The organism is Bacillus sp. N5-665 (assembly GCF_022637375.2).
In the GTDB taxonomy this organism is placed as follows: domain Bacteria; phylum Bacillota; class Bacilli; order Bacillales; family Bacillaceae_G; genus Bacillus_A; species Bacillus_A wiedmannii.
The window spans coordinates 288,357-346,027 of sequence record NZ_CP093325.1; the positions used below are offsets into that span (position 1 = coordinate 288,357).

The window sequence follows — 57,671 nt, forward strand, 5'->3', positions numbered from 1 at the left end:
CTTGCTTAATAAGGTCGCTAATCACGGTTGGTTCATCTACTTCAAAAGCGATATGTGGAGTGAAGCCAGCTTCTTTACAAAATTCATCCGTTAAGTGCCGAAATCCGTAACCAGTATTCATACTAATAAACGGTTCGTCTTTTACTTCATGCAGATAGATACTTTCACGTCCTGATAAACGATGACCTGAAGGGACGACTAAGAAAATTTCTTCTGTAATAAGTGGTTCCCACATAATTTCCTCGCCTTCAATTGGCACAGAAGAAATGCAAAAGTCGATTTCTATATTATCTAGTTGTCGTTTCATAGAAGGAGTAGATGCGAGAAACTGTTGGAATCGAACGTTAGGATGTTCTAGTAAAAAAGAACCGAGTAGTTCTGGTAATATTCTCGGGATAGAAACTGCCAGTGTAATAGAGCGTTGTTGTAATTCAGCTAAGTCTTTAATTTCTCGTTCGCCTTCACTTAATTCATGAAAAATACGCTCTACTCGTTTTAAAAATACTTTCCCAAAAGAGTTTAATGTGATCTGTCGACCTTGGCGATCAAATAAAGGGACGCCTAAGTCCTTTTCTAATCTAGCGATTGTTTTGCTGAGCGAAGGTTGCGCGATATGCAATTCTTCAGCAGCTTTTGTCATATGCTCTAATCGTGCAACTGTCTGAAAGTATTTTAATTGAAGAAGTTCCATTTTGAATCTCCTTTCTATAGACCAGAAGGAATGAATTGATAATTAAAGATGTATTATACAGTATGAAAAGTGACGTGTATAGTAAATCTGTTAAACCATTCTAATGGTGTTAAATTAGGAGAAGGAGTATGTTTCATGAAGGGAATTCAACTTATATTTAAAGATTGGAAAGCGATGTGGCACCATAAACATGGACGTATCGCTTTAATTTTTTTGTTAATCGTTCCTTTAATTTATTCAGGGTTCTTTTTAGCGGGATATTGGGATCCATACGGACGATTAGATAAATTACCGGTTGCGGTTGTGAATTTAGATAAGGGCGCTGCGATGGATGAAAAAACAATTCATGCAGGAGACGATTTTGTTAAAAATTTAAAAGAGAACAAGGAACTAGCTTTTCATTTCGTATCAGAAAAAAATGCTGATGAAGGGTTAAAAGAAGATAAGTATTATATGGTTGTTACGATTCCAGAGGATTTCTCTAAAAAGGTAAGTACGCTTATGGATGAGAAACCAGAGCCGGCCCAATTGCAGTACAAAGTAAATCCAGGTAAAAACTTTGTAGCAGCCCAAATTGGAACGACAGCTGTGGAAAATATGAAAACAAAAATCTCAAATAGTATTACGAAATCTTATACAGAAGGTGTCTTTTCAAAGTTTCAAGACTTAGCACAAGGATTGAGTGATGCAAGTAATGGTGCTGAGAAGCTGCATGAAGGAACGACAGATGCGAAAAGTGGGGCGAATCAGCTTGCAGATGGTATTCATCGTTTAAGTGACGGGGCATCAAAAGTGAAAGAGGGAAGTGAAAAACTTGCTTCTAGCCAATCTGCCTTAAGTGGCGGCGCAAATGAGCTGAGTGAAGGGGCAACCTCACTTCATAGTGGTATGGCGTTATTAGCTCAAGGTGAAAAAACTTTACAATCAGGGGTTAGTGAATTAAGTGCTGGTACAAATGAATGGGTGAACGGAAGTGAGAAACTTGCTGAAGGGCAAGTGAAAGCGGACAATGCAGCAAATAGTGTAAAACAACAATTAGAAGAGTACGTGAAAAGTCATCCGGAAGTGCAGCAAGATCCTGCTTTTCAAAAAATCATTGCTACTTCTAACGGATTAGCTAAGGCAGCAAACACTTTAAATAATAGCCAACAACAATTGACACAAGGTGCGAAGAAGCTTGCTGACGGTCAGAATAAGATTGAAGAAGGTATGAATACATTCGGAGTTAAGTTAAGCGAAGCTACTGCTGGAACGAAAAAGATAGCAGATGGTGCAGCAAATGTAGCAGATGGATTTACGAAGTGGGGAAATGGATTTACATCCCTGCAAGAAGGTGTAAATCATCTTGCAAGTGGCGGAACAGAGCTGAATCACGGGGCTGATCAGTTAACGAACGGACTTGTTAAACTTGACGATGGTGCGAAAGAACTTTCTACGGAATTAGGAGAGGGCGTAGAGAAGATAGCGGATGTTCGCAATGATGATGCACGCAATACGATGTTCTCAGAACCGGTTCAATTAGTGAAGTCGACAGTTTCTGACGTGCCTAACTACGGTTCAGGCATTGCACCATACTTTTTATCACTGGCATTTTATGTTGGCGGAATTATGGCATCGAATATTTTACCTCTTGGCCGTAGACAGAATATGAAGGTAAGCGGAACAGTACATTTTATTAATAAACTAGGATTAGTATATTTAATTGGACTTATTCAAGCATTACTTGTGGATGTGGCTGTGCTAGGAGTTATGAAATTAGAAGTTGCAAGTGTGCCACTCTTTGTTTTATCAAGTATCGTTATTTCCTTTACGTTCATGACATTTATTCTTATGCTAGTAACGGTATTTGGTCTTGTTGGAAAGTTCTTAGCAGTAACGCTTCTCGTCCTGCAATTAGCGACGAGCGGGGGGACTTTCCCAGGAGAATTAAATATAGCTGTTCTTAGCAAAATTGGACAGTTTCTCCCAATGTCCCATTCTCTTAGAGGATTACAAGATGTTATCTCTTTAGGAGATTGGTCACAATTACAAATGCAAATTTTAATATTGTTATGCTATCTCGTTGTTGCCGGCGGAATTGCTTGGATCACGAGTCACATACAACATAGGGAAGCGAATGCGGAACAAGTTTCTTAAAATGAAAAAAGCTATCCGATTTTTCCGGATAGCTTTTTCTTATTTCTTTTCCATTACCGCAAAGTAATTGTTTTCATTATCAGCAAAGTTGAATGCTCTACCTGTAGGTAAATCTACAACCTGTCCAACGGTAACATTTTTCTCAGAAAGATCTTTATACAATTGATCTAAGTTATTAGAGAAGAACATAAGTGAAGGTGTATTTAAATTTAATTCAGGTTGCATCTTCGCAATTAACGCTTTATCGTGAAGGACGATGCTTGTGCCTGCTTCTTTCGTTGGTGCAATTTCAATCCAGCGAAATCCTTGTCCGTTATTTTCTTCCGCAATAATTTGGAATCCTACTGTCTCAGTCCAAAATTGTACTGCTTCATCTTGATTATTTACATATAACATAATTTGTCCAATTTGATTAATCATAGGTGTGTCCTACTTTCTTTTCTTGTATGGAATTCTATTATATCAAAGATATGGTTTGAATACCTTTTCGTGATTTTTCCGAAGTACAACCTTCGCCCATTTTACATTTGTTGTAGGGGAAGGTCCTGTAATCCACGTATGAAGTGGTAGTGTACTGCAAATGACCATTGCTGAAATCGAGATTGTGGCCGTTATTGTAAATAATAATAGGCTATATAATATTGTGTTTTCTTGCAGTGTAAATACAGAAAGAAATTTTGTACATAGTTGTAAGAAGAAAAAGTGAGCTAAATAAGCACCATATGTGTAATTCCCGATAAATCGTAAAGCTTTATACAAGAAACCGCGTCGCTGTACGATTGTAATAGACAGAACGTAAAGTATGATAATTTCGCATACAATATATAAAAACATAGACGGTTTTAAATAAGTCGAAACGGTTAAATGAATAGAGTTTGCTCCGTAAAAACTAAATAACTCATAATTGATGAATAGAAATAAGACGAAAAATAACATTGTTATAAGCGGGATATGTTTCATGACAAATAAACGCCAAGTTTTTAGTGCGACAGCTGCGATTCCTCCCATGACGAAATAGAATGAGTAGAAGAAGAAGGAACGATCTGTATAATGTAAAATGGTTGAGCTAGTCAATTTCTCTCCATTAAAAATGTAGTGAGAAGAATACCACATTAAGAGGAAATATAGAGAAGCAAAGATGGTCATATATTTATATATGTCTTTTTTATTTTTTGTTCGTTTTTGAAACCAATAAAATAGTGTGCACAGCAAAGGGAACAATAAATGAATTTGGAACATCATAATCACGTACCAAAGATGGGGCGCGGCTGTTCCGAGTAATAAACTTTTTATTCCGCTTTGTAGTGTAATCATATCGTTTGTTGTTAATAAGTAAAGAATAGACCAGAAGAAATAAGGAATGAGTAAATGTGCGGCTTTTTCATAAATATATTCTGTGTAGGCTAGTTGCTTTGTATATTGCCGAATTAAGTGAAAGCCAACGATAAATATGAATGCAGGTGCTGAAAATTTTGCAAGGTTGAATAGCATGCCCATAATGAGGGATTGCTCAAGTAAGACATTTCCTTGATTCATTGTATATAATAAGGAACTTTGCAAAACAACAGCAAGGAATGCAATGCTTTGCAAAATTTTAAATTCTGGTGCGCTTTGAGTCATTATGTCCATCTCCTTTTCCATACATGATTATAGTACGGAGAATGGATAATAGGTGTGGAATATTTGTGAAGATTATAACAAATTTGTGGCGGAATGGATTATTTCGATATATTTATCACAACAAAAAAGAGGATGCTCGTTTGGAGCATCCTCTTTCCATTTTATTAAGCAAATTTATTTTTGATCCAGTTTTTACCTTCTACAAGGCGAGCTGTCATTACGGCACAAGCGTTATCTGCTGTTACGTTTAACATCGTTGCAGGAGGATCAATGATTGTACTAATTGCTGCGATAATTGGCAATGCTTCTGGCGGGAAGCCGTATAGAGAAACGATTAACATTTCACCAATCATACCACCACCTGGAATGGCGCCCATTACTGTTCCTACTAATAGAGAAACAACAAGTGCAATTGCTAATGTTTTCGGTCCTTCGAATTCCATGTTGAAAATACCGAATAAGAAAGCAATTTTTAATACGCCACCTAAAACAGATCCGTCTTTATGAAGTGTAGATCCAAGAAGGACAACTGTTTCACGAACGTCAGAAGAGATACCCATTTTCTTCGTTGCTTCTAAGTTCGCTGGAATACTTGCGGCACTACTACAAGTTGCAAGAGATGTAACTGTAGGAGAGACCATGTTCTTCCAAAATAATTGTACACCTTGCTTGCGACCCGCAAGGTATGCATAGAACGTGAAGAATACAAAGAAGTAAATTAGAGACGCTGGATAGTATACCATTGCTGCTCGGAAATAAGTTCCAAGAAGTTGTGGTCCGAATTCACCAACTAATGCCGCGAAGTAAGCAGCAAGTCCGATTGGAGCGTAGTACATAATGAAAGATACAACTTTCATTGAAATTTCTGCACCAGCTTGTAAGAATGTAGCGAATGGTTTTCCTTTTTCACCAACTGCTGAAGTTGCAACCCCCATTAAAATAGAGAAGAAAATAAGAGCTAACATATTTTCACGAGATAGTAACTTCGAGAAATCAGATACTGTTATAATACCAACAATTTGATCCGCAACACTAACAGCTTTTTCAGCTTTATCGGGCTGCGTTAGTTCTAATACAACACCTTGTGCTGGCGGGAATACTTTCACGACAATAATCATAAAAATAGCAGCTAAAATACTTGTAAATAAGAAAGTTCCAGCCATACTAGACATAATTTTACCGAAACGTTTTAATCCATCCATATTAGCAATAGATGACGCGATGCTAAAGAACACTAAAGGTACAACAATCGTAAACATTAAGTTTAAGAAAATGTCACCAAGCGGCTTTAAAGCAACGGCATCGGCACCCATGAAATAACCAATGAAACCACCAATTAGGATAGAAGATAATAAAATAAGCGGAAAGCGATATGCCTTCATAAATATATCCTCCTATCAATTAAAAAAATCATACTGAATTATTATAGCGAGTTAGAGTCCTCTTTACTAGGAGAATAATGATAGATGGAATAGCGTGAAAACCGAGAAATTTTTGTTTTTAAGCTCGGCATACAGCAGGAAATCTAGACATATATATTTGTAACCTAGTGGTGGCAAAGGATGCGCCGTAACTTAGGTTTGCAAAAAGGGGGAGGGGAAAAGGGATGAATATTTTACTTTGCTGTGCAGCGGGAATGTCTTCCAGTTTGATTGTTACAAAAATGGAGAAAGCAGCAGAGGCAAGAGGGATAGAGGTAAAGATTTGGGCAGTATCAGGTTCTGAAGTAAATAGTCACATAGATGAAGCTGATGTACTTTTACTTGGACCACAAGTACGTTATTTATTACCGAAAATGAAAGAGTTATGTAAGGAGAAGGGAGTACCTGTTGATGTCATTCAATCTGTCCATTACGGGCTTTGTAATGGAGAAGCTATCTTACAAGCAGCTTTGTCAATGAAACCATGAGGAGAGTGGGATAGATGATACGGTTTTTAGAGAAATATGTAATGCCAGTAGCGGGAAAGGTTGCAGAACAGAGGCATTTGCTAGCAATTCGTGATGGACTTGTATTGACGATGCCTTTCTTAATTATAGGATCATTTTTCCTCATCATTAGCGCTTTACCAATACCAGGTTATAATGATTTTATGGCAGGTTTGTTTGGGGAGAATTGGCAGAGGGCTTTGGGGTATCCAGTTAGTGCAACTTTTAATATAATGGCTTTAATAGCTGTTTTTGGAATCGCTTACAGACTTGGAGAATATTATAAAGTGGACGCTTTAGCATCCGGGGCATTGTCGCTTGTGACGTTTTTACTTGCGACGCCATTTCAAGTTGCATATATTATACCAAGTACAAAAGAGAGTGTACTTGTAGAAGGTGCTATCCCAGCTGCATTAATGGGAAGCCAAGGGTTATTTGTAGCAATGATTATTGCACTTATATCTACTGAACTTTATCGGTTTATTGTACAAAAAAAGATAATTATAAAGATGCCAGAGACAGTTCCGCCAGCTGTGACACGTTCATTTGCCGCGCTTGTTCCAGGATTTATTGTTGTAACGGTTATTTGGATTTTACGCTTAATTATAGAAAATACTTCTTTTGGCAGTATCCATAATATTGTGGGGCAAATTTTACAGGAACCACTTAGTGTACTTGGTGCTAGTCTTTGGGGCGCAATAATAGCTGTTATTCTCGTTCATGTTCTTTGGTCATGTGGAATTCATGGAGCTACTATTGTTGGTGGTGTAATGAGTCCGGTTTGGTTGTCGTTAATGGATCAAAACCGAGTTGCTTACCAAGCAGGGCAAGATATACCAAATACGATTACTGCACAGTTTTTTGATTTATGGATTTATATGGGCGGATCTGGTGCGACACTTGCTTTAGTTATTGGAATGTTATTGTTTGCACGAAGTCAGCAATTAAAAAGTTTAGGTAGATTGTCAATTGCACCTGGTATATTTAATATTAATGAGATGGTAACTTTTGGTATGCCGATTGTCATGAACCCAATTTTACTAATTCCATTTATATTGGTTCCGGTTGTGTTAACGATAGTTTCTTACTTTGCGATGGAATGGGGGTTAGTTGCCCGTCCGAGCGGAGCTGCTGTACCTTGGACGACACCGATTCTTTTTAGTGGATATTTAGGATCGGGCGGGAAAATTTCAGGTGTTGTGTTACAACTTGTTAATTTTGCGCTGGCATTCTTCATTTATTTACCGTTCTTAAAAATATGGGATAAACAAAAGTTGGCGGAAGAAAAGGGGGAGTAAAGAACTAAAATGGATACGATAGAAACGAAGGCTTTTCATTTAATTTTGCATGGGGGAAATGCACGAAGTTGTTCAATGGAAGCAATTGATTGTGCAAAGCGTGGAGAATTTACAGAAGCAGAAGCGAAATTACAAGAAGCGTTAGAGGAATTAAAAGAGGCGCACCGTGTACAAACGGAGCTCATACAGAAAGAAGCTGGTGGTGAAAAGACCGAAGTTACCCTTCTGATGGTGCACGCGCAAGATCATTTAATGAATGCAATTACGGTGAAGGAATTAGCGAGTGAATTTGTAGAACTATATAGGAAGATGTCAGCGGATGAATGAACCTTGCGTATGCAAGGTTTTTTTATGTTGTATTAAGAGACAGTTATGACGAAACAAAAACCACTTACGCAGGATTATATTTATTATTTCCAGGTTTATGTAAAAATGAAATTGTAAAGGGGGTGGGAAATAGATGAAAGTTCGCATCGAATTGGACCCATCACAAAAAGAAGTAGAAATTATTATAAATACAGGTGAAGTAACAGATGAAATTCAGCAGCTTTTAAAAATAATAGAAGGAGGAACTGTGAATCAAATTGTCGGTGTGTTAGATCATCAGTATTATTTATTGAATTTATATGATATTTATTGGTTTTATACAGAAGGAAGAAAAGTTATGGCACAAACAAAGAAAGGGAGTCTTGAAGTGAAGGCTCGTTTGTATGAATTAGAGGAACAGTTAGCTGGAAAGCGGTTTGCTAGATTTTCTAAGTCAATACTTGCAAATTTAGGGCATGTTAAAAGCTTTGAAATGTCTTTTAGCGGCAGTATGTGTGCCCATTTTTCTAATGGAATGAAAGAATATATTTCGAGAAAATATGTACCGCTTATTAAAGAATCTTTACATATAGGAGGAGGTTAAAAGATGTTTGCTAGAATTTTTAATAAAATAGCCTTTGGACTTGGGATGGCGATGTTATATAGTTTGTTGTTTTTATGGATTGGTTATGTAAAAGGAATGGAAACAGTAGAAACAAAAACATTAATTACGTATTTAGTTACGGCAAATATAATAGGGCTTATCCTTTCTTTCGCTTCATTTATTTTTGAAAAAGAAGAATGGAGCATATTAAAACAGACGATGACTCACTTTATTGTTTTAATAGGAACATTTTTGCCCACAGCCATTTGGATTGGATGGGTTCCAAATCGTTTCGGTCCGATTCTTGTTTGTATAGGAAGTTTTATTGTTATTTACTTCATTATATGGTTTATGATGATGTTATACTGGAAGCGAAAAATCGAGAGATTAAACCATCAATTAAGGTGAAAAAATATGTATGTTTCTGTACCATCAGTGGAATGGTCGTTCCACTGATGGTATTTACAATCCTCCTTTTTCACAAATGAGTAAGAGTGATAATTAATCGGTTGTAACAATCTCTCCTATACCACGAATTAGTTTTTTTATATTCATCTCATTTGGTTTTAATATACTTACGATATAATCAATCGCTATTTGCGGTTCAACGGTCGTACCACACGTATAACAGTCAATGGCTGCAAAGTTTTTTTCTGGATAAGTGTGAATAGAAAGGTGGCTTTCTGATAGTAAAACTAAGACAGTAACACCGTGCGGTTCGAATTCTTTTGCACTTACGTTTAAAACATGGGCACCTGAGTGATCAGCAGCGGTAACTAAATGATATTCTAAAAAGTGAACATCATCTAATAGGGAAAAATCCACTCCCCATAAATCTACTATTATATGCTTACCGAAAGTAGAGTATTCCATAAGATAGCACTCCTCACTATAATATCGTTAAAACTCCATTTCTTTTTTATAACACTGATGTAGGATAAGGTTTGATTCTGAATTTAAAAGGGCAAGGTTACGCTGTTCGAGATGTTCTTCTTTAAATTGAAATAAGGGAGAAAGAAGAGAAGGTAATGTTTGAGGAGTTGGTACAACATATAATTGCTCAATTTGATCGAGTACATAGTCAGAATTAGCCGCAATATGAAATCCCCAGTCAGTTCCGAAAGAAGGAACGATTGTATGATAACTTTTCACAGTTAATCCAGCATGTTCAATTGTGTTACCGATACTCCAATATACAAGGGGTGCATCAGCAGGTGAATTAGATTGACAGACGAACGCGCCATCTTCTGTTAAAAACGTAGCGATACGAGCAAAAAGTTCACTTGTATATAAAGTACTTAACAACTCTGTCGCTGGGTCTGGAAAATCAATAATGATTACATCGTATAAAGAGGAAGGAGAATTCAGAAATTCCTTTGCATCGCATACGTGTGCATTCACACGATTATCAAAAAATGCGCTTTTGTTCAAAGAAACTAATTCAGGAACATTACGAGCCATATCAATCATCGATCCATCTAAGTCAACAAGGTCTACATGTAGCACAGTTTCATATTTTAAAACTTCTCGTAAGGCAAGGCCATCGCCACCACCTAATATGAGAACACGTTTTGGATCAATTACTTTTGACATAATCGGATGCACAAGGGCTTCATGATAAATTTGTTCGTCAACGGAACTGAATTGTAGTTGTTTGTCTAAATATAAACGGACATCGCTTACTTGTAACAAAGTAATATTTTGATAATTACTTTGTTCTGCAAATAAACTCGTATGCTCGCCATTTTGTATCTGTTGTAGAGAAATTGCATCCCATACATCTAAGTTGTGTGAACTTATTTCTATTATAGGTTCCAATTGTTCTTGTTTGTCCTGTTTATTTTGCTTATCTTGTTTATTTTGCTTGTCCTGCTTGTCTTGCTTGTCTTGTTTATTTTGTTTATTTTGTTTATTTTGTTTATTTTGTTTGTCCTGTTTGTCCTGTTTATCTTGTTTATTTTGCTTGTCCTGTTTGTCTTGTTTATTTTGCTTGTCTTGTTTGTCTTGTTTGTCTTGTTTGTCTTGTTTGTCTTGTTTGTCTTGTTTGTTTTGTTTGTCTTGTTTGTCTTGTTTGTCTTGTTTGTTTTGTTTATCCTGCTTATTTTCTATTTCCTGTTGTTCTAGTTCAAATTTGTCAGAGTCTAATTCAGAACGCTTGTCTTTTTTATAGCTTGTTATTCTATAAATCTTTATTTTGTTCTGTTTTCTATGTTTTGGCATAGGAATCCCCTTTCGAATTTTGTTATTTTATTCTATTCTATGTAATTTAGTAGAGGTGGCTTGGACAATAGATAGAAGAATGTGTTTAAGAGAGGTTTATTTTTTCACTAGATTTTCACGCTAAAAAAATTTAGTGTTTTTTTGTTTTGAATACAACTAGACAACTAAACACTAATCTATTTTCATACAGTTATGTGTTAAAAGCGTGTTGTTTTATAACACACTGTGTGTTTTTTGGGTGACACACTAATTGAAAGCGTTAACACACAAAGAAAACAGTCGAAAAAGTGCTGATTTTAGTGGTTTTAAAAAGTTGGCACGCTAATTGCATTAATAAATAGCGTAAAGAAAAATAAATAAACATAAATTTTTTATACTACACAAGGGGGATTTTCAAATGAATATTTTATTATGTTGCTCAGCAGGGATGTCTACAAGTTTACTAGTTACAAAAATGGAAGCGGCTGCAAAAGCTCGCGGTCTAGAAGGAAAGATTTGGGCTGTATCTGGGGATGCAGTAAAAACAAATATCGATCAAGCAGATGTATTATTACTAGGACCACAAGTTCGTTACATGCTTTCTTCAATGAAAACGCTTGCTGATGAGAGAAACGTTGGAATCGACGTTATCAATCCAATGCACTACGGCATGATGAATGGAGAAGCAGTTTTAGATCACGCGTTAACACTTAAAAAATAATTAGGGGGGAAGCGAAATGCAAAAGTTTATTGCATTTATGGAGAAGTATATTGTTCCTGTCGCTGGTAAAATCGGATCGCAACGTCACTTAGCTGCGATCCGTGATGGATTTATTGCAGTTATGCCACTTATTTTAGTTGGTGCACTGGCATCACTAATTAATGGTTTTCCGTCTGAAGCTTTCCAAGAGTTCATGAAAGGTTTGTTTGGTGAAACGTGGAAACAAGTTGGCGGTGGAATGTGGACTGGTTCTTTCGCAATTCTAGCACTAATCATAGCATTTACAACAAGTTATAACTTAGCAAAATCTTACGGCGTTGATGGTTTGTCAGCAGGTATTATTTCATTTGGTGCGTTAATTATTCTTACGCCAACAACACCGAAAGAAGGCGGATTGAACTTAGCTTGGACAGGGGCACAAGGGCTATTCGTAGCGATTATCGTGGCACTCCTTGTTACTGAGGTATTCCGTTTCTTTGTACAAAGAAACATTACTTTTAAAATGCCTGATGGAGTACCGCCAGCAGTTTTAAGATCTTTCGCAGCTATAGTTCCAGCATTTGTTATCTTAACAGTAGTTGCAGGTATTCAATTAGCAGTGAAATTAGCTGGTACAAGTGTTCATGAATTTATCTTTAATACGATTCAATCACCACTGCAAAGTTTAGCAGGGACATTACCAAGTGCAATTGTCATTGTACTCCTTGTTCATCTTCTTTGGTTCTTCGGTTTACATGGGCCAAATATCGTTGGTGGTATTATTGAGCCATTATACTTACCGGCATTAGAGAAAAATATGAAGTTATTCCAAGGTGGTACATCTGCATTTGATGTTCCAAACATTATTACAAAACCATTCTTTGATACTTTCGTATATCTTGGTGGTTCTGGTGCAACATTAGCGTTCTTAGTGGTCGTATTACTTGTAGCAAAAAGTGCACAATTACGCGGTGTATCTCGCTTATCAATTGGACCAGGTGCATTCAATATTAACGAACCAGTAATCTTTGGTACACCAATTATTTTAAATCCAATTTTATTCTTACCGTTTATCCTAACACCAATTGTATTAGTAATTACTTCTTATACAGCTATATCTATTGGGTGGGTACCAAAAACAGTTGTGATGATTCCATGGGCAACACCACCAATTATTAGTGGTTATCTTGTAACAGGTGGACATCTTTCAGGTGCAATTCTACAGTTATTCAACTTTGTAATTGCGATGGTAATCTACTATCCATTCGTTGTATTATCTGACCGTTCTGTTGTTCGTACTGAAAAAGCAGCAGCACAAGGAAATAACAACTCTGTACCTATGTAACATAGTAATTGTTCTCACAGATAACATTATCTGTGAGAACAATCACCTTTATATCATGTTCAGAAAGATGAGACCCATCTACAAGAACACCAAACTATCATTAATAAAATAATAATTTAATAGAAATGTTCAAACTGAAGGGGTATTTAAATCGGTTGAACCATAATAGAGAGGGCGGTAATTATGATGACTACAGCAGAACAAATTCCATTCCAATTAATTTTAAATAGTGGTAATGCACGAAGCTTTGCGATGGAGGCACTTCAATTTGCCAAACAGGGGAAAATGGCAGAGGCTGATGAAGCGATGGTAAAGGCGAAAGAAGCGATTAATGAAGCGCATCATTTCCAAACAGAGCTCATACAATCAGAAGCAAGAGGAGAAAAAACAGAGATTAGTGTTCTTTTAATTCATGCACAGGATCATTTAATGAATGCGATTACAGTAAAAGAATTAGCAGCTGAATTTATTGACCTTTATAAAAAGTTAGAAGCGAAAGGGGAATAAAGCATGACTGGAATTAAAATTGCTACAATCGGCGGTGGATCTAGTTATACACCAGAGTTAATTGAAGGATTTATTAAGCGTTATGATGAGCTTCCTGTTCGTGAAATTTGGTTAGTAGATATTGAGGCAGGAAAAGAAAAGTTAGAAATCGTTGGTAACTTAGCGAAACGTATGGTGAAAAAATCTGGTTTACCAATCGAGGTACATTTAACACTTGATCGCCGTGAAGCATTAAAAGATGCTGACTTCGTAACAACGCAGCTTCGCGTAGGTTTATTAGAAGCTCGTGCAAAAGATGAAGCAATCCCATTAAAATATGATGTAATCGGTCAGGAAACGAATGGTCCTGGTGGTTTATTCAAAGCACTGAGAACGATTCCTGTTATTTTAGATATTTGTAAGGATATGGAGGAGCTTTGTCCGAATGCATGGTTAATTAACTTCGCGAACCCAGCTGGTATGGTAACGGAAGCTGTGCTTCGTTATACAAATATTCAAAGAGTAGTTGGTCTATGTAACGTTCCAATCGGAATCCGTATGGGTCTTGCAAGATTACTTGAAGTAGATGCAAGTCGTGTCCACGTTGATTTCGCAGGTTTAAATCATATGGTATACGGACTAGATGTATATTTAGATGGCGTAAGTGTAATGGATCGTGTGTTAGAGCTTGTAACAGATCCAGAAAAGCAAATTACGATGGAAAATATTGCAGCGCTTAACTGGGAGCCAGACTTTATTCGCGGCCTTCGTGCAATTCCATGTCCATACCATCGCTATTACTACAAAACACGTGAAATGTTAGAAGAAGAGAAAGAAGCTTCGATTGAAAAAGGTACACGTGCAGAGGTAGTGAAACAGTTAGAAGATGATTTATTCGAGCTATATAAAGACCCGAACTTAGATATTAAACCACCACAATTAGAAAAACGTGGCGGCGCTTATTATAGTGACGCAGCATGTAGCTTAATTACGTCTATTTACAATAATAAAGGTGATATCCAGCCTGTTAATACACGAAACAACGGAACAATTGCAAGCTTGCCACATGACTCTGCTGTTGAAGTGAACTGTATTATTACGAAAGAAGGTCCAAAACCAATTGCAGTTGGAGATCTTCCCGTACCAGTTCGTGGTTTAGTACAGCAAATTAAATCATTTGAGCGCACAACAATTGAAGCTGCTGTTACAGGGGATTATCATAAAGCGCTGCTTGCTATGACAATTAATCCACTTGTACCATCAGATAAAGTTGCAAAACAAATTTTAGATGAAATGTTGGAAGCACATAAAGAATATCTTCCACAGTTCTTCAAAAAGGTAGAGAAATAAAGCGGCGCTATTTAGCCCGCTTTTTTTATTCTATTAGGAGGTATTACGATGATTAAGTTAATTGTAAATGCAGATGATTTCGGTCTTACAGAAGGTACAAATTACGGCATTATTGATGGACATATAAATGGACTTGTAAATTCAACGACAATGATGATGAATATGCCAGGAACAGAGCATGCGGTACGCTTAGCAAAAGAGTATAACCTACTCGGAGTAGGCGTACATCTCGTATTAACAGCAGGGAAACCACTTCTTAGAGACGTACCATCACTTGTAAGTAGTGATGGATTGTTTCATAAACAAAGCGTCGTATGGAAAGGGAATGTAAATCCAGAAGAAGTAGAGAGAGAGTGGACTGCTCAAATTGAGAAATTCCTATCTTACGGATTAACGCCAACTCATTTAGATAGTCATCATCACGTGCATGGATTACCAATCTTGCACGATGTTCTTGAGAGGTTAGCGGCTACATATAATGTTCCAATTCGTCGTTGTGAGGAAGAGCGAGCAGTACGCCCGTTTTCTGACGTGTTTTACAGTGATTTTTACGCGGATGGTGTGACGGAAGATTACTTTGTGAAGTTAAAAGAAAGAGTACAAGGTGAACAAACGGTAGAAATTATGGTTCATCCAGCTTATATTGATCCAGAGCTTGTGAAGCGTTCTTCTTACGTAATGGATCGTGTGAAAGAATTGCGTATTTTAACAGAGAGCGAGTTGCCTGAAGGAATAGAACTTGTGAAGTTTTAATAGAGAAACGACGGCTATATAATGCCGTCGTTTTTTGCTTACAAGATGGATAGAACATACCTGCCAAAGGCTCCGAGTATAACGATAACCCAAGGTGGTGTTTTCCAAAAAGCGAGCAAGCAAAATAGAAGAGACGCAAAAACAAAATCTACAGCGTTTATAATTGTGCTCGTCCAAATAGGATCATAAAAAGCTGCTAATAAAATACCGACAACGGCTGCATTGACTCCAAGTAGTGCACCTTGTATGTAAGAGATTTTTCTCACACTGTCCCAAAATGGTAAAACACCAATAACGAGCAAGAAAGCAGGAAGAAAGATCGCAATTGTTGCGAGTATGGCTCCAAGCGTCCCGTTTAAAACTGCTCCTATATAAGAGGCGAATGTAAATAGTGGACCTGGTACCGCTTGTGTTAATCCGTATCCAGCTAGGAACTGTTCTTTCGTCATCATTCCGTTTTGTACGAACTCACCTTCAAGAAGGGGTAGAACGACGTGTCCGCCTCCAAATACAAGTGCACCAGAGCGATAGAAACTATCAAATAAAGCGATGTAATAAGAGAACGGTCTTACTATTGGTAGCAGTATTAATAGTCCGAAGAATAAGATGAGACAAGAAACTGCTATCTTTTTTGAAATAGGTACTTTTATATTTTGAGATTGGCTAATTGGTTGGTTGCGATATAAAAACCAGCCTATAAAGCCAGATACTATAATGAGAATGACTTGTGTCCAGCTACTTGGCCATAATAAGGCGATTGCAGCAGTTACAATAGCAATCGTCGCACGATTTCGGTCTGGCGTTAATTTTTGCGCCATTCCCCATATGGCATGAGCAACAATGGCGACTGCTACAAGTTTTAGTCCATGAATCCAGCCAGCACTTCCAAGGTCGAACTGATTAAGGAACGAGGCGAAGAAAACTAAAACAAGCACAGAAGGTAGAGTGAATCCAATCCATGAAATAATAGCTCCTAATAATCCACCTCTTAATAATCCAACTCCCATACCGACTTGACTGCTAGCAGGACCAGGAAGGAATTGGCATAGTGCTACTAAATCTCCATAGCTTCGTTCATCCATCCATTTTCTTTTTTGTATGTATTCGTGGTGGAAATAGCCAAGATGGGCGACAGGACCACCAAATGAAGTAAGTCCTAATTTAAATGAGACGAGAAAAATCTCTAATAATGTATGAAAAGTATATTTGTTATTTTTCAAAACGACCTCCTAGAATGCTTTTCTACGTGCATTATACAAGAGATAGTAAAGAAAAAGGAACGATTCTAATGTAAAGATTGTGTGAATCTTTTCTTCGTAATTAAAACTTGAAAAAGTCATAAATGATTATGTATAAACCATAAAGTAGTAGAAGTAGTGCTGGGAAATTTATATAAGGAGAATGCCTGTATGACAACACATTTCTTTGCGAGGTTAACAGGGAAGAGGGAAATACCTCCTGTAAATACAGAAGCTTATGGTGTAACAGAGTTTATATTTAGTGATGATTTAAAGAAATTACAATATCGGATCATATTGAAAAACATCGAAAAAGTTACATCATGCCAAATTCATTTAGGAAAAGCGGATCAAATAGGTCCAGTGGTTTTAAATTTGTTTGGTCCAATAAAGCAAGGTATTAGTGTAAATGAAGGAGTCGTGACCGGTGTAGTCAATGTGGAGGATTTTGAAGGGCCTTTACAGGGGAGAGCGTTTGATAGCTTACTTCAAGAAATCATTCAGGCGAATGTATATGTAAATGTTTATACAAAGTCTAATAAGAAGGGCGAAATCAGGGGGAGAATCAGAAAAGTAAAGAAGTAGAAAAAAGGCTGTCCATATTTTGGAACAGCCTTTTTTTCTATAAGGTACAAATTTTAGTGGTTATTGTCGGTAAATCGATATATTTAAAAAACTGCTTCGATTAAATTTTTACAGGCTGATTTTTAATGAAGAAGTCCATGATATAAAACACTTCATCATCAGGTATTTGTATTTCAAATGTATTTTCAATTGGTTGTAATGCTTTTTTCACTTTCATATACATCCAGTACTCATCTTGTCTTCGTTTCTCTTTATCTGGATGAGGGAGGAGGCTTTCTCCTTTTTGAAGACGGTCAACCATACAGCTCATATGCAGAATCACACCCATTAAGCTGTCAGGAGTTAGCTGTAAGGAAATTAATTCTTGAATTGTATTTAATGCGTAACGAATTGTTTTAATAAGTAATGCTCCGTCGTTCCGCTGCATTTGTTGTTCCAGAATATCAGCCATTTTTGCATATGTTTCTTCATACGTAATTAATTCTTGAATTGGGTGAATCGCTGTGTAGTTTACAATGTCTTGGAAATGGTATGTTAAGCATGGCACCTGCACATCGAAATTTGTGACGATACAAATGATATTTCGCTCTATTTTTATGTTCTCAATCATTTTCGTTAAATCTTTTTCATGGACGATACTAATCGGAATAATTTCAATTAAGTCTTTGTCAAATCGCAAATAGTTCTCTAACATTTTTTGAATAGCTAAAGCACTGCCTTCCCCAGTTAAACAAGCTGTTAAAATAACAGACTTCATTGGTGATAGTGGCTTTTTCTTTTCTTCTTGTACGTTTAAGTAAAACGGTGTTAAGTTCTTCACTGTTTCATATAATGCATCTAACGAGTAGCCAAGTTGAGCTTTTCGAGCTGCTTCTAGTGCATGTGGAGTGCTTGTCATGGAAAGAACACGTACCGGGATTTTGAACTCAGTTTCTAATATATCACCAATATAAGCGAGCGAGCCCATATCGACGAGTAAGAGAAGTCCATTTACATTTTGGAGTGTTTTCATATACACTTTCACACGCTCTAAGAAATCTTTCGGCGATTCATGTAACGGCATATCGATGCCGGTTACTTCCTCAATGCCGAGCAGTTCGTTTGCGACGTTTGCCATTTCTGTTGCGATGCCGTTGCCGTGCGCTAATATTAATACTTTTACTTCTGTTTGCGAGGCAGGAATTGGATCAACAACGAAGAACATTGTTAAAAAGCCTGCTTCATCAATAGGCATTGTTATTTGTAATTCGTCCTCCAGTAGTTGAATGCATTGCATAGCTACGGAAAAAGCGTCTTTATATTTCGTACGAATTTGATTTAATTGTGGGTGATGAATTTGTTTCCCAGCTTGCAAACGTTGTAGAGTTGTCTGTACATGTAAGCTTAAAGCGAGAAATACTTTTTCATCAAACGTCTTAGATAAATGCTTTTCAGCAAGTTCCGCAATTCTTTCACATACGGAAACGATATTACGATCCACAATTTTAAAAACATTTTCATGACTTGTTTTTTTAGATATTTGGTTAAAATATTGTACGAAAAAGCTTTGAATATCATTTTCTATTAGTAATTCTAATTCGTCCTCTTCAATACCGCGAGCTTGAAGTTCTTCGTATTTATAGTCAATATAATCGTAAATAGAAGACCGTTTTTCATTCTCTATTTTATGATTACTCCAACCTTCATCACCTGTAAATATAAATGTTTCATTTGGTATTTGGTATAGATGACGGCTCTTTCTTTCAATGAATAGCCCTTCTTTCATATACCAAGGTAAATCTGTACTTGAAACATAGACAGAATCACGTTTCTTTGTCACAAAGTCAGAATAGGCTTTCGCACAGGCAATTTGTACATCCGTTTTTAATTGCCCGATGTTATTGGGACAATTGTAAAAGACGAAAGCGCGCATTGCATTCGGACTAACGTGAATTTCTTTTCGCAGACGGATTGCTTCATTTGTGAAAAATAGTTGCAGTAAAGCAAATCGTTCTTTATGTGTACGCTCACGAAGTGGTGGCAGCGTAACAGTCATTGGTATACGTCTTGTAAATGTTTTTAATAAAAATGAATTTGGTTCTTCTGTTGTTGCAGTAATGATTAATACTTGTGCTTTACGCTCGTTTTCTGTTTCTCCAAGGCGGCGGTATACCCCGCGGTCAATAAAGGTGAAAAGCATTTCTTGTCCCTCTGGAGGAAGGCGATGTACTTCATCTAAGAAAAGGATCCCCTCATGTGCTTTTTCAATTAACCCTTTTTGATCACTTGCCCCTGTATAAGCTCCTTTTTTAATCCCAAATAACTGCCCCAGTAGTAGCTGTGGATTATTTGCGTAATCGGCACAGTTAAAGACGATAAATGGTGCATTTTTAGGAAGCTGTTCAACTTCAATTGCATATTCGTGCATTAAAGAAGCAAACATAGATTTTCCGACTCCTGTTTCTCCTAGCAGTAAAGTATGCATACCGTTTGGAGGATAGAGAATAGAAGCTTTTGCTTTTTCGATTGCGATTTTAAGGCTTGTATTTTCAATTGCAAATGTATCTAATGAAGTCATTTCCTTTGAATGCGTTTCCAACGAAGCGTTCGTTTCTATATAAAAACGAACAGGACGCGTATTTGTTTTTAATAAACGTTTATCTTTTACAAGTTTGTTTAAGTCGCTACTTACATTGGCACGATCTAGTTGCAACAGGGTAGCGAGTTCTGATGCGGTTACACCTTCTATATAATTCCCTTCTTGTATTGCGTTAAAAATGAGATCTATTCGTTTCATTTCTATTCACCTCGAAACTTCATCACTATTTAAAATTTTACACAAAAATGGGAAGGGTGGGAAGAGAAAAATAAAACAGCTTTAGCAAATAGGCACTAAAGCTGTTACAATCTTGTGTCTTTCCAAAAGTTCACTTCGAGGTGAGAAGATGGATTATAGGGAAGAAGTTTGTATCCTTGTGACTGTAAGTAATCAATTACTTTAGGCAGTATTTGTACGGTTACACTCGAATCATGCATTAAAATCACTTCGACTTGTTCATCGCTCTGATTACGTACTCTTTCTAGTATGGCAGAAGGATTGTCATAGCTTTTCCAGTCATATGTATCGATTGTCCAATCCCACATTTTATACTGGGCGGATACAAGTGCATCACGGTAATTCTTTTTTAAGTAAGGCATGCTACCATACGGGACACGAACGAGATGTGTATTTAATTTTGTAACTTGCTGAACAATATTTTGTGTTTGTTCCATTTCTGTAATTAAAGCGGATGGATCACCAGTGTAAAGGCGTTTTACATCGTGTGACATACTGTGAAGTCCGATATAATGTCCCTCTTTAATTAATCGTTGCATTGTTTTTTTATAATGTGGCACTTTTCCACCAATAACAAAGAAAGTTGCTTTTCCGTTCTTTTCCTTTAAGATGTTTAAAATTTGCGTAGTATATTTGTTTGGTCCGTCATCAAATGTTAAGTACGCGATTTTTTGGATAGGAGAGGTAGTTTCAGTATTTGGATGATGTTCAGCAGGGGTCATTGTAGTTGCTCCTGCATGAGATGACGCGTACATAGTAATCGTTAAAAATAAAATAATGTATTGAAATACTCGCTTGATCATAACATTCACCCTCAGTTTGACAATCAAGATGTAAAAAAGAAAATATAATCCTTTTCTTATTATGTATATCTTTCTCCAATAGTGGGACTCTCAAACAAACTATATTTTGGAAATATGAAATGGGGAATAAAAAATAAAAAATAGCATCCTCTTATAAGAAAGAGGATGCTATTTGAATATTTCATAATTGTAAAGGCTATACTACAATTAGTCTTCGCGTTTTTTCACTTTTTTATAAAAGGAAATAAGTGGTTTGTAACGTTCATGTACAAGCCCAATTACTTCAGCAATGATTTCTGTAAAGAAGATTAAAACGAAAAGAAGAATAATGGATAACCATAATGTCGCACTAGAGAAAATGATTGCATTTACACTAAAGAAAATACCGAATGCGTATATAATTAGTACCGTTTTACGATGAGAGAAGCCCATTGCAAGTAAACGGTGATGTAAATGCGATTTATCTGGTGCTGAAATAGGTTTTTTATTTACGACACGACGGATAATTGCAAATGTCGTATCAAATACAGGTACGCCTAAAATGATAACTGGAACGATAAAGCTGAATAACGTTACACTTTTGTATAATCCAAGTAACGATATAACAGAAATACAGTATCCTAAAAATAGTGCGCCTGTATCTCCCATGAAAATTTTTGCTGGATGGAAGTTGTAGAATAAAAATCCAATTGTACTTGCTAATGTAATTAATGCTAGTGGTAAGATAATAGCGGCTCCAGTGCCCCATGGGCTAGTGAAGGCCATATATGCTAGCGTAGCAAGTACGATAGATGAAATACCAGCAGATAACCCATCTAAGCCATCAATTAAATTGATTGCATTTGTAATACCTACAATCCAAAATACTGTAATTGGATAAGCAAGCCATCCAAGTTCAGTATCCCCGAGGATTGGAATATATAATACTTGCACTAATAATCCACTTTTTACAATCATCATGGCAACTAATAGTTGTCCACCGAATTTTACCTTCGCAGATAACTCGTACATATCATCTAAAATACCGATGATTACAATGATAATCGCACCTAGCGTTATCGATAACATTCTTTGTTCATATAAGCCGCCGACAACAAATCCTACAGCTACACCAATAAATATCGCTAATCCGCCAAGACGAGGCATAATCTTTTGATGTACTTTACGAGCGTTTGGCTTATCTGTTGCTCCTATTTTAAAAGCTAACTTAATAACTAAAGGAGTAACGACGAGTACAGTGATGAAAGATGCCAAAATGGCATAAATCACTTGTGAGTCCATTAATACCCCACCCTTTTATAGTCTAACGTAATTTTTTTTTAATATATTTATCTGAAAATTATGATGTTTATTTACAGGCTCATAACATATGGTATCACAAAAAGATTAGAATTCAATCTTTTTTTCTTTGTACGGCAAATGGAAGCAGATAGAATATATGACAATTGTATACAGAATGTTGAATCGTTTGAGAAGGTTAATTGTATTGGACTTTAGAATATGACATTTTCTCTTTTTTCGATAATGAATATTTTTATTTCAGTATTATAAGTGTTACACCTAGAAATGAGTAAGTTCCGTGTTAAAATGTGGGAATTTATCCGCATGAACGGGCAGTAAGGCTTCCGCCTCAAAATTTAGTTGAGGCAAAGAATTTAGGTGGGAACCTTAATTCCTGTAAAATCTCGATTGGTTTAACTAATAATTAGCCGGGGATGGATGCCCCTCACTGAATAAAGTTTCATTTTATATTCTTGCATGTAATTTTACAAAAACTTAAAAAAGAATGGAAAAAGTAATTCATATAATAAAGAAGTAAAAGAGTTTTCTCATTTTTAATGTGAGAGGGGGAAGCACAGGGAGCATTCTATGTATTCGTATATTTTCTATTGTATATTCCTGTGCGAAAAGGAAATGAAAATTACGATAATAGGTACCGGATACGTTGGATTAATTACAGGAGTAGGGTTGGCAATGTTGGGCCATTCAGTCACATGTTTTGATATAAATGATGAGAAAATTGAACGGATAAAGCAAGGAAATCTGCCTATTTATGAAGCGGGTTTATATGAATTAATAAATGATGCATGTGAGAATGATTGTTTAACTTTTACAACAAGTAGAGCGAAAGCATTTTATGATGCAGAATTTATATTTATTGCAGTTGGAACGCCATCTTTATTAGATGGGACAGCGGATTTAACATATATTCGAAGTGCTTGTGACGATATCGGAACATATGCGACGAACGACATTATTGTCGTTACGAAAAGTACGGTTCCTGTAGGTACAAATGATGTTATGAGGGGATGGATTGAGGAGAAATTACAAAATAGATATGAATTACATATCGTATCGAATCCGGAATTTTTACGGGAAGGTTCAGGGATTTACGATTTTTTTCAGGGAGATCGTATTGTAATTGGAGCAGATAATGAGGAAGCGGCACGAAAAGTGGAGAATTTGTATAGTGAATTACGCTTAAAAACGTATGTTACAGATATAAAAAGTGCAGAGATGATTAAATATGCATCGAATGCTTTTTTAGCGACAAAAATTAGTTTTATCAATGAAATTTCAAATATATGTGAGAAGGTAGGAGCCAATGTATTAGACGTTGCACAAGGGATGGGAATGGATAAGAGAATTGGGACGTCTTTTTTAAATGCGGGCATTGGTTATGGGGGATCTTGTTTTCCGAAAGATACGAAAGCCCTTGTGCAAATTGCAGGGAATGTGGCGCATGATTTTCGCTTGTTAAAAGCAGTCATTGAAGTGAATAATAAACAACAGTTGTTATTGATTGAGAAAGCGAAGAAAGTATTAAATATGAACAAGAAGCGGATTGCGGTGCTGGGAGCGGCATTTAAACCGAATACTGATGATATAAGAGACGCACCGTCCCTTATTATGATACAAGAATTAATTCATATAGGTGCGGATGTAGTTCTATATGACCCAAAAGCGATTCCAAATATGAAAAATCTCTTTGGAGAGACTATACAATATAGCGAATGTATAGATGAATCGATTAGAGGAGCGAGTGCGGCTTTTATCATGACAGAATGGGAGGCTATCCGAGCTTATCCGTTAGAAAAGTACGCACAACTTATGAGAGAGCCTATTTTATTAGATGGAAGAAATTGTTATACTATTGAGGATGTCAAGAAGCAAGAGATAGATTATTATTCGGTTGGAAGAGAAAGTATTTGTAAGAGGGACTTTTCCGTTATTCGTTAAAAAGGCATGTATTCATGTATATTCTTATATGTCATAATAGAATTTGTAACTAGTGAAAGAAAAGAGGCAATGAAATGACTGAACGTTTAAAAGTAATGACAATTTTCGGGACACGTCCAGAAGCAATTAAAATGGCACCTCTTGTGTTAGAGTTGCAAAAGCATCCAGACAAAATTGAATCGATTGTGACTGTAACAGCACAACATCGTCAAATGTTAGACCAAGTATTAAGTATCTTTGGAATTACGCCAGATTTCGATTTGAATATTATGAAAGACCGCCAAACTTTAATTGATATTACAACGCGTGGTTTAGAAGGTTTGGATAAAGTAATGAAAGAAGCAAAGCCGGATATTGTACTTGTACATGGTGATACAACGACAACATTTATTGCAAGTTTAGCTGCTTTCTACAATCAAATTCCAGTAGGGCATGTTGAAGCAGGACTTCGTACATGGGATAAATATTCTCCATACCCAGAAGAGATGAATCGCCAATTAACAGGCGTTATGGCAGATCTTCATTTCTCACCTACAACAAAATCAGCAACGAACTTACAGAAAGAAAATAAAGATGAGTCACGCATTTTCATAACAGGAAATACAGCAATTGACGCACTAAAAACGACTGTAAAAGAAACATATAGTCATCCTGTACTAGAGAAACTTGGAAACGATCGTCTTGTACTTATGACAGCTCACCGTCGTGAAAACTTAGGAGAGCCAATGCGTAACATGTTCCGTGCAATTAAACGTCTTGTTGATAAGCATGAAGACGTACAAGTTGTGTATCCTGTTCATATGAACCCTGTTGTTCGTGAAACAGCGAATGATATTTTAGGCGATCACAGCCGCATTCATTTAATTGAGCCGCTAGATGTAATTGATTTCCACAATGTTGCAGCTCGTTCATACTTAATGTTAACTGATTCTGGTGGTGTACAAGAGGAAGCGCCGTCACTTGGTGTACCAGTTCTTGTTCTTCGTGATACAACAGAGCGCCCAGAAGGTATTGAAGCAGGTACGTTGAAATTAGCAGGAACAGACGAAGAGACAATCTTTGGTCTTGCTGATGAGTTGTTATCAGATAAAGAAGCTCATGATAAGATGTCAAAAGCATCTAATCCTTACGGTGATGGCCGTGCATCAGAGCGCATTGTAGAAGCAATTTTGCAACACTTTAATAAGTAAATAAAAAAGAGCCAAATCATGTGCGATTTGGCTCTTTTTGTTATTGCTGATTTCTCATAATCCACTCTGCATGAGCATTCGTAGAAGGAGGTGGTTCAGTTGGTGTTTTGTTCTGATTCTGATTCGTTTCTTTCTTTGCTTTTTCGTCAGAGTTAGAATTTGAAGAAGGATTTGATTCGGTTTTTGTAGTTGGATTTTCTTGAGTGTTTGCTGTTTCTCCTAATTCTTTTTTAATTTCGTTACGTACTGTCTCTACACCGATTGGATCTGGAAGGAAGTAATAAATACCACCTATTTTTTTGTCTTCTCCTTCGAGTTTGAACGTTTGTATTGTAGAAGGATCAAACCCAGATAGTTTATTGTAAAGTGCAAGTCCGTCAGAAATAGGAATGTCAGTTTTTATATATTTTCCAACGACTGCTGTTAAATCTTTAATTTTAAATACGGTAGAGGCTGAATTTAGTTTTTGAGCAACAGCGGCTAGTAATTGTCTTTGTCTAGCGGCCCGACCGTAATCGCCGTTTGGATCCTGCTTTCGCATACGTACGTATGCGAGTGCTTCTTCCCCATTTAAGTCTTGTTGTCCTTGCTTAAATTCGATTTTTTTGTAGTAATCCACGTCCGAACGCTCCCAAAAATCGAATGGGACATCAACAGTAACACCGCCAACAGCATCAACAATACCTTTAAAGCCTTGGAAATCAATTTTAATATAATGGTCTACAGGAACTTTTAGAAAACCTTCGACCGTTTTGATTGCCATTTCTTCTCCGCCGTAAGCGTGCGCAGCGTTAATTTTGTCTTCTTTGTTCTTTCCAGCAATTGGAATGCGACTATCACGAGGGATACTCATAAGCGAAATCTTTTTAGTTTTCGGATTGACTGTCGCAAACATTAATGAATCTGTACGACCGTTTTGACCGTCCGTTGCATAATCTTCTATACCCATAATAAGGAGTGTAAAAGGCTCCTTTGTAATTTCTACATCTTCGGTTCTCAAGTCCGATTTTTGACGAGTAAAACCACTATACATCCCCATGAGAGAAGAGTAGGAATTTAATATATAAAGTCCTACACCACCAAATAAAAATACGAAAATAAGGAAGTAGAAAAACTTTCTTCTTCGTTTCTTTTTTATTCTGCTATTTTGGAGATGATAATAACGTTCTTCCATATATAATCTCCTTAGTTCATTTGTAGGGAAGGAATTCACTACATTAATCTTTAAAGATGAGGGTGTAGTTATTCTTAGATAACATCTTGTTCTAAGTACAACATATCTCCTTCTTTAATTGTACATTTCCCATTTGTTAATTCAATCATCCAATCTGTGAATGCTTGTTTTCCGTCTTCTTCTACATACGTATCAAATGTGACATTTTCTAGATAATGTATATCTTTAATGGCATATTTTGAATTACGTAATTCATTTTCAATTTTGCCAAGTAATGTGTAATCAATTTCGGTCTGCATAACACGCATTAGTTTTCGCTCGACAACACCGACATGATTAATGCCTTCGCTTGTACATTTTCCATATGCGCGAATTAATCCGCCTGCGCCAAGTTTGATGCCACCAAAATAGCGTGTAACGACAACGACGGTATCCTTTAAACCGCGTTTTTTTAGTACCTCTAACATAGGTACGCCAGCTGTACCGCTAGGTTCTCCATCATCATTTGCTTTTTGAATTTGATCTTGTTCGCCAATCAAATAAGCAGAACAATTATGTGTGGCATTCCAATTTTGTTTTTTTATTTTTTGTATAAATTCTTGAGCTTCTTCTTCGGTTGTAGCTCGGCTAATATAACAGATAAATCTCGATTTTTGAATGACAATTTCGTGCTCACCGTATTCTTTGATTGTTAAATATTGTAATAACACTCGTATACGCCCCTATCTGCCAAAATGACTAGTACTTTACATTTTAAAAGCGAGCGTTTTTATATTCAAACATTTTTTATAAATAAGTTGAAATTTTTGGTGAGTATTTCACCTTTTTGTTGTAATTTGTCGAGATGGTGAGTATAATTTCAAATCGGCATTTTCATGTATGGATGCACCATTTTTAGTTTTCGTGTAAACTTAGGGAATAAAAACTTTTTTATAAGGCAGGTACGCAAATGAAAACAGCTATTGTTACTGATAGTACAGCATATATACCGAAGCATATTCGTGATGAACTCAATATATATATGATTCCATTAAACGTTGTGTTTGGAACGGAATCTTATCAAGAAGAGGCTGAAATTTCAGCAGATGATTTTTATGTAAAAGTACGTGAGCAAGAAGAACTTCCGAAAACTTCTCAGCCAGCAATTGGAAAGTTTGTTGAGCTATATGAAGAATTATCTAAGGATTATGATGCAGTTATTAGTATTCATCTTTCAAGTGGAATTAGTGGTACATATCAAACAGCAACGGCAGCTGGACAGATGGTAGAGGGTATTGATGTATATACGTACGACTCTGAAATTAGTTGTGAAGTACAAGGATTCTATGTGCGTGAAGGGGCAAAATTAGCAAGCGAAGGAAAGGATCCGAAAGAGATCGTTGCCCGTTTTGATGAAATGAAGAAAACGATGGACGCTTATTTTGTAGTGGATGATTTACATCATTTACAACGTGGAGGACGATTAAATAGTGCGCAAGCCTTCATTGGTAGTTTGTTACAAGTGAAGCCCGTTTTATATTTTAGAGATAAAATCATTATTCCATTTGAAAAGATTCGTACACGTAAAAAAGCGTTAAAACGAATTGTTGAAATTTTTGATGAGCAAGCAAGTCAAGGTGTACCTATGGAAGCAGTTATCATTCATGCACAACGTGAAGAGGAAGCGAATGAATGGAAGGCAGAATTAGAAGCAAAATATCCTCATGTTACAATCCGCACAGGTTATTTCGGTGCTGTAATTGGTACGCATTTAGGTGAAGGTGCACTAGGTCTTGGATGGTATACGAAGTAATAAGATATAAAAAGCTCTCTTTTTGAAGAGGGTTTTTTTACGGATATTTTACGTGTAGTTGACAAGTTAATATTTGGAAATGGTAAAATGTACGTAAAATAAAATAATGAGGAAAGTTTTATAACTTACTTTTTACAAGAAACTATATTATAATGGAAGAGAGGTGAAACATATGGAGCATAATTCTTGTTTATGTCCAAAGTTTGAGTCAGCTTTTACTTTGCTTAGTAAAAAATGGACTGGCTTAATTATTAAATCTTTGCTTGAAGAGTCAAAACGTTTTAGAGAAATCGCAGATATTATACCGAATATGAGCGATCGTATGTTATCAGAGCGTTTAAAGGAATTGGAAAGCGAAGGCATTGTAGTTCGTAATGTTTATCCAGAAGTACCAGTTCGAATCGAGTACGGCTTAACTGAAAAAGGGAAAGCATTAGAAAGTGTTATGGATGAAGTCCAAAATTGGGCTGAGAAATGGATGAAATAACGTTTTGATTTCATTCGTATTAGTGTATTTAACAAAACGTAAGGGAAACCTTGCGTTTTTTCTTTGCTTATAAAAAGCTTTTAAAATTCTACACATATATACAAAAATATGCATATTTTGCGATAGAGTTACATATAATATTACATTTGTTTTACAATAGCGTAACATTAGCAAAAAAAATCCCGAATTATGGTATAAATTTTATAGGTTATATACGGAAAAAAGACAAAAGAAAGCGGTGTAAAAAATAAAATGAAAAAGCTAAAAATGGCATCTTGCGCATTAGTTGCAGGGTTAATGTTTTCAGGACTAACACCAAATGTATTTGCAGAAGATAAAATTTCTGACGTGAAATCACAAATTAATACACAAAATGACACTTTACATAAACAACAACAAGAACGTGATGTATTACAAAAGCAAATGAATGACTTAAACAAAACAATTCAAGGTTTGGATAAATCTGTTCAAGAGAATGCTTCAAAACTTGATGAAACAACGAAAAAAGTTGCGGATACTGAGCGATTAATCGAAAATAAAAATAAAGATATTGCAGAACTACAAACGAAAATTGCAAAACGTGAAGAGTTATTAAGAAAACGTTTAGTTGCACTTCAAGAACAACCAAACACAAATGTTGTAACAGAAGTTCTTGTAAACTCTAAAAATGTTGCAGATCTAGTTGATCGCTTAAATTCTGTTTCTAAAATTCTTGCGTCTGATGAAGATATCATGAAAACACAACAAGAAGATCAAGCGAACGTGAAAAAAGATGTTGAAACGGTAAAAACAAAGCAAAAAGAATTAAAAGAAGCACAAGCTCAAATTGAAACTGCTAAGAAAGAACTTGACGCTGAAAAAGCGAAAAAATCAACAGCAGTAAATGATTTAAGCGGTAAAATGGATACAGTTGTAACTTCAATGACAAGTACGGAAAGTCAATTGAAAGATCTTGAAAAACAAGCACTGCAATTACAACGTATTGCTGAACAAGAAGCACAAGAAAAGGCTGCACAAGAAGCTGCTGCTCAAAAACAAGCAGAACAAGCTGCTAAAGATGCGCAAGCGCCTACAGCACAAGCACCTGCAGCACAAACTGCACCAGCAAACAATGGTGGACAAGCTCAAAAAGAGGAACCTAAAAAAGAAGAGCCTAAAAAAGAAGCACCTAAGCAAGAAAAGAAACAAGCAGAGCCAGCACCAGCTTCAAATGCGGGTGGCGTAATTGGTAAAGCACAAGGTTACTTAGGCTTACCATATGTTTGGGGAAGTGCATCTCCATCAAACGGTGGTTTTGACTGTAGTGGATTCATTTCTTACATCTTCGGCGTAGGTCGTCAAGACGTTGCAGGTTACTGGAACTCAGTTTCTAAAGTAAGTAGCCCACAACCTGGAGATTTAGTATTCTTCCAAGGTACTTATAAACCAGGTCCATCTCACATCGGTATTTACGTTGGTAATGGCCAAATGATTCATGCTGGTGATAAAGGGATTGCTTATGCTAGCTTAAGCAGTAGCTACAACCAAAAACATTTCTTAGGATACGGTAGATTCTAGGATTTATAAACGAATAAAACATGTGTATAAAGTCGATAGCTTACTATTTTATAAGTAGGTTATCGGCTTTTTTGAGTTTTTACGAGATTATGAGAAAGGTTTATAGTAGTGCTGGAGGTGGTTGCTGATGTTAGCAGGGAAACAGTTACTATTAGAGGAACTCTCTTCAGATTTACGGGATACATTACATGATTTGAAAAAGAAGAGGAAGGTCGTATATGTACAAGGCGTAATAAAGAAGGCTTCTAAATATATATGTCAGCGCTGCGGAAATATAGAGCAGCGGCTATTTGCGTCATTTTCATGTAAAAGGTGCAGTAAAGTATGTACGTATTGCCGAAAGTGTATAACGATGGGGAGAGTTAGTGAATGTGCTGTACTTGTTCGTGGGATCGCTGAAAGAAAAGGAGAAAAAGGTTTAAATTCTTTACAGTGGAACGGGACTTTGTCTACCGGTCAGGAGTTGGCGGCGCAAGGTGTTATAGAAGCTATTAAGCAGAAAGAATCGTTTTTTATTTGGGCTGTGTGCGGGGCTGGAAAAACTGAAATGCTGTTTTACGGTATTGCAGAGGCACTTCAAAAAGGAGAAAGAATTTGTATCGCAACGCCAAGAACAGACGTTGTACTAGAATTAGCGCCGAGATTACAAAAAGTGTTTCCAAATGTAAATGTAGCGTCCTTATACGGAGGAAGTGAAGATAGGGACAAAGATGCAGCGTTAGTCGTTGCAACGACTCATCAACTGTTACGTTACTATAGAGCGTTTCATGTCATGGTTGTAGATGAGATAGATGCCTTCCCGTATTATGCGGATCAAATGTTACAGTATGCAGTGCAACAAGCGATGAAAGAGAAAGCGGCGCGTATTTATTTAACGGCAACTCCCGATGAAAAGTGGAAACATAATTTCAGAAGTGGTAAACAAAAAGGTATCATTGTCCCTGGACGATACCATCGTCATCCGTTACCAGTTCCTCTATTTTGCTGGTGCGGAAATTGGAAGAAAAGCCTCCATCATAAAAGAATTCCTCGAGTGTTACTACAATGGTTAGAAATGTACGTAAACAAAAAACATCCTATTTTTTTATTTGTTCCTCATGTGCGATATATAGAAGAATTGAGCCTGATATTGAAAACGTTGGATCCTAGAATCGATGGTGTACATGCAGAAGATCCGATGAGAAAAGAAAAAGTAGCAGCTTTCAGAAAGGGAGAAATTCCTTTATTAGTTACAACGACAATTTTAGAGAGAGGAGTAACTGTGAAGAATTTACAAGTTGCGGTGTTAGGGGCGGAAGAAGAAATCTTTTCAGAAAGTGCGCTCGTACAAATTGCAGGCCGAGCAGGTCGTAGTTTTGAAGAACCTTATGGTGAGGTCGTTTATTTTCATTGCGGTAAGACAGAGGCGATGGTACGCGCGAAAAGGCATATTCAAAGTATGAACAAAAAGGCGAAAGAACAAGGGTTAATCGATTAATGCATTGTCTACTTTGCGATGAGTATATGTTGGAAACAGTTAGTTGGTACACCTTCTTTGTAAAGTCTCACACAAAATATATATGTGACAGGTGTGAGCGGAAACTTTCCTATATTATAGGAGAGATTTGCATGGAGTGTGGGCGACCTTTAGAGGACTTGCCTTCCGAATATAAAGAAAATGATATTTGTATGGATTGCGTAAGGTGGATAAATGAGGAGAATTATCGTCCTTTTAAAAATCGTTCTTTGCACGTGTACGATGATGAGATGAAAGAAATATTAGCACAGTTTAAGTTTCGGGGGGATGCGGAGTTAGTTCATATTTTTTATCGATCCTTTCGGGAGCTGTTTCAAAAGCATTTTACGAGCATTTCAAGTGTTATTGCTGTTCCACTTAGTAGGGAACGGGAATATGAACGTGGTTTTAATCAGGCAGAGTTATTAGCAGCATGCTTACCTGTCAAAATTTCTTATCCCTCATTAAGAAGAAGGGAAACAGAAAAGCAAAGTAAGAAGACACGTAACGAAAGGCTTTCGGGAAGTAATCCTTTTTATTTTCAGGGAGAAGATATGTTTCATGATCAACATATCTTACTCGTTGATGATGTATATACGACAGGAATTACAGTTAGACAAATTGGAAGTCTTTTATACAATAGAGGAGCAAGGGAAGTTTCTAGTTTGACGCTCTGTAGAAGTTGATCTGTAACTGTCGAAAGGGATAATAAAAAGACGATAAGTCTTCTTTGACTTCGTAAGTTGTCATTCGTTATAGTCAAAGTATGGGGTGAATGCCCTGATTTTTAGAGCGAAGGGAATGGAATGAACATGCAAGGAAGAGTGAAATGGTTCAATGCAGAAAAGGGATTTGGGTTTATTGAGCGTGAAGATGGTGATGATGTGTTTGTTCATTTTTCTGCTATTCAACAAGATGGATATAAGTCATTAGAAGAAGGGCAACAAGTTGAGTTTGACATTGTAGATGGAGCACGTGGACCACAAGCAGCTAATGTTGTAAAACTGTAGGAATATTGTTTTTGGGAAGAGAAAGCTGCGTTTGTGGCAACGTTATATATATGGTAGAACCTCTTGTTTTTTGCAAGGGGTTTTTGTTATGAATCAAGTTGTCAAAAAGTTGTTTCTTTTCTGTAACGAATTGTCCACAGTTATATTCGTTATTCACGATGTTAATAGGATAAAATAAAGATAGAAACGATGCATCTTTTCATTTCAACAAAAAACGATAAAAAAATCGCAATTCCACTAATTTTTTTAAAAAAGTTAGAAGGAGTTTTTAAGCCAGTGTCGAAATTATAGTACATAGGCTTGAAAGGAGGAATTCATCTATGAAATTCAACATTCGTGGTGAAAATATTGAAGTAACTCCAGCATTAAAGGAATATGTAGAGAAAAAACTAAGTAAGTTAGAGCGTTATTTTGATACATTCCCAGAGATTAAAGTTAATTTAAAAGTATACTCTGACAAGCAACGTGTCGAGGTAACAATTCCATTTACTGATTTATTACTTCGTGCAGAAGAAACTAATAGCGATATGTACGCTGCTATCGATTTAGTAGTTGATAAACTTGAGCGACAAATTCGTAAACATAAAACAAAGGTAAATCGTAAGTTACGTGAGAAAGGTTCTGTGAAAACGAACTTTATCCTTCCAGAAGCAGTAGCTGTTCTGGATGCGGTAGAAGAGGATGAATTAGAACTTGTACGTACAAAACGATTTGATTTAAAACCGATGGACGTTGAAGAAGCGATCCTACAAATGGATATGCTAGGACATAATTTCTTCGTCTTCACAAACGCTGATACAAATGAAACTAATGTTGTATACGGCCGTAAAGATGGGAAATATGGTTTAATCGAAACTAAATAATAATTCAAAAGCGCAGCCGAAATGGCTGCGCTTTTTTTATGTTTTAGCTTTTTCTTTTCGAGAGGTGAAAAAATTTATAAGTAGCCAATTTCATTAAGAATTGATTTTTGGACAGTGTTTCGTCAAAACAGTACGGGGAAATTAAAAACTTGGAAAGGTGAGTTACTCTTTATTATTTGGAACAGGCGTAGGTAAGCAGTTAACTTTACAAGTGATTCTTTGCTAGGGATATATTATTGTTTTTTAAAATTTAACGAAATGTTCGTAAGTGTAAAAATAATATTAAATATTCTAAAATCCATTGAAGGTATATCAAGTTGTTGTTACTATAATATTGCATTATATAGATTTAGTTTATTCCTTCAGTGAAAAAATAAAATCAATATAATGCTATAAATTATCGGAGGTGTTTTTATTGAGTATAAAGAAAAAAAGTCGTTTTATGTTTGGGGCTATTTTATCTTTAGGTATTTTAGCTAGTACTTTTGCTTTAACCGAACCTGCTAAGGCTGATACAAGAGATGATCATGTAGAATTTACCTTTAGACTTTGGAGTGCATATGATTTTACTAATGCACGTCCTAAAGGGACACCTACTTCTATGTATATGCGTGTGAAGAGTAGTGAGAAGGGCGGTGGTTCTTTTAACGTTTGGACAGAAGCAGATAAAAATAAAAATAAAGGTGATAGAGATTGGGTAAATGTTTCAGGTGAGTCAGGTAAGCATGAAGGAACGGTGCAACCAGGTAAAACGTATCTTTTCCAAAATTACGCATATGAAAGATATGGAAAAAATGTACCTGTGAGATTTGGTGGTTATTCTAGAGAAAATAATGCTTATCCTACTGCTTGGAGTCCTGATAGTGTAAGACCTGGTGGACCTTACACTGAATATTGATTTAGAAATTATAAATTGAAATTATTTATTTTGTAGTGCTAGAAAAAGTCGTATAGTTCCGAATCTGGATTATACGACTTTTTCTGCTATGTAATTTTAAAAATAGGAGGAGCTGTAATGAAGGTTATTTCCAAGTATGTTTTAGTTTTTTTTTTATTGAGTATTTGTTTCTTAGCTTCTTGTCAAAAGGAAATGGATGAACCTATTGTAAATATTGAAGATACTTTAACGGAAAAAGATAATTTAAAAAGTATTCAGTTACAAGAAATTAAGAAAAATACTATTTTTGAACAAGTATTTTTTGAGAATGAAAATGGTGAGGATTTCTTTCAAGGTCAAACAGATAGAAATGATATTGGAATAGAAGATAAGCTTTTAGATGAAAATTTAAAGTTGGGAGTTATACCGGAAAATTATTATGTTTTTTTAACGGGTGTGACGAATAAGAAAAAACCAACGTATCTTTTGGGGCGGATTGAACAAACTGATGGAAAAGTAATTCAGTGGAAACAAGAAGTTAAGAGTGTAAAAAGAAAAGGTACAGATAATGTTTATCAGTATGAAGTTGAATTTCCTAAGTTTGAGGGGGAGAAAGCACATGTTTCTTTTCGTTACATTTGGATAAATAAAGAAAATAAATGTTATGGTGTTGCAGATCAATTCTTCATATTAAAAAAGATTTAAATTTCAATAATGGTTTATGGAGGAGTTGTAGATGAGTTACTTTTTAGGACGGATTTTAAAAGGTAGGATATTTTGGGTATCTTTATTTATTATGTTAGTAATTGTCATTGCTCAATATATTGCTATGTTTGTAACAACGAAAGGATTTAACGATGCTGGGATTATAAAGGTATCTCCATATTTATCTAACATTTTACATTTTAATAGATTACCATTTTATAGTGAATTTTATCTATTAATATTTCCTATGATTTCTGCAATGGCTGTAGCAGGAATTTATAGAATTGATAAAAATTATGGGTTTATTTATCCTGTTATTTCTAAGATGGGAACATGTCATTATTTTAGGTTACTTTATTTTATTAATTTTATTGTATCTTTTTTTATTATAAGTGTCCCTTTACTATTTCATTTTTATTTATATGCGATGACTTATCCAACAGTTGCTCCGCATCCGATATTAAATTATATGGCTGCTACTGTTTCACCAACAGCTCAATTTAATACGGTTTATTATGAGTATCCTACTTTATATTTTCTTATGTATGTATTTTTAAATGGTTTATACGGTGCGGTTTTTTCAAGTTTGGCTTTATCAGTTTCGTTTTTTATAAGACGAGTTTATTTTATTTATTTAGTTCCATTTATTTTACATATTTTTTGGCTTGGTATTGGAAAGGGGATTCTCAATCCTAAAGATTATTTAATTAAAGACTCCGGTTTTTTTGAATTACAAATTTTTCTTAGTGTGTTGTTATGTATTTGGTTTTGTTCTGTAGTTCTTTATTTACGGGGGAGTAGGAAGCATGTTCTTTTATAATGTAATGAAAGAAACTATAGGGATGAAATATGTTTGGTTAAGTGTTCTCTTCTTACTTAACGTCAGTATCATTGGTTGTTTGTTCAATTATTTTGAACATGGAATTGTAAAAGAGAAAATGAACGAATTGGAAGCTTTGTATAAGGTTATGTCGTTTTATAATTTATCGACTATATTTATTCCTTTAACTATCGTTTTTTCTGTATATTCTATGTCGAATTTTTTTAGTATTTATGTAGTTTACCGAGTGAATAATGCATTGAAATTAGTTTCTATATATTATTTGAAACTATTCGTTTTTGTTTGCTTTTTTGCTGGGAGTATGATTTTACAGTTATTTTTGATGGCAAATATGATGGTTGTAAATAGTATTTATGTGAATTATGCATTGTTATTTTGCATTCAATTATTTGCGACTATTTTTATATGTATGATAAGTGCTTTATTGCAATTATTTTTACCTAGTTTACTTATAATAATATGTATGATCACTGCAGTTTTACTAGATAGATTTATATTACATGGATTTTTATTTACAAATGTTTTTTATATAAATGTGTTTGAAGATGCCACTGGTTTACTTATACGCTTATTTGGATGTTTTTTTATCTTTTTTATAAGTGTATGGATTTTAGCTAAAAAAAGTTATATTTCTATGAATGATGAGACAGAGGTGATCTAGTTTACATTATGATTTTATATTATTTGTTAAAAAGAGATTTACATGTAAGGTTTAGAGATTCCATCAAGATAATGGTTTTTTTATTCTTAATTTACGCTATGATTGTAGTTACTTTTTTATACAATCAGCCTCTTAGTAATGGTAAAGAACCCTCATTGTTAGATGTTACCTTTTATCGATTTTTTCATGGAGTAGACTTTGTAGATTTATCTTATTTTTATAAGGAGGGGCGATTTTCTATCCCTTTTTATTGGATATTCTTTCAAATTGTTCCTTTGTTGCTAGTAGGGAAGTTTGCTTTTTCAGATATTCAACAGAATGGTGTTTATTTGTTTCCTCGTGTTAAGAAGAAGCATTTTCTTTGGTTAACGAAAATACTATCTTTGTTTTTTTACATAATTACTATTTGGATTGTTATGTATTTGATTTGGTTTACTGTTTATTATTTGCTTACTTTTGGCGAGCATTATTTTTCAAATGTATATAGTCAATTTTCTTATAAGATAGTAGGTACTATGCTAATTCAAATAATTCTAAGCTTTTTATTAGCTTTAATTTTTGAGTTTTTAACGCTTTATATACCAATAACTATTGTTTTTATACTGATGTTGATGTACCTATTTTTTTCTATTTTCTTTCATAGTATTTATTTTTTAGGTTCTTTTGTTATGCCAAATCGTTGGTATTTTGTTGATCACAGTTCAATTCAATTGACTTTAGGTAATAATCAATCTATTCAATGGAATGATTTACTTTTAATAGGAGTAGTAATTGTTGTTGTAATGATTTTATTAGGTAGTTTTTGTTTTAAAAAACTAGATGTGATAGGTGAATAATTTATGGAAAATTATATTAAATGTGAATGTATGACGAAAAGATTAAAAGGAAATATTGTGTTAGATAATATTAGTTTGTCAGTAAAAAAAGGCGAATTTTTAGTTTTGAAGGGGCATAATGGCTCTGGTAAAACGATGATTTTACGCGCTATATCAGGGTTAATGCGTTTGAATTCTGGAGTTGTTTATGTAGATAATGAAATGATTGGAAAACAAAAGCAATTTCCTGATTCTATGGGAATATTGATTGAATATCCAAGTTTTATTACAGGGTATACTGGTTTTCAGAACTTGAAATTTTTATCATCGATTAACAATAAAATTTCTGATGAGGAAATTTATAATATTATTCAAAGGGTTGGACTTGATAAAACAGATAAGAGAAAGTATAAAAGATACTCTTTAGGTATGAAACAACGTTTAGGGATAGCGCAAGCTTTAATGGAACAACCAAAATTATTGCTATTAGACGAGCCAACTAATGCTTTAGATATTGATGGGATAAAAGATGTTTTAGATATTTTGAAAGTAGAAAAATCTAAGGGAACGACTATTATAGTAGCTAGTCATGATGTGCATGTTCTAGATAATGAAATAGTAGATCGTATTGTACATGTTAATAATGGAAAGTTGGTAGATTAAGAGTGACAAAAAAACATATCTTAATAATTATTGGGTTGTGTGTGTTGCTATGTATATTTGCTAGTTTATTTAGATTTAAAACATTAAATCTAAATAATGAATCTTATAAAGTGGTAAAAGATGAATTTTTACCTAATAGAACTTTTGAAGATAGACAAGGAGTTACGTTTCATGCACTTGATCCTCTTGATCCTACAAAAGTTTATGATCCTTATGAAGACCGTGAAGTAATGACGTATGTGTTACCTTTAGATATTACAAATACAACGAATCGGGATATTAATTTGCTTAGTAATAAGTCTATTTCCAGTACAATGTTTTATTCTAAAATAGGCGAGTTTTATAATTTGATTCCTTATTCAATGGAATTACCTGAAAAATATCAGTTTGAACCTGTAATACCTGCTGGTAAAACAGTAAGAGGATATATAGGGACAAATTATTTTATAGGAGATGACCTTTATAAAAATTATAAAAACTTTTCAAATGAATCAACTAAAGTGAAATTCATTTCTTTTATGAAGGATAAGAAAGGGAAATATCATGAATTGGAAATACCGATAAATTAATGCATGATTGATACAGATATATTTTAAGTGTGCTTTAGGGGTGCCGTGGTTGAGTATATCTTGCAACATAATATTATCTTTTAAAGTCGGAGGTTTTGCGCAGGTGTAAGTATCTATGGATGCTGCACCGACGAAATCTTCGGCTTTTTGTAATTATCGATTTAGATTTTATTAAGGAGTATATTCAAGTCATTTTTTTTGAAAGGAAAATGACTTGGATTTAATACGAAATTTGTAACGTGAACTTGAAATAATGAGACAGAGAAAAGAAACGTAACAAATGAAATAAAAACTTTTTCTGAATATAAGGCCTGACATTCGGCCGATTGTTGTCATAGTTATAAGACAAGTGTTACAATTATCATTAGGTATATACATTTTAGTTTTTTTAATTAGGAGAAAAATTGGCATAACATACATTTGATTTTTATAACGACTGATTGTAATAGAAAAAGAAAAAACAATCGGAAGTTTTATTTTAATAAAAAAGAGGAGCGTATTTCCTATGATCGGTATTTTAAAAAAGGTATTTGATGTAAATCAACGCCAAATTAAACGTATGCAGAAGACAGTTGAGCAAATTGATGCATTAGAATCATCTATTAAGCCATTAACAGATGAGCAATTAAAAGGAAAGACGCTTGAATTTAAAGAACGTTTAACAAAAGGTGAGACAGTAGATGATCTACTTCCTGAAGCTTTTGCAGTTGTTCGCGAAGCTGCGACTCGTGTTCTTGGAATGCGTCCGTATGGCGTGCAGTTAATGGGTGGTATTGCCTTACATGAAGGAAATATCTCTGAGATGAAAACGGGTGAAGGTAAAACGTTAACATCTACATTACCTGTATATTTAAATGCTTTAACAGGAAAAGGTGTTCACGTTGTTACAGTCAATGAATACTTAGCACAACGTGATGCGAGCGAAATGGGACAACTTCATGAGTTCCTAGGCTTAACGGTAGGAATTAACTTAAACAGCATGTCACGCGAAGAGAAACAAGAGGCTTATGCTGCTGATATTACGTATAGCACAAATAATGAGCTTGGATTCGATTACTTACGTGACAACATGGTTTTATATAGAGAACAGTGCGTTCAGCGTCCACTTCATTTTGCTATTATCGATGAAGTCGATTCTATTTTAGTCGATGAAGCACGTACGCCGCTTATTATTTCGGGACAAGCTCAAAAATCAACAGAGTTATACATGTTTGCAAATGCATTCGTTCGTACATTAGAAAATGAAAAAGAGTATTCATTTGATGTGAAAACGAAAAATGTAATGTTAACTGAAGATGGTATTACGAAAGCAGAGAAAGCTTTCCATATTGAAAACTTATTCGATTTAAAACATGTCGCACTTCTTCACCATATTAATCAGGCACTTCGTGCACACGTTGTTATGCACCTTGATACAGATTATGTTGTACAAGAAGGCGAAATCGTAATTGTAGACCAATTCACTGGTCGTCTTATGAAAGGTCGTCGTTATAGCGAAGGTTTGCACCAAGCTATTGAAGCAAAAGAAGGCGTAGAAATTCAAAATGAAAGTATGACACTCGCAACAATTACGTTCCAGAACTATTTCCGTATGTATGAAAAGTTATCTGGTATGACTGGTACAGCGAAAACGGAAGAAGAAGAATTCCGTAGTATTTACAATATGAATGTTATCGTAATTCCAACGAACAAAGATATTATTCGTGATGACCGTGCTGATTTAATCTTCAAATCAATGGAAGGCAAATTCAATGCAGTTGTTGAGGATATTGTAAATCGTCATAAACAAGGGCAACCTATTCTTGTTGGTACAGTTGCAATTGAAACGTCAGAGCTTATTTCAAAAATGTTAACACGTAAAGGTGTACGCCATAACATTTTAAACGCGAAAAACCATGCGCGAGAAGCAGATATCATTGCAGAAGCTGGTATGAAAGGTGCTGTAACGATTGCGACGAATATGGCTGGTCGTGGTACGGATATTAAGCTTGGAGACGATATTAAAAACGTTGGTCTAGCAGTTATCGGTACAGAGCGTCACGAAAGCCGTCGTATTGATAATCAGTTACGTGGTCGTGCTGGTCGTCAAGGGGACCCTGGTGTAACGCAGTTCTACTTGTCTATGGAAGATGAACTAATGCGCCGCTTCGGTTCTGACAATATGAAAGCGATGATGGATCGTCTTGGTATGGATGATTCACAGCCGATTGAAAGTAAAATGGTTTCTCGTGCGGTAGAATCTGCACAAAAACGTGTAGAAGGAAATAACTATGATGCACGTAAGCAGTTACTGCAGTACGATGATGTACTTCGTCAGCAACGTGAAGTTATTTACAAACAGCGTCAAGAAGTAATGGATTCTGAGAACTTACGCAGTATTATTGAAGGTATGATGAAATCTACAGTAGAACGTGCTGTTGCGCTTCATACACAAGAGGAAATTGAAGAAGATTGGAACATTAAAGGTCTTGTTGACTACTTAAATACAAACCTTCTGCAAGAAGGCGATATAAAAGAAGAAGAGTTACGTCGTCTTGCTCCAGAGGAAATGAGCGAGCCAATTATCGCGAAACTAATAGAGCGTTACAACGACAAAGAAAAGCTTCTGCCAGAAGAGCAAATGCGTGAGTTTGAAAAAGTTGTTGTATTCCGTGTAGTAGATACGAAATGGACAGAGCATATTGATGCGATGGATCACCTTCGTGAAGGTATTCATTTACGTGCTTACGGTCAAATTGATCCACTTCGTGAGTATCAAATGGAAGGATTCGCAATGTTCGAGTCAATGATTGCTTCTATTGAAGAGGAAATCTCTCGTTACATTATGAAAGCTGAAATTGAACAAAACTTAGAGCGTCAAGAAGTTGTTCAAGGTGAAGCTGTTCATCCATCTAGCGATGGCGAAGAAGCGAAGAAAAAACCAGTTGTAAAAGGAGACCAAGTAGGCCGCAACGATTTATGTAAATGTGGTAGCGGTAAAAAATATAAAAACTGCTGTGGTATCGGGAAGTAATACAGGGCGGTAGCCCAGATTACTTTGCAAAATTTTACATCAAAAATGTATAATTAAGAAAGATTAAACTCTCTCCGTCATAAGTGGAGAGAGTTTCCCTTGTTTTCATAAGAAAGTAACAGCAATTACATAGAGGTGAAGGAAATGGAATTAGTAGAAATTAGACAAGAATTAGAGAAAATGGCTAAGAGATTAGCGGCTTTTAGGGGGTCTCTTTGACCTTCCTACTAAGGAGAAACAAATTGCAGAGTTAGAAGAGACAATGATGGGTGCAGGATTTTGGGATGACCAACAAGGCGCACAAGCTGTAATTAACGAAGCTAATGCACTGAAAGAGATGGTTGGAAAGTTCCGTCAGTTAGATGAGACATTCGAAAATTTAGAAATCACGCATGAGCTTTTAAAAGAAGAGTATGATGAAGATTTACATGAGGAACTTGAATCTGAAGTGAAAGGCTTAATTCAAGAAATGAATGAGTATGAGCTTCAGTTACTACTAAGCGATCCTTATGATAAAAATAACGCTATTTTAGAATTACACCCAGGTGCTGGTGGAACAGAGTCACAAGACTGGGGTTCTATGTTATTACGTATGTACACACGTTGGGCTGAAAAACGTGGGTTTAAAGTAGAAACGGTTGACTACTTACCAGGTGATGAAGCTGGTATTAAGAGTGTTACTTTATTAATTAAAGGTCATAACGCTTACGGTTATTTAAAGGCAGAGAAAGGTGTACATCGTCTTGTACGTATTTCGCCATTCGATTCTTCAGGCCGTCGTCATACATCGTTCGTATCTTGTGAAGTTGTACCTGAGTTCAATGATGAAGTTGAAATCGAAATACGTTCAGAAGACTTAAAAGTTGATACGTACCGTGCAAGTGGTGCAGGTGGACAGCATATTAATACGACAGACTCAGCAGTTCGTATTACACATACACCAACAAACACAGTTGTAACATGTCAGTCAGAGCGTTCACAAATTAAAAACCGTGAGCACGCGATGAAAATGTTAAAAGCGAAATTGTATCAAAAGAAACTAGAAGAGCAACAAGCGGAGTTAGATGAAATTCGCGGTGAACAAAAAGAAATCGGATGGGGTAGCCAAATTCGTTCTTACGTATTCCACCCGTATTCTCTTGTGAAAGACCACCGTACAAATACAGAGGTTGGTAACGTACAAGCGGTTATGGATGGAGAAATTGATCCATTTATTGATGCTTACTTACGTTCTCGCATCTAATAAGCGAAAAAAAGCCAACAAAGTTGTTGGCGTATGCTGAGGATAGTCGAGGAGATAAAGAATTTGATTTTATTTCTATAGATGAAGTAGAGAGGAAGAGAAGTTGGAAACGACAACTTCTCTTTTTGATGGGATTATATGTAGCATACAATGTTGTATATTGTATTGTAAAAAGTAGAGAATAGTAAAACAGAGCGGCAATAGAGTAAGACTTTAACAGAACTTTTCTGATTTTCTGTTCAACAAGAATTCTTTATAGAAGTTTTTACGTTGTTCACAGAATTGAAACAACTTATGAAAGCTTTATATTATCAGGGTTCTTACTGTGTTTTTGAAAAATATGAAATATACCTTAGTTTTTCTATATAAAGATAATGCTTATAATGAAAATGAGTGTGTTAGGAATGAAAAGAATATCAACAATGGGGAGCGATAGAAGTGAAAAAGAAATTGTTGGCTATTGCGTTAGGAACATCAGTCGTTTTTGCTTTAGGAGCATGTGGAAATAAAGAAGAGAGTAAGCCTTCGAAACAATCTGCAAGCACAGATAGCGCAGAGCAAATTTACCAAAAAAGTTGTATAGGCTGTCACGCGAAAGATTTATCGGGAGCAACTGGACCGGATTTACGAAAAGTGGGGCAGAAATATGATGCAGCAGAGATTGAAAAGATTATTGAAAAAGGTCGCGGTTCTATGTCACCAGGAATCATTCAAGGTGAAGATGCGAAAAAAGTAGCTGAGTGGTTAGCTGAACATAAATAAAAAAGGATAAAATGGACGAGTTGGTTATATAATCTTATCCCAAAATGATTTTGGGTAAGAACTATGACGACTCGTTTCCTTTTTCTGGAGTGTAACATAACTGTAACAAAAATGTATCCGAACTGGAAACCGTTTGATGTTACAATGGGGTTTGTAGAATTTTGCTGAAATATATTACATAGAGTAGCGCTGCTAATAAAAAGCATGAATGGAAGCTACCTTCAACAAGAGTGGTTAAGTGAGAATAAAGTTTTTATTTTCAGATGTACAGAAAAGTATTTCGAAAAAAATCATTAAGTATTGGGTGATAAATAATGATAAAAATGACGAATGTTTATAAGGAGTACCCGAATGGTATGAAAGCCATTGCTGGTCTCACAGTTAACATTAAACAAGGTGAGTTTGTATACGTAGTTGGACCGAGTGGAGCCGGGAAATCTACATTTATTAAAATGATGTATCGTGAAGAGAAGCCATCTACAGGATCAATTAATGTAAATGGACTTGTTATTGAAACATTAGCAGAAAGAGATGTTCCATATTTCCGTCGTCAATTAGGCGTAATTTTCCAAGATTTTAAATTACTACCTAAGTTAACGGTATATGAGAATGTTGCGTTTGCCTTAGAAGTAATTGAAGAAGAAAAAGAAGCCATTCGTGAGCGTGTAACAGAAGTTTTAGGTCTTGTAGGTCTTGAGGATCGTGCAGACGCACTACCAAGTGAACTTTCGGGCGGAGAGCAGCAACGTGTTGCGATTGCGAGAGCAATTGTTAATAGACCAAAGGTTGTAATTGCCGATGAGCCAACAGGTAACTTAGATATTGAAACAGCTCTTGATATTATGAAGATTTTTACGCGTATTAACGAGCGTGGTACAACGATTGTTATGGCGACACATAACTCAGATATCGTAAATACAATTCGTCATCGTGTAATCGCGATTGAAGGCGGAAAAATTGTTCGAGATGAGATTGAGGGAGGATACGGATATGAAGGCTAAGACCCTTAGTCGACATTTGCGAGAAGGTGTAAAGAATCTATCACGTAACGGATGGATGACGTTTGCTTCTGTTAGTGCAGTAACAGTTACATTATTACTTGTAGGTGTCTTTTTAACAGCGATTATGAATATGAACCATTTTGCGACGAAAGTAGAGCAAGATGTAGAGATTCGTGTACACATTGATCCAGCAGCAAAAGAAGCTGATCAAAAGAAATTAGAAGATGATATGAGTAAGGTTGCAAAAGTAGACTCTATTAAATATTCATCTAAAGAAGAAGAGCTAAAACGCTTAATTAAAAGCTTAGGTGATAGCGGAAAAACGTTTGAGTTATTTGAACAAGATAACCCACTTAAAAACGTATTCATTGTAAAAGCAAAAGAACCAACAGATACAGCGACAATCGCGAAAAAGATTGAGAAAATGCAGTTTGTAAGTAATGTTCAATATGGTAAAGGCCAAGTTGAAAAATTATTTGATACTGTAAAAACAGGACGTAATATCGGGATTGCGTTAATTGCAGGTCTTTTATTCACAGCGATGTTCTTAATCTCTAATACAATTAAAATTACAATTTATGCTCGTAGTACAGAAATCGAAATTATGAAACTAGTAGGTGCAACAAACTGGTTTATTCGTTGGCCGTTCTTATTAGAGGGATTATTCCTAGGAGTATTAGGATCAATTATTCCAATTGGCCTAATTCTAGTTACGTATAATTCACTACAAAGTGTGTTTAACGAAAAACTTGGCGGAACAATTTTCGAACTTCTACCATACAGTCCTTTCGTATTCCAATTAGCTGGTTTACTAGTGTTAATCGGGGCTTTAATCGGTATGTGGGGAAGTGTAATGTCAATTCGTCGCTTCTTAAAAGTATAAAAAGTTGCAAACATAATTCGTACAAGCTTATCATATAGTAGAAATAGGTAAAGGCATCACACACTGTGTGATGCCTTTTGCTACACCACCTGTGTGTTTTGGAAAGGGGAATTCCGCATTGAAACGTAGAGTTGCAATTATTGGAATGGTTGTTGCATTTTTAATTGGTGCTGGCGGAATGTTTGCAGGTATGTCTTTATTTGGGGTTAACCCAGCAGAAGTAACGCAAACAATTTCGAGTGGAAACGTTAGCACCGCGCAAGGGAATTTGGCAAAAATTAATGAGGCGTATGCACTAATTGATTCACGTTATGTGGAAGACGTGAAGGATGACAAGTTAGTCGAAGGTGCAATACAAGGCATGTTGTCTACGCTGAAGGACCCTTATTCCACGTATATGGATAAAGAAACGGCTAAACAGTTTAGTGAATCACTTGATCCTGAGTTAGAGGGGATCGGGGCTGAGGTGAACAAAACGGACGGTAAGCTTATTATCGTATCTCCAATTAAAGGCTCACCGGCAGAAAAGATTGGAATTAAACCGAATGACCAAATTTTATCTGTAGATGGAAATAGTGTGAAAGATTTATCACGTGAAGAAGCAGTATTAAAGATTCGTGGTAAAAAAGGAACGACTGTCGCGATTGAAATTAAGCGTGCAGGAGTAGCTGATCCGATTGTATTTAAAATTAAGCGTGAAAAAATTCCAATCTTCACAGTGTTTAGTTCTGTGAAACAAGAGAGTGGAAAAGATATCGGTTATATGCAAATCACTTCTTTTGCTGAAAATACGGCGAAAGAATTTAAGGATCAGTTAAAAGAGTTAGAGAAGAAAAATATAAAAGGCTTAGTTATTGACGTGCGTGGTAATCCTGGTGGCTACTTAAATAGTGTAGAAGAGATACTAGGGGAAATTATGACGGATAAAAAGCCGATGCTACAAGTAGAGCAACGAAATGGTGAGAAAAAGAAATTCTCTACGGAACTGAAAGAGAAAAAGCCATATCCAATTTCAGTATTAATTGATAACGGAAGTGCTTCTGCTTCAGAGATTTTAGCGGGTGCGCTAAAAGAGGGAGAAGGATACGATTTAATTGGTGAAAAAACGTTTGGTAAAGGTACTGTTCAGCAAGCCGTTCCGTTTAAAGATGGCAGCAACATTAAATTAACGATGTTTAAATGGTTAACACCGGATGGAAACTGGATTCATAAAAAAGGAATCGCGCCAACAGTAGAAGTGAAGCAACCGGATTATTATCATGCGACACCAATTCAAATTGAAAAAACACTTTCATACAATTCAAATGATGTGCAAGTAAAACACGCGCAAGAAATGCTTAAGAGTTTAGGATATGTACCGGGGCGTGAAGATGGATACTTTAGTAAAGAGACAGAATCAGCGCTGAAAGCATTCCAAAATGCGAATGAGATGGAAGCGACAGGGCAGCTGGATAAAAAGACAGCTGAGGCGATTCAAACTAAAATTATTGAAAAAATCCGTTCTGGAGAAAATGATCTACAATTACAGTCCGCATTAAAATTAATAGCGAAATAAAAAGAAATACAGGCAGTTTGCTGCCTGTATTTTTTTGTGTTAAACAAACGTTTGTCCAGTTATGATAATATAAAAAGAAAGAATGATATAAATGGTGGTGAATGGGTTCGTGGAGGCATGGATTTTTGAAATAATGCGGGCAGTTGGACGTTTTTTCTTACACCCTGCTGTCTATGTATTTTTAATAAGTAGTATCTTCGTTGGATACTTACGTATGTTACGAGAACGAAAGGATTTTTCCTTTAAAGTTTATGATATTTGGTTTGAACTACGAACATCTCTATTTGCGGGAGTTGGATACGGATTAATCGTATCTATTATTACAATTGGACTTGGCCTTGTCGTTTCTAAAGCGAGCTTATGGGTCATCTTACTTTGGACGTTATTATTTGGATTAACTGCTATGTATCGATATTTATCAGCAGCTTATACATTTAGTATCGCAATTGTGTGCGTTCTAGTATCTTCTAAGCTACCAGTTTCCTTCTTACAGCTTGGAGAAGGGGAAGAGAGTACGATTGTATCTCTTGCTATTTTACTAGGCGTCATGCTCGTTGTAGAGGGCTTGTTGATTTCTAAAAATGCAGTAGGATATTCTACGCCGAAGATTAGGAAGGGGAAGCGTGGGCTAAAGATTGGTTTACACGAATCAAAGCGTTTATGGATCGTGCCTATTTTTATTCTTGTACCAGGTGATGCAGTAACGCAGTTTATTTCATGGTGGCCTGTCGTTTCAATCGGTTCACATACCTATTCTCTATTCCTCGTTCCATTTTTAATTGGATTTATGAGAAAGATTAGAAGTTATGAACCAACGGAAGCCTTATTATTTACAGGAAGACGTGTCTACGGATTAGCAGGAATTGTACTTGTTTTAGGAATGGCAAGTTATTGGTGGCACGTACTTGCCATTATCGCAATGGGAGTCGCAATGCTTGGGCGTTTCACAATTTCCATGCAAGAAAAAATTGCGGATGAGACAAGACCGGCGTATTTCGCTGCACGTAATGATGGACTTGTTGTATTAGATACAATCCCGAATACAATTGGGGCAGAGCTGAATTTACTGCCTGGAGAAGTGATTACGAAAGTAAATGGAGTCATTCCAAGAAGTGCTGAGGAATTTTATGATGCGCTTCAAACGAAGACGACAGGAGCATTTTGCAAGTTAGAAGTATTAGATACAAATGGAGAGCTTCGCCTTGCTCAAACGGCATTATACGCCGGAGGACATCACGAATTAGGTATTGTGTTTGTTCAGCAGGAGCATGAGTGGGATTCGGAAGCGATGTAATAGAAGAAAGGGTATCACCTTGTGGTGATACCCTTTTTGGTTGCGGGGGGTGAGATTGGTAGTAAATAGGATTTGTATCAGCGATTATTCAAATATATCGACTTTCCGGCAAAAAACGACAACTATCGCAAACCTTCTTTTGAAGTTTCATAGACGGATAACTTGAATAATTATTTGATAATGGTTATCATTTAGGGAGTCTTTTTAATTTTGGAAAATGGAGGTAAGATATGCTACGTAAATTTTTTTCTTACTATAAACCGTATAAAGGTTTATTTATACTCGACTTTTCTTGCGCAGTTGTCGCAGGGTTACTAGAACTTGGCTTCCCGCTTATCGTAAATCAATTTATTGATAAGTTATTGCCAGGACAAAACTGGACGCTTATTTTATGGGCTTGTTTCGGTTTACTTGCAGTGTATATATTAAATGCAGGCTTACAATACGTCGTTACATATTGGGGACATATGCTTGGTGTTAACATTGAAACGGATATGAGACAGAAATTATTTGATCACATTCAAAAGCTATCATTCAGATTTTTTGACAATAATAAAACAGGTCATTTAATTTCACGTCTTACAAACGACTTAATGGAAATTGGGGAAATTGCTCACCATGGGCCAGAAGATTTATTTATCGCTGTTATGACTTTAGTTGGGGCATTCTCATTTATGATGATGATCAACTGGAAGTTAGCGTTATTAACGTTCTTCGTTATTCCATTCCTATTGTGGTTGGCACTTTACTTCAATAAAAAAATGACAGGTACGTTTAGACGTTTATTCTCAGACGTTGCTGATTTCAATGCATGTATTGAGAACAACGTTGGCGGTATCCGTGTTGTACAAGCATTCGGAAATGAAAAGTTTGAGAAAGAGCAATTTGCTGTAAACAATGCTCGTTTCCGTACAACGAAATTAATGGCGTATAAAATTATGGCGTTAAATTCATCGATTAGTTATATGCTCATGCGTCTCGTAACGCTCTTCGTCTTAATATGCGGTACATGGTTTGTTCTGCAAGGTGAATTAACGTACGGTGGATTTATCGGATTCGTTCTATTAACGAATATTTTCTTCCGCCCAATTGAAAAAATTAATGCGGTAATCGAAAGCTATCCGAAAGGGATCGCTGGTTTTAAGAGATATGTAGAGCTTCTTGAAACAGAGCCAGATATTGTAGACTCTAAAGATGCGATGGAAGTTAAACATGTACATGGTGATATTCAATATAGCAACATTACATTCGGATATGAAAATAAAGAACCAATTTTAAATGATATTAGTTTGAAAATACATGCAGGTGAAACAGTTGCTTTCGTAGGACCATCAGGAGCTGGAAAAACGACGTTATGTAGTCTATTACCACGTTTTTATGAACAATCGTCTGGATCGATTCAAATTGATGGTATTGATACGAAAGATATGACGTTATCTTCACTTCGTAAGCAAATTGGAATTGTGCAGCAAGATGTGTTCTTATTCTCAGGAACAATTCGTGAAAATATCGCTTACGGAAACTTAAAGGCGTCAGAAGCTGAAATTTGGCAGGCAGTAAAACGTGCGCAGTTAGAAGACTTAATTTACTCACAACCAGACGGTTTAGATACTGTTATTGGTGAGCGTGGTGTGAAACTTTCTGGTGGACAGAAGCAACGTCTAGCGATTGCTCGTATGTTCTTGAAAAACCCGCCAATTTTAATATTAGATGAAGCGACTTCCGCATTAGATACAGAGACGGAACTAGCGATTCAAAAATCACTTGCTGAACTATCTGTCGGCCGTACAACATTAGTTATCGCTCACAGACTTGCAACGATTAAAAATGCAGATCGTATCGTCGTTGTAAATAAAGATGGTATTGCAGAACAAGGTTCGCATGAGGAACTAATTGAGCAAGGCGGAGGATATAGCCGTTTATACGAAGCTCAGTTCAGTTCGTAAAGATAATTTCTGCTGAATTAGTGCACTATAAGTAAGTGAAAATCTTATATGGGAGGCTATGAAGCATGATTGTAACAACAACGTCTACAATTCAAGGAAAAGAAATTATTGAGTATATCGATATCGTCAATGGAGAAGCGATTATGGGCGCGAATATCGTTCGTGACCTTTTCGCCTCTGTCCGTGACGTTGTCGGCGGTCGTGCGGGCGCTTATGAAAGTAAATTAAAAGAAGCGCGCGACATTGCAATGGAAGAGATGAAAACTTTCGCAAGACAAAAAAATGCGAATGCAATTGTTGGTATCGACGTGGATTACGAAGTAGTTCGCGAAGGAATGCTAATGGTTGCAGTGAGCGGAACTGCTGTCCGTATTTAAAGTAAAAAGCCGTGCTGATGCACGGTTTTTTCACTTTTATTAATGCTATTCTGTGTCGAAGTTCCAATATTTCTTGGGAAATGCGGAAGGCCTTGTCAATATATAGGGAAGACATTAGAGCGCTTCTTTACATTTTCGGATTTGAACTAATAATGTTTCGTATTCTTGTTCGAGAGATGTGATGTCATCGTGATGATTTGGTATGGAAATTCGGCCAATGACTTCTGTTAATTTTGTTTGTAATCGTAATAATTCTTGTTCAGTAACGTTTACAGAATCCCCGGTTGTTCTTTTTGTGTATTGCTCGTAATTACCGTGGAATATTTTTGGTTCACTCTCATCTACTTGTAGAATATGGTCTGCAACAGAGCGAATAAAGGCACGGTCATGGCTAATGAAAAGCATTGTGCCAGGGTATTCTTGTAACATAATTTCTAATTCTTCTTGCGTCGCTAAGTCTAAATAGTTTGTCGGTTCGTCGAGCAGAAGCATATTATAGTTTCCTAAAAATACTTTTGCGAGTGCAACCTTCATTCGTTCGCCGCCACTTAAGGCATGTACAGGTTTATGAACATCTTCACGGCGGAATAAAAGCCGTGCAAGTATTGTTCGAACGAATGCTTCTGTATAGTTGGTTTCTTCTAGAACGTTCTCTAAAATGGTTTTATCTGTTTTTAAAATTGATAGTGTTTGTTCAAAGTATCCAATTTTACAACTTTTCGAAAGCTGAATGCCACGCTCGTTTGCGAGAAGCATGTTGAACAAAGTTGTTTTGCCGCTTCCGTTTGCACCTAAAATAGCAAGTTTTGCGCCAGGGGCAATAGTTCCATTCATATTTTTAAATAGTGTGCGGTCGCCTATTTTCTTTGTTGCTTTATTGAACTGTACTGCCACTTTACTATGAATGGGTGTATGGTATTGCACGTCAAACTGAGCCTGAGAAAGATCTTTTGGCTTTTCTTTCTTTTCTAGTTTTTCGAGACGTGTTTCTAATGCTTTCGCTGCCTTGCTAACCTGTTCTTGCCCATGAGCCCCGCTTAACTTATAAAGTTTAGATTCAGATGAACTGAACCGAGTTGGGATTTTTGTCATGCGAGAAGCACGTTGCTTTTTTTGTGAAATTGATTGCTCTAAACGATTTTTTTCTTGTATATATTGCTCATACTCTGCTTGTTGTTGTATTCGTTCACGTTCTTTTTGCTTTCGATAGTTGGAATAATTCCCTTTATACTCTTGAATCATGCCGTCTTCAATTTCAATGATTTTTGTACATATATTATCTAAAAATTCACGATCGTGCGATATTAAAACAAGTGCTCCTTTATAAGATAAAAGTGCTTTTTCTAATTGCTCTGTACCGACCATATCTAAGTGGCTTGTTGGTTCATCAGCGAATAAAATGCCTGCATCTTGCTCGAGAGCATGGGCAATCTTTAGTCGCATTCGTTCACCACCGCTCATTGCATCTGTAACGTTTGAAATACTCCATTTTCCTTTTGCGAGAGAAGAAGCGGTTTCCGGTAGTTCTTCGCTAAGCTGAGGAATGATGCTGATAGAACTATGGTGAGTTACTATGCCATTGTCAGCTTCTATTTCTTTACTTAATATTTGTAATAACGTAGATTTACCAGCTCCGTTGACTCCGACAATTCCTATACGATCCTGTGCTTGAATTTCCAGTGACGGTAACGTAAATAGTGTACGATCACCAAAGCTTTTTTCAATATTGCGTGCGAATAAAATAGTCATAAAAAAACCTCCCTAGTTTCACTAGAGAGGATAAACGTCGCCCTTGCATGTAAAAAATCGTACATAAATAAACGATTTTTTTACATGATCGTTTCGAAAGAAAGTATCGACAAATGGACAGACTAATCCTCTGCTAGTTTTCATCATTTTTTGTTCACTATTTGTGATGGATGAAATAAATAAGAGAATTAGAACTTCATTGGTCAAAGTACCTTCCTTTCATAATGTTACTTTTATTGTATGCGCATACAAAAGGGTTTGTCAAAGTTATTTTTGCTTGTGATTTTTGAATTCGTTATTATACAGTCGTGCCTTTGCTAGTGCTTCAACATCATTTTTGATTTCATCCAATCCATTCGCATCCCCAATAACATACCCTTCAAATGATGAACCAACAAAATCAAAGATGTATTGGAACTGAGCAATAAGCGGTAATGCTTTCAGCTTTGGATTGTCTCCGCCAACGATGACAACGTACATTTTTTTCCCTTTCATTTTTTCTTTGAAATGAAGAGATGTATCACGCAAGCTTTGTGACCAGCGATCGACGAAGTTTTTCATATGACCGCTCATTCCATACCAGTATAGCGGTGTAGCAAAGATAATTGTGTCGTGCTCTAACATACGCTCGATTAACTGCTTGTAGTCATCATTTAAAGGTTGGAATCCTTCTGCATCATGGCGCTGATCTATGATTGGGTGGACGATGTGATCTCGCAAGTAAATTTGTTCTGTTTCAATTCCATCGATCATCCTATGTGTTAAAGCTTCTGTATTTCCGTTTTGTCTTGAACTGCCATGTATAACAAACATGTAATCATCCCTTTTCTTTTGTTTGCTTTAGGAGTGAAACGTGTTTTTGCAAATTCGTTTGAATGCTAGAAAGTAATGAGATTTGCTTCGTTACTTCATTGAGTTTATCTTCATACAGCGTAAGGATACTGCTGCAAGGATTTTCGTACAGGTGCGGCTCTATTTCGAGGCAGCGCAGCATCCTTGCCGTCTCTTCTAAATTTAAGCCAATTTGTAAGTACATTTGAATAAGCTCCACTTTTTCGATGGCACTTTCATCAAAGTCACGGTAGCCATTTGCGAGGCGCTTAGAAGGGAGTAATCCCTTTTCTTCATAATGTCTTAGTGATCTTTCACTAACGCCAGTTTCTTTTGATAACTCCCCGATTCGCAATGCGTTTCACTCCTTCTACATGTATTGTAAACCTTCACACTAATGTGAAGGTCAATGCTGTTTTTTCGCAAAAGAGTCTACATGATTTAAAAACACCTGAATAGCTTTAGACGGGATGAAGTATTTGCCGCGCACGATGGAGAATGGACGGATGAGTTGTTCATTTGGAACTTCGACGTGGAATAGCTCTTTTGCCAGTAACTCTTTCCGTACAGTCCAATCAGAAAGTATAGCGATGCCAAGCCCGGCACTAACTGCTTCTTTCACGCTTTGGATACTACTGAATGTAAAGAAGCGCTTCAATTTTAAATGGTGTTGATGAATAAAGCGGTCACTATAAGCGCGTGTTCCAGAACCACTTTCTCTTAATACCCATACTTGATCTTGGAGTGTGCTTTCATTTATTTCATTTGTGCGGAGCAGTGGATGATTTGGAGGGACGACGAGCTTCATTTCATCTTGCATAAACGTTTCAACGTCAACGTCGGCGTATACGACTTGCCCTTCCACTAAGCCGATATCGATTTGATTAGAGCGAAGACTTTGTAAAACGTCTTCTGTATTTGAGATAAAGGTATGAACTTCGACGTGTGGATTTTCATTCGCATAGTTAGCCAGTATTTTTGGAAGTAAGTATTCGCCAATTGTGAAACTAGCACCGATGCGAAGAGTTCCTGTTACAACGTTATGTAGTTCGTTAATTTCTTGTTTGGCTTCTTCGTAAAGAGAGAGCATTTGCTTTGCATGTATATATAGTATGTTTCCAGCCTCCGTCACTTGGACGTGCTTTGGTGAGCGCTGAATAAGAGTGGTGTCAAATTCGTTTTCTAAGTTGCGTATATGCATACTTACGCCAGGTTGTGAAATGTTTAATAATTCTGCTGCACGGGAGAAGTGTTTCTGTTCAACGACAGTAACAAATATTTTTAAAATGTCTACGTTCATGTAATGGGCTCCTTTCTTTTTCTATCATCTTATCATAAGTATTTCTGATGATAGAGATTCAATATTGATATTAAACTTATTATAGAAACTCTCTTATAATGTAAGTAGAAAGAACATGCATGTTCCAATACGATTATTGGAGTGGTTCAAAGTGGAACAAACACTTGTTATACAAAAGAAGAAGGGCTTTGGATTTTCGCAAGGAATTGGGATTACACTATTAATCGCAATTGCTGCGAAATATTTAGCAGAGCTTCCGTTTTTAAATATTATGGGACAATTAGTAATTGCTATTCTAATTGGGATGGTTTGGCGTGCGGCAATTGGAATTCCGCAAGATGCGATTGCAGGGACGAACTTTGCGAGTAAGAAGTTGCTGCGCTTTGGGATCATCTTACTCGGAATGCGGTTAAATCTTGTTGATATTGCAAAGGCAGGGCCGAAAGTATTGGTCATCGCTGCGGTTGTTATTACATTCACGATTTTCGTTGTATATGGATTAACGAAAGTATTTAAAGTAGAGAAGAAACTTGGAATTTTAACAGCGTGCGGAACAGCAATTTGCGGCGCGGCTGCGGTCGTGGCAATTGCACCGCAAGTGAAGGCGAAGGATGAAGAAACGGCAGTTGGGGCAGCAATTATTGCGATTTTAGGTACAATATTTACACTTATTTATACGTTATTATACCCAGTGCTTGGCTTCTCACCGTACGGTTACGGTGTATTCTCAGGTGCGACGCTGCATGAGATCGCCCATGTCATCGCAGCTGCGGCACCAGGAGGAAGTACGGCTGTAGACATCGCAGTTATCGTGAAATTAACGCGCGTTGCAATGCTTGTGCCAGTAGCGATTTTAATTGGACTATGGTTTGGTAAGAGTGAAGGAAGCGAGGAAAAAAAATCGTGGCGCGACCTTCCAATTCCGTGGTTCATATTCGGATTTTTAGCGATGAGTGCAGTGCATTCGCTCGGGGTTATACCAGAAGTTGTTGCTGGATATATTGTTGTTCTTGCTTACATGCTTATTGCAATGGCGATGGCGGGGCTTGGTTTAAATGTAGAGTTTAAAACGTTCCGTAAGTTAGGAAGTAAAGCATTCGTGGCGGGGCTGATCGGCTCGGTTTTCCTTTCTATTCTTGGATACGTTCTTGTATATGCATTAGGATTTATGTAGTAGGACGAAGAAGCTGTTCCAAAAGATATTTTTGGACAGCTTTTTTTATGTTTATAGTGCTACGGGTGTCGATATATTAAAAAAATAGCTGATATAAATTTAATTGCGCTTGTACTTTGTTAGAGAAGGTGATCAGTGAAACGTTTTTCTAAAATTTGTAAAGATATCTTTACTTATAACTGGAAAATATTTATAATTAAAGTAAAGATATCTTTACTTTCGAAGGTGGAGCCTATGGGTGTGAAAAATAAAATAAAAGAGTTAAGAAAGCAACATCATATAACGCAAGTTGAAATGGCAAAGGCGATGCAGGTGACGCGGCAGACGATAGTGGCGATTGAAAACCATCATTATAACCCGAGTCTAGAGTTATCCCTAAAAATCGCCAAATATTTTGGGGTGAGGGTGGAGGAAATATTTACGCTAGAGTAAGGGGAGAAAAAATGAACGATACTAAAAAGTTATTTATCGGTGCGACTTTTGGATTGTTTTTGGGAGACATTGTAGTTCATATTATGAATCCAGACCAATTACCGCTCGTAGTGAGTAACGTTTTAGCAATTGTATTTTTGATAGTGTGTGTGTATTACAAAAAGCGCAAGTACAAAAAAGAAGAACTTACAGATATAGATGAGCGAGTAAATGAAAATATAAAAAAATATGTAAATGTCTCATTTGTATTCGCGTTTTTACTGCTTATTGTTTATATTGTTGCGAGTAAAGCAATAGGCAGAGCGGTTATACCAGTGCAAGAAATATTTATGATATGTAGTTCCTTATTTGCGGGTAGTCTCATCATAGGAGTCATGATAGGGAAACGAGCATAGCGATAGGAGGAATGAAAAATGCAAGATGAGTTTGAGAGATTTCAGTCAGATAAAGCGTTTAAATATGTAGGGTTATTTTTTACGATTAGTTTAGCGATATGGAGTTTATATAATTTAATTGTTGATGGAAATGCTGGTATGCCGTTTGTTTTATTTGTACTAGGGCAGTGGGTGTATTTTCTCGTAAACTATTGGCCGAAGTGGAAATATAGAAATCAAAAAGAGGCTGATCATGTATGAGTAAACAAGATATTATACGGTTCATAGGCAGTTTATTTTTAGCAGGTCTTATTTTAAATGTGAGTTTAATGATTTTAAGTATTTCGTGGGGAACAATCTTCATATCGAATGTAGCACTAGTCATTTTATATAGTATTGCGGAATATAGAGAACAGAAGCGTTTGAAAGAAGAGGGAGTACCGTCGATTGATGAGCGAGTTGTGAATAAGATGAAGTCGTATTTTACGATTTGTATTACAAGCTTCATTTTCCTGTTCATTATGTATCTTTGTGTAAATAAGTATTTAGATAGGCAAGCAGTACATGTAAATGAGTTATTATATATTGCTATTTTCGGTTTATTAATAAGTATGGCATCGACGAGTGTGTTAGCAACAAGGAATAGATAGAAAAAGGGGAACTGGGATGGGATTACCGGTATTATGTGTCGCTACGGCTATTTTTGCTTTGTTTTGGGGAATGCAGAACTTCTCTCGTAATCCAGTGCCAAGTATTTGTATTATGCTTGGTACTGTCGGTTTATCATATTATTTATTAGTTTCAGCTTATTATCATAAAACAGCAACGAGTGTTGTTGTTGGAGCACTTATTTTATTTTGTGGGCGTGCTGTACAAAAAGGATTATTTCCGTAAAAGCTGTTTATACAAAGAGTATAAATAGCTTTTTGTATTTTTTTTACA

General features: G+C 36.1%; 58 protein-coding genes and 1 pseudogene (1 of these 59 only partly in view). 43 read left to right on the forward strand and 16 right to left on the reverse strand.

From position 1 onward, the window contains the following. Positions 1–691: the 5' portion of a LysR family transcriptional regulator gene (locus tag MNO09_RS03650; protein ID WP_000421920.1), read on the reverse strand. The gene continues 194 nt to the left of window position 1, outside the view; the window shows 691 of its 885 coding nt (coding positions 1–691); it begins with the start codon at positions 689–691; its stop codon lies beyond the left edge, outside the window. Between the two features lie 135 nt (positions 692–826). On the opposite strand from MNO09_RS03650, the gene MNO09_RS03655 reads away from it, so the two are divergent. Continuing rightward, the gene (locus MNO09_RS03655; protein WP_000676348.1) at positions 827–2,827 is read left to right on the forward strand and encodes a YhgE/Pip domain-containing protein; all 2,001 of its coding nucleotides are present in this window, start codon (positions 827–829) and stop codon (positions 2,825–2,827) included. 39 nt (positions 2,828–2,866) lie between these two features. On the opposite strand, the gene MNO09_RS03660 is transcribed toward MNO09_RS03655, so the two are convergent. The 3 genes from MNO09_RS03660 to MNO09_RS03670 all read right to left on the reverse strand — a co-directional run bounded on the left by MNO09_RS03660 (position 2,867) and on the right by MNO09_RS03670 (position 5,829). Then, on the reverse strand, positions 2,867–3,247 hold the full coding sequence (locus MNO09_RS03660) for a VOC family protein (RefSeq protein WP_000609846.1): 381 nt from the start codon (positions 3,245–3,247) through the stop codon (positions 2,867–2,869). Between the two features lie 42 nt (positions 3,248–3,289). After that, a complete protein-coding gene (locus MNO09_RS03665; protein ID WP_078183258.1) occupies positions 3,290–4,447 on the reverse strand; it encodes an acyltransferase in 1,158 nt (385 codons plus the stop codon). Between the two features lie 164 nt (positions 4,448–4,611). Further along, entirely contained in the window at positions 4,612–5,829 is a 1,218-nt protein-coding gene (locus MNO09_RS03670) for a dicarboxylate/amino acid:cation symporter (RefSeq protein WP_000649365.1), read from the reverse strand. A gap of 224 nt (positions 5,830–6,053) precedes the next feature. Here MNO09_RS03670 and MNO09_RS03675 point away from each other — a divergent pair, with 224 nt between their 5' ends. The 5 genes from MNO09_RS03675 to MNO09_RS03695 all read left to right on the forward strand — a co-directional run bounded on the left by MNO09_RS03675 (position 6,054) and on the right by MNO09_RS03695 (position 8,990). Next, positions 6,054–6,356 (forward strand): PTS sugar transporter subunit IIB, encoded by a 303-nt coding sequence (locus tag MNO09_RS03675; RefSeq protein WP_001023539.1) that lies wholly within the window; start codon positions 6,054–6,056, stop codon positions 6,354–6,356. A 14-nt stretch (positions 6,357–6,370) separates the two neighbouring features. Then, positions 6,371–7,672 (forward strand): PTS cellobiose transporter subunit IIC, encoded by a 1,302-nt coding sequence (celB, locus tag MNO09_RS03680; RefSeq protein ID WP_000617771.1) that lies wholly within the window; start codon positions 6,371–6,373, stop codon positions 7,670–7,672. Between the two features lie 9 nt (positions 7,673–7,681). Further along, a complete protein-coding gene (locus tag MNO09_RS03685) occupies positions 7,682–7,999 on the forward strand; it encodes a PTS sugar transporter subunit IIA (protein ID WP_000379643.1) in 318 nt (105 codons plus the stop codon). Positions 8,000–8,132: 133 nt separating this feature from the next. Then, a complete protein-coding gene (locus tag MNO09_RS03690) occupies positions 8,133–8,582 on the forward strand; it encodes a LytTR family DNA-binding domain-containing protein (RefSeq protein ID WP_000868211.1) in 450 nt (149 codons plus the stop codon). A gap of 3 nt (positions 8,583–8,585) precedes the next feature. Continuing rightward, positions 8,586–8,990 carry a DUF3021 domain-containing protein gene (locus tag MNO09_RS03695; protein WP_000457997.1) on the forward strand — a complete coding sequence of 135 codons (405 nt, stop codon included), beginning with the start codon at positions 8,586–8,588 and terminating at the stop codon, positions 8,988–8,990. Between the two features lie 93 nt (positions 8,991–9,083). Here the strand turns inward: MNO09_RS03695 and speD are convergent, their stop codons facing one another. Together speD and MNO09_RS03705 are read right to left on the reverse strand one after the other, a co-directional pair. Then, a complete protein-coding gene (speD, locus tag MNO09_RS03700) occupies positions 9,084–9,455 on the reverse strand; it encodes an adenosylmethionine decarboxylase (RefSeq protein WP_000456841.1) in 372 nt (123 codons plus the stop codon). 27 nt (positions 9,456–9,482) lie between these two features. After that, on the reverse strand, positions 9,483–10,802 hold the full coding sequence (locus tag MNO09_RS03705) for a polyamine aminopropyltransferase (RefSeq protein WP_241950090.1): 1,320 nt from the start codon (positions 10,800–10,802) through the stop codon (positions 9,483–9,485). A 397-nt stretch (positions 10,803–11,199) separates the two neighbouring features. Between MNO09_RS03705 and MNO09_RS03710 the strand changes: the two genes are divergently transcribed. From MNO09_RS03710 to chbG, 5 genes are all read left to right on the forward strand, one after another. After that, positions 11,200–11,502 carry a PTS sugar transporter subunit IIB gene (locus MNO09_RS03710; RefSeq protein WP_001023569.1) on the forward strand — a complete coding sequence of 101 codons (303 nt, stop codon included), beginning with the start codon at positions 11,200–11,202 and terminating at the stop codon, positions 11,500–11,502. Between the two features lie 16 nt (positions 11,503–11,518). Further along, positions 11,519–12,826: a PTS cellobiose transporter subunit IIC gene (celB, locus tag MNO09_RS03715; RefSeq protein WP_001168832.1), complete on the forward strand. Its 1,308-nt coding sequence runs from the start codon at positions 11,519–11,521 to the stop codon at positions 12,824–12,826. 183 nt (positions 12,827–13,009) lie between these two features. Further along, complete coding sequence (locus tag MNO09_RS03720) at positions 13,010–13,333, forward strand: PTS lactose/cellobiose transporter subunit IIA (RefSeq protein WP_000989050.1); 324 nt, start codon at positions 13,010–13,012, stop codon at positions 13,331–13,333. 3 nt (positions 13,334–13,336) lie between these two features. Further along, positions 13,337–14,662, forward strand: coding sequence for a 6-phospho-beta-glucosidase (celF, locus tag MNO09_RS03725; protein WP_000145754.1), 1,326 nt, complete (start codon positions 13,337–13,339; stop codon positions 14,660–14,662). A 48-nt stretch (positions 14,663–14,710) separates the two neighbouring features. Next, a complete protein-coding gene (gene chbG, locus MNO09_RS03730; protein WP_000593501.1) occupies positions 14,711–15,415 on the forward strand; it encodes a chitin disaccharide deacetylase in 705 nt (234 codons plus the stop codon). A gap of 38 nt (positions 15,416–15,453) precedes the next feature. Here chbG and MNO09_RS03735 read toward each other — a convergent pair whose 3' ends face one another. After that, positions 15,454–16,635, reverse strand: a complete 1,182-nt coding sequence (locus MNO09_RS03735) for a chromate transporter (protein ID WP_241950091.1) — start codon at positions 16,633–16,635, stop codon at positions 15,454–15,456. Positions 16,636–16,824: 189 nt separating this feature from the next. On the opposite strand from MNO09_RS03735, the gene exsM reads away from it, so the two are divergent. Beyond that, positions 16,825–17,238, forward strand: a complete 414-nt coding sequence (gene exsM / locus MNO09_RS03740; RefSeq protein ID WP_000207035.1) for an exosporium regulatory protein ExsM — start codon at positions 16,825–16,827, stop codon at positions 17,236–17,238. Between the two features lie 100 nt (positions 17,239–17,338). Here exsM and MNO09_RS03745 read toward each other — a convergent pair whose 3' ends face one another. From MNO09_RS03745 to tagO, 3 genes are all read right to left on the reverse strand, one after another. Further along, positions 17,339–20,014, reverse strand: coding sequence for a sigma-54-dependent transcriptional regulator (locus MNO09_RS03745; RefSeq protein WP_000820938.1), 2,676 nt, complete (start codon positions 20,012–20,014; stop codon positions 17,339–17,341). Between the two features lie 104 nt (positions 20,015–20,118). Continuing rightward, on the reverse strand, positions 20,119–20,856 hold the full coding sequence (locus MNO09_RS03750) for a polysaccharide deacetylase family protein (protein WP_000597166.1): 738 nt from the start codon (positions 20,854–20,856) through the stop codon (positions 20,119–20,121). A 207-nt stretch (positions 20,857–21,063) separates the two neighbouring features. Next, positions 21,064–22,137: a UDP-N-acetylglucosamine--undecaprenyl-phosphate N-acetylglucosaminephosphotransferase TagO gene (gene tagO / locus MNO09_RS03755; protein ID WP_000378315.1), complete on the reverse strand. Its 1,074-nt coding sequence runs from the start codon at positions 22,135–22,137 to the stop codon at positions 21,064–21,066. 588 nt (positions 22,138–22,725) lie between these two features. Here tagO and MNO09_RS03760 point away from each other — a divergent pair. Together MNO09_RS03760 and wecB are read left to right on the forward strand one after the other, a co-directional pair. Further along, positions 22,726–24,096 carry a UDP-glucose dehydrogenase family protein gene (locus MNO09_RS03760; RefSeq protein WP_000287630.1) on the forward strand — a complete coding sequence of 457 codons (1,371 nt, stop codon included), beginning with the start codon at positions 22,726–22,728 and terminating at the stop codon, positions 24,094–24,096. 74 nt (positions 24,097–24,170) lie between these two features. Further along, positions 24,171–25,286: a non-hydrolyzing UDP-N-acetylglucosamine 2-epimerase gene (gene wecB, locus MNO09_RS03765; RefSeq protein ID WP_000140113.1), complete on the forward strand. Its 1,116-nt coding sequence runs from the start codon at positions 24,171–24,173 to the stop codon at positions 25,284–25,286. Between the two features lie 40 nt (positions 25,287–25,326). On the opposite strand, the gene MNO09_RS03770 is transcribed toward wecB, so the two are convergent. Together MNO09_RS03770 and MNO09_RS03775 are read right to left on the reverse strand one after the other, a co-directional pair. Further along, positions 25,327–26,460: an LCP family protein gene (locus tag MNO09_RS03770; protein ID WP_000392779.1), complete on the reverse strand. Its 1,134-nt coding sequence runs from the start codon at positions 26,458–26,460 to the stop codon at positions 25,327–25,329. Between the two features lie 74 nt (positions 26,461–26,534). After that, on the reverse strand, positions 26,535–27,170 hold the full coding sequence (locus tag MNO09_RS03775) for a YigZ family protein (RefSeq protein WP_000926686.1): 636 nt from the start codon (positions 27,168–27,170) through the stop codon (positions 26,535–26,537). A gap of 239 nt (positions 27,171–27,409) precedes the next feature. Here MNO09_RS03775 and MNO09_RS03780 point away from each other — a divergent pair, with 239 nt between their 5' ends. The 23 genes and pseudogenes from MNO09_RS03780 (at position 27,410) to MNO09_RS03890 (ending at position 50,869) form a co-directional block, all read left to right on the forward strand. After that, positions 27,410–28,252, forward strand: a complete 843-nt coding sequence (locus MNO09_RS03780) for a DegV family protein (RefSeq protein ID WP_000844761.1) — start codon at positions 27,410–27,412, stop codon at positions 28,250–28,252. Between the two features lie 172 nt (positions 28,253–28,424). Further along, entirely contained in the window at positions 28,425–28,739 is a 315-nt protein-coding gene (locus MNO09_RS03785; RefSeq protein WP_000400858.1) for a winged helix-turn-helix transcriptional regulator, read from the forward strand. 146 nt (positions 28,740–28,885) lie between these two features. After that, positions 28,886–30,296, forward strand: a pseudogene (locus tag MNO09_RS03790) (C40 family peptidase). Positions 30,297–30,423: 127 nt separating this feature from the next. Further along, a complete protein-coding gene (gene comFA / locus MNO09_RS03795; protein WP_000879432.1) occupies positions 30,424–31,773 on the forward strand; it encodes an ATP-dependent helicase ComFA in 1,350 nt (449 codons plus the stop codon). Next, positions 31,773–32,477, forward strand: coding sequence for a ComFC family protein (locus MNO09_RS03800; protein ID WP_078183263.1), 705 nt, complete (start codon positions 31,773–31,775; stop codon positions 32,475–32,477). The genes comFA and MNO09_RS03800 overlap by 1 nt, the downstream gene beginning before the upstream one ends. Before the next feature lie 126 nt (positions 32,478–32,603). Beyond that, positions 32,604–32,801, forward strand: coding sequence for a cold shock protein CspC (cspC, locus tag MNO09_RS03805; RefSeq protein WP_001990088.1), 198 nt, complete (start codon positions 32,604–32,606; stop codon positions 32,799–32,801). Positions 32,802–33,121: 320 nt separating this feature from the next. Beyond that, positions 33,122–33,664: a ribosome hibernation-promoting factor, HPF/YfiA family gene (gene hpf, locus MNO09_RS03810; RefSeq protein WP_000671193.1), complete on the forward strand. Its 543-nt coding sequence runs from the start codon at positions 33,122–33,124 to the stop codon at positions 33,662–33,664. Between the two features lie 415 nt (positions 33,665–34,079). Continuing rightward, complete coding sequence (locus MNO09_RS03815; protein ID WP_000023372.1) at positions 34,080–34,562, forward strand: DUF2712 domain-containing protein; 483 nt, start codon at positions 34,080–34,082, stop codon at positions 34,560–34,562. Positions 34,563–34,679: 117 nt separating this feature from the next. Continuing rightward, positions 34,680–35,246, forward strand: a complete 567-nt coding sequence (locus MNO09_RS03820) for a hypothetical protein (RefSeq protein ID WP_000864804.1) — start codon at positions 34,680–34,682, stop codon at positions 35,244–35,246. A gap of 31 nt (positions 35,247–35,277) precedes the next feature. Continuing rightward, complete coding sequence (locus MNO09_RS03825) at positions 35,278–36,066, forward strand: hypothetical protein (RefSeq protein ID WP_000120040.1); 789 nt, start codon at positions 35,278–35,280, stop codon at positions 36,064–36,066. Further along, entirely contained in the window at positions 36,053–36,748 is a 696-nt protein-coding gene (locus MNO09_RS03830; RefSeq protein ID WP_000466498.1) for a hypothetical protein, read from the forward strand. Before MNO09_RS03825 ends, MNO09_RS03830 begins: the two co-directional genes overlap by 14 nt. A gap of 71 nt (positions 36,749–36,819) precedes the next feature. Continuing rightward, on the forward strand, positions 36,820–37,584 hold the full coding sequence (locus MNO09_RS03835) for a hypothetical protein (RefSeq protein WP_002096202.1): 765 nt from the start codon (positions 36,820–36,822) through the stop codon (positions 37,582–37,584). A gap of 3 nt (positions 37,585–37,587) precedes the next feature. Beyond that, positions 37,588–38,226, forward strand: a complete 639-nt coding sequence (locus MNO09_RS03840) for an ATP-binding cassette domain-containing protein (protein ID WP_000432939.1) — start codon at positions 37,588–37,590, stop codon at positions 38,224–38,226. A gap of 41 nt (positions 38,227–38,267) precedes the next feature. Next, a complete protein-coding gene (locus MNO09_RS03845) occupies positions 38,268–38,795 on the forward strand; it encodes a hypothetical protein (RefSeq protein WP_033657705.1) in 528 nt (175 codons plus the stop codon). A 505-nt stretch (positions 38,796–39,300) separates the two neighbouring features. After that, on the forward strand, positions 39,301–41,808 hold the full coding sequence (gene secA / locus MNO09_RS03850) for a preprotein translocase subunit SecA (RefSeq protein WP_000579393.1): 2,508 nt from the start codon (positions 39,301–39,303) through the stop codon (positions 41,806–41,808). Positions 41,809–41,952: 144 nt separating this feature from the next. Next, a protein-coding gene (gene prfB, locus MNO09_RS03855; RefSeq protein WP_096001656.1) for a peptide chain release factor 2 occupies positions 41,953–43,051 on the forward strand; the annotation gives its coding sequence in 2 pieces (ribosomal slippage) (positions 41,953–42,024 and positions 42,026–43,051; 1,098 coding nt in all). A 438-nt stretch (positions 43,052–43,489) separates the two neighbouring features. Further along, positions 43,490–43,813: a cytochrome c551 gene (cccB, locus tag MNO09_RS03860; protein ID WP_000727965.1), complete on the forward strand. Its 324-nt coding sequence runs from the start codon at positions 43,490–43,492 to the stop codon at positions 43,811–43,813. Between the two features lie 356 nt (positions 43,814–44,169). After that, positions 44,170–44,814, forward strand: a complete 645-nt coding sequence (gene ftsE / locus MNO09_RS03865) for a cell division ATP-binding protein FtsE (RefSeq protein WP_002096203.1) — start codon at positions 44,170–44,172, stop codon at positions 44,812–44,814. Beyond that, a complete protein-coding gene (gene ftsX / locus MNO09_RS03870) occupies positions 44,804–45,697 on the forward strand; it encodes a permease-like cell division protein FtsX (protein WP_000645023.1) in 894 nt (297 codons plus the stop codon). The genes ftsE and ftsX overlap by 11 nt, the downstream gene beginning before the upstream one ends. 118 nt (positions 45,698–45,815) lie before the next feature. After that, positions 45,816–47,252, forward strand: a complete 1,437-nt coding sequence (locus MNO09_RS03875; RefSeq protein WP_000830303.1) for a S41 family peptidase — start codon at positions 45,816–45,818, stop codon at positions 47,250–47,252. A 109-nt stretch (positions 47,253–47,361) separates the two neighbouring features. Next, on the forward strand, positions 47,362–48,546 hold the full coding sequence (locus tag MNO09_RS03880; protein ID WP_000388641.1) for a PDZ domain-containing protein: 1,185 nt from the start codon (positions 47,362–47,364) through the stop codon (positions 48,544–48,546). Between the two features lie 230 nt (positions 48,547–48,776). Beyond that, complete coding sequence (locus MNO09_RS03885) at positions 48,777–50,492, forward strand: ABC transporter ATP-binding protein (protein WP_000944610.1); 1,716 nt, start codon at positions 48,777–48,779, stop codon at positions 50,490–50,492. Positions 50,493–50,557: 65 nt separating this feature from the next. Beyond that, positions 50,558–50,869, forward strand: coding sequence for a heavy metal-binding domain-containing protein (locus MNO09_RS03890; protein WP_000637523.1), 312 nt, complete (start codon positions 50,558–50,560; stop codon positions 50,867–50,869). Between the two features lie 114 nt (positions 50,870–50,983). Here MNO09_RS03890 and abc-f read toward each other — a convergent pair whose 3' ends face one another. From abc-f to MNO09_RS03910, 4 genes are all read right to left on the reverse strand, one after another. After that, entirely contained in the window at positions 50,984–52,618 is a 1,635-nt protein-coding gene (gene abc-f, locus MNO09_RS03895; protein ID WP_088107477.1) for a ribosomal protection-like ABC-F family protein, read from the reverse strand. 267 nt (positions 52,619–52,885) lie between these two features. Then, entirely contained in the window at positions 52,886–53,431 is a 546-nt protein-coding gene (locus MNO09_RS03900) for a flavodoxin family protein (RefSeq protein ID WP_088107476.1), read from the reverse strand. A gap of 4 nt (positions 53,432–53,435) precedes the next feature. Then, on the reverse strand, positions 53,436–53,804 hold the full coding sequence (locus MNO09_RS03905; protein WP_046955576.1) for a MerR family transcriptional regulator: 369 nt from the start codon (positions 53,802–53,804) through the stop codon (positions 53,436–53,438). Between the two features lie 51 nt (positions 53,805–53,855). Then, positions 53,856–54,749 carry a LysR family transcriptional regulator gene (locus MNO09_RS03910; protein ID WP_088107475.1) on the reverse strand — a complete coding sequence of 298 codons (894 nt, stop codon included), beginning with the start codon at positions 54,747–54,749 and terminating at the stop codon, positions 53,856–53,858. A gap of 151 nt (positions 54,750–54,900) precedes the next feature. On the opposite strand from MNO09_RS03910, the gene MNO09_RS03915 reads away from it, so the two are divergent. The 6 genes from MNO09_RS03915 (at position 54,901) to MNO09_RS03940 (ending at position 57,623) form a co-directional block, all read left to right on the forward strand. Beyond that, entirely contained in the window at positions 54,901–55,923 is a 1,023-nt protein-coding gene (locus MNO09_RS03915) for a YeiH family protein (protein ID WP_117616467.1), read from the forward strand. A 234-nt stretch (positions 55,924–56,157) separates the two neighbouring features. Further along, entirely contained in the window at positions 56,158–56,355 is a 198-nt protein-coding gene (locus MNO09_RS03920) for a helix-turn-helix transcriptional regulator (RefSeq protein ID WP_001975215.1), read from the forward strand. Positions 56,356–56,366: 11 nt separating this feature from the next. Next, positions 56,367–56,750 (forward strand): hypothetical protein, encoded by a 384-nt coding sequence (locus tag MNO09_RS03925; RefSeq protein WP_078183269.1) that lies wholly within the window; start codon positions 56,367–56,369, stop codon positions 56,748–56,750. An 18-nt stretch (positions 56,751–56,768) separates the two neighbouring features. Next, entirely contained in the window at positions 56,769–56,990 is a 222-nt protein-coding gene (locus MNO09_RS03930) for a hypothetical protein (protein ID WP_016118885.1), read from the forward strand. Next, entirely contained in the window at positions 56,987–57,379 is a 393-nt protein-coding gene (locus tag MNO09_RS03935) for an ATPase (RefSeq protein WP_078183270.1), read from the forward strand. Before MNO09_RS03930 ends, MNO09_RS03935 begins: the two co-directional genes overlap by 4 nt. Before the next feature lie 16 nt (positions 57,380–57,395). Further along, positions 57,396–57,623: a hypothetical protein gene (locus MNO09_RS03940; protein ID WP_088107474.1), complete on the forward strand. Its 228-nt coding sequence runs from the start codon at positions 57,396–57,398 to the stop codon at positions 57,621–57,623. The last annotated feature ends 48 nt before the right edge of the window (positions 57,624–57,671 follow it).

Excerpts from the sequence above, each read along its gene's own strand:
- MNO09_RS03910 (WP_088107475.1), bottom strand. The coding sequence starts at position 54,749 with ATGAACGTAGACATTTTAAAAATATTTGTTACTGTCGTTGAACAGAAA.
- MNO09_RS03830 (WP_000466498.1), top strand. The coding sequence starts at position 36,053 with ATGTTCTTTTATAATGTAATGAAAGAAACTATAGGGATGAAATATGTT.
- abc-f (WP_088107477.1), bottom strand. The coding sequence starts at position 52,618 with ATGACTATTTTATTCGCACGCAATATTGAAAAAAGCTTTGGTGATCGT.
- celB (WP_001168832.1), top strand. The coding sequence starts at position 11,519 with ATGCAAAAGTTTATTGCATTTATGGAGAAGTATATTGTTCCTGTCGCT.
- MNO09_RS03835 (WP_002096202.1), top strand. The coding sequence starts at position 36,820 with ATGGTTTTTTTATTCTTAATTTACGCTATGATTGTAGTTACTTTTTTA.
- MNO09_RS03900 (WP_088107476.1), bottom strand. The coding sequence starts at position 53,431 with ATGTTTGTTATACATGGCAGTTCAAGACAAAACGGAAATACAGAAGCT.
- chbG (WP_000593501.1), top strand. The coding sequence starts at position 14,711 with ATGATTAAGTTAATTGTAAATGCAGATGATTTCGGTCTTACAGAAGGT.
- MNO09_RS03920 (WP_001975215.1), top strand. The coding sequence starts at position 56,158 with ATGGGTGTGAAAAATAAAATAAAAGAGTTAAGAAAGCAACATCATATA.
- MNO09_RS03785 (WP_000400858.1), top strand. The coding sequence starts at position 28,425 with ATGGAGCATAATTCTTGTTTATGTCCAAAGTTTGAGTCAGCTTTTACT.
- hpf (WP_000671193.1), top strand. The coding sequence starts at position 33,122 with ATGAAATTCAACATTCGTGGTGAAAATATTGAAGTAACTCCAGCATTA.
- MNO09_RS03770 (WP_000392779.1), bottom strand. The coding sequence starts at position 26,460 with ATGGAAGAACGTTATTATCATCTCCAAAATAGCAGAATAAAAAAGAAA.
- MNO09_RS03935 (WP_078183270.1), top strand. The coding sequence starts at position 56,987 with ATGAGTAAACAAGATATTATACGGTTCATAGGCAGTTTATTTTTAGCA.
- celF (WP_000145754.1), top strand. The coding sequence starts at position 13,337 with ATGACTGGAATTAAAATTGCTACAATCGGCGGTGGATCTAGTTATACA.
- MNO09_RS03660 (WP_000609846.1), bottom strand. The coding sequence starts at position 3,247 with ATGATTAATCAAATTGGACAAATTATGTTATATGTAAATAATCAAGAT.
- secA (WP_000579393.1), top strand. The coding sequence starts at position 39,301 with ATGATCGGTATTTTAAAAAAGGTATTTGATGTAAATCAACGCCAAATT.
- ftsX (WP_000645023.1), top strand. The coding sequence starts at position 44,804 with ATGAAGGCTAAGACCCTTAGTCGACATTTGCGAGAAGGTGTAAAGAAT.
- MNO09_RS03890 (WP_000637523.1), top strand. The coding sequence starts at position 50,558 with ATGATTGTAACAACAACGTCTACAATTCAAGGAAAAGAAATTATTGAG.
- MNO09_RS03825 (WP_000120040.1), top strand. The coding sequence starts at position 35,278 with ATGAGTTACTTTTTAGGACGGATTTTAAAAGGTAGGATATTTTGGGTA.
- MNO09_RS03665 (WP_078183258.1), bottom strand. The coding sequence starts at position 4,447 with ATGACTCAAAGCGCACCAGAATTTAAAATTTTGCAAAGCATTGCATTC.
- MNO09_RS03800 (WP_078183263.1), top strand. The coding sequence starts at position 31,773 with ATGCATTGTCTACTTTGCGATGAGTATATGTTGGAAACAGTTAGTTGG.
- MNO09_RS03930 (WP_016118885.1), top strand. The coding sequence starts at position 56,769 with ATGCAAGATGAGTTTGAGAGATTTCAGTCAGATAAAGCGTTTAAATAT.
- MNO09_RS03745 (WP_000820938.1), bottom strand. The coding sequence starts at position 20,014 with ATGAAACGAATAGATCTCATTTTTAACGCAATACAAGAAGGGAATTAT.
- speD (WP_000456841.1), bottom strand. The coding sequence starts at position 9,455 with ATGGAATACTCTACTTTCGGTAAGCATATAATAGTAGATTTATGGGGA.
- MNO09_RS03885 (WP_000944610.1), top strand. The coding sequence starts at position 48,777 with ATGCTACGTAAATTTTTTTCTTACTATAAACCGTATAAAGGTTTATTT.
- MNO09_RS03940 (WP_088107474.1), top strand. The coding sequence starts at position 57,396 with ATGGGATTACCGGTATTATGTGTCGCTACGGCTATTTTTGCTTTGTTT.
- comFA (WP_000879432.1), top strand. The coding sequence starts at position 30,424 with ATGTTAGCAGGGAAACAGTTACTATTAGAGGAACTCTCTTCAGATTTA.
- MNO09_RS03670 (WP_000649365.1), bottom strand. The coding sequence starts at position 5,829 with ATGAAGGCATATCGCTTTCCGCTTATTTTATTATCTTCTATCCTAATT.
- MNO09_RS03685 (WP_000379643.1), top strand. The coding sequence starts at position 7,682 with ATGGATACGATAGAAACGAAGGCTTTTCATTTAATTTTGCATGGGGGA.
- tagO (WP_000378315.1), bottom strand. The coding sequence starts at position 22,137 with ATGGACTCACAAGTGATTTATGCCATTTTGGCATCTTTCATCACTGTA.
- cspC (WP_001990088.1), top strand. The coding sequence starts at position 32,604 with ATGCAAGGAAGAGTGAAATGGTTCAATGCAGAAAAGGGATTTGGGTTT.
- MNO09_RS03820 (WP_000864804.1), top strand. The coding sequence starts at position 34,680 with ATGAAGGTTATTTCCAAGTATGTTTTAGTTTTTTTTTTATTGAGTATT.
- MNO09_RS03710 (WP_001023569.1), top strand. The coding sequence starts at position 11,200 with ATGAATATTTTATTATGTTGCTCAGCAGGGATGTCTACAAGTTTACTA.
- ftsE (WP_002096203.1), top strand. The coding sequence starts at position 44,170 with ATGAAAGCCATTGCTGGTCTCACAGTTAACATTAAACAAGGTGAGTTT.
- MNO09_RS03840 (WP_000432939.1), top strand. The coding sequence starts at position 37,588 with ATGGAAAATTATATTAAATGTGAATGTATGACGAAAAGATTAAAAGGA.
- MNO09_RS03705 (WP_241950090.1), bottom strand. The coding sequence starts at position 10,802 with ATGCCAAAACATAGAAAACAGAACAAAATAAAGATTTATAGAATAACA.
- MNO09_RS03690 (WP_000868211.1), top strand. The coding sequence starts at position 8,133 with ATGAAAGTTCGCATCGAATTGGACCCATCACAAAAAGAAGTAGAAATT.
- celB (WP_000617771.1), top strand. The coding sequence starts at position 6,371 with ATGATACGGTTTTTAGAGAAATATGTAATGCCAGTAGCGGGAAAGGTT.
- MNO09_RS03655 (WP_000676348.1), top strand. The coding sequence starts at position 827 with ATGAAGGGAATTCAACTTATATTTAAAGATTGGAAAGCGATGTGGCAC.
- MNO09_RS03760 (WP_000287630.1), top strand. The coding sequence starts at position 22,726 with ATGTATTCGTATATTTTCTATTGTATATTCCTGTGCGAAAAGGAAATG.
- MNO09_RS03720 (WP_000989050.1), top strand. The coding sequence starts at position 13,010 with ATGATGACTACAGCAGAACAAATTCCATTCCAATTAATTTTAAATAGT.
- wecB (WP_000140113.1), top strand. The coding sequence starts at position 24,171 with ATGACTGAACGTTTAAAAGTAATGACAATTTTCGGGACACGTCCAGAA.
- MNO09_RS03750 (WP_000597166.1), bottom strand. The coding sequence starts at position 20,856 with ATGATCAAGCGAGTATTTCAATACATTATTTTATTTTTAACGATTACT.
- MNO09_RS03925 (WP_078183269.1), top strand. The coding sequence starts at position 56,367 with ATGAACGATACTAAAAAGTTATTTATCGGTGCGACTTTTGGATTGTTT.
- MNO09_RS03675 (WP_001023539.1), top strand. The coding sequence starts at position 6,054 with ATGAATATTTTACTTTGCTGTGCAGCGGGAATGTCTTCCAGTTTGATT.
- MNO09_RS03695 (WP_000457997.1), top strand. The coding sequence starts at position 8,586 with ATGTTTGCTAGAATTTTTAATAAAATAGCCTTTGGACTTGGGATGGCG.
- exsM (WP_000207035.1), top strand. The coding sequence starts at position 16,825 with ATGACAACACATTTCTTTGCGAGGTTAACAGGGAAGAGGGAAATACCT.
- MNO09_RS03780 (WP_000844761.1), top strand. The coding sequence starts at position 27,410 with ATGAAAACAGCTATTGTTACTGATAGTACAGCATATATACCGAAGCAT.